At 72.0% G+C, this 56,088-nt stretch carries 52 protein-coding genes and 4 tRNA genes (1 of these 56 only partly in view); 28 read left to right on the top strand and 28 right to left on the bottom strand.

The genetic code is table 11. The features are described from left to right. Both crcB (ACIRBX_RS07475) and crcB (ACIRBX_RS07470) read right to left on the bottom strand, forming a co-directional pair. Window positions 1-23, bottom strand: the beginning of a protein-coding gene (gene crcB / locus ACIRBX_RS07475) for a fluoride efflux transporter CrcB (RefSeq protein WP_402294340.1). The gene continues 334 nt to the left of window position 1, outside the view; only the first 23 of its 357 coding nucleotides appear in the window; it begins with the start codon at window positions 21-23; its stop codon lies beyond the left edge, outside the window. Next, a complete protein-coding gene (gene crcB / locus ACIRBX_RS07470; protein ID WP_402294338.1) occupies window positions 20-454 on the bottom strand; it encodes a fluoride efflux transporter CrcB in 435 nt (144 codons plus the stop codon). Before crcB (ACIRBX_RS07470) ends, crcB (ACIRBX_RS07475) begins: the two co-directional genes overlap by 4 nt. Window positions 455-553: 99 nt before the next feature. Here crcB (ACIRBX_RS07470) and ACIRBX_RS07465 point away from each other — a divergent pair, with 99 nt between their 5' ends. The 4 genes from ACIRBX_RS07465 to ACIRBX_RS07450 all read left to right on the top strand — a co-directional run bounded on the left by ACIRBX_RS07465 (window position 554) and on the right by ACIRBX_RS07450 (window position 1,314). After that, window positions 554-895 (top strand): metallopeptidase family protein, encoded by a 342-nt coding sequence (locus ACIRBX_RS07465; protein WP_402295260.1) that lies wholly within the window; start codon window positions 554-556, stop codon window positions 893-895. Window positions 896-1,014: 119 nt separating this feature from the next. Continuing rightward, window positions 1,015-1,087, top strand: a tRNA-Glu gene (locus ACIRBX_RS07460). Window positions 1,088-1,139: 52 nt separating this feature from the next. After that, window positions 1,140-1,213, top strand: a tRNA-Asp gene (locus ACIRBX_RS07455). A 27-nt stretch (window positions 1,214-1,240) separates the two neighbouring features. Then, a tRNA-Phe gene (locus ACIRBX_RS07450) sits at window positions 1,241-1,314 on the top strand. 109 nt (window positions 1,315-1,423) lie between these two features. On the opposite strand, the gene ACIRBX_RS07445 is transcribed toward ACIRBX_RS07450, so the two are convergent. The 3 genes from ACIRBX_RS07445 to ACIRBX_RS07435 all read right to left on the bottom strand — a co-directional run bounded on the left by ACIRBX_RS07445 (window position 1,424) and on the right by ACIRBX_RS07435 (window position 3,874). Then, window positions 1,424-2,506, bottom strand: a complete 1,083-nt coding sequence (locus ACIRBX_RS07445; protein WP_402294336.1) for a hypothetical protein — start codon at window positions 2,504-2,506, stop codon at window positions 1,424-1,426. A gap of 77 nt (window positions 2,507-2,583) precedes the next feature. Further along, window positions 2,584-2,937: a WXG100 family type VII secretion target gene (locus tag ACIRBX_RS07440; RefSeq protein ID WP_402294334.1), complete on the bottom strand. Its 354-nt coding sequence runs from the start codon at window positions 2,935-2,937 to the stop codon at window positions 2,584-2,586. Between the two features lie 127 nt (window positions 2,938-3,064). After that, a complete protein-coding gene (locus ACIRBX_RS07435; protein ID WP_402294332.1) occupies window positions 3,065-3,874 on the bottom strand; it encodes a class I SAM-dependent methyltransferase in 810 nt (269 codons plus the stop codon). 201 nt (window positions 3,875-4,075) lie between these two features. Here ACIRBX_RS07435 and hrpA point away from each other — a divergent pair, with 201 nt between their 5' ends. Further along, on the top strand, window positions 4,076-8,050 hold the full coding sequence (hrpA, locus tag ACIRBX_RS07430; protein ID WP_402294331.1) for an ATP-dependent RNA helicase HrpA: 3,975 nt from the start codon (window positions 4,076-4,078) through the stop codon (window positions 8,048-8,050). A 106-nt stretch (window positions 8,051-8,156) separates the two neighbouring features. Further along, window positions 8,157-8,230 (top strand) — tRNA-Asp (locus ACIRBX_RS07425). A 343-nt stretch (window positions 8,231-8,573) separates the two neighbouring features. On the opposite strand, the gene bldC is transcribed toward ACIRBX_RS07425, so the two are convergent. Both bldC and ACIRBX_RS07415 read right to left on the bottom strand, forming a co-directional pair. After that, window positions 8,574-8,780: a developmental transcriptional regulator BldC gene (gene bldC, locus ACIRBX_RS07420; protein WP_014137253.1), complete on the bottom strand. Its 207-nt coding sequence runs from the start codon at window positions 8,778-8,780 to the stop codon at window positions 8,574-8,576. Window positions 8,781-9,295: 515 nt separating this feature from the next. Continuing rightward, on the bottom strand, window positions 9,296-10,180 hold the full coding sequence (locus tag ACIRBX_RS07415) for a hypothetical protein (RefSeq protein ID WP_402294329.1): 885 nt from the start codon (window positions 10,178-10,180) through the stop codon (window positions 9,296-9,298). 167 nt (window positions 10,181-10,347) lie between these two features. Here ACIRBX_RS07415 and ACIRBX_RS07410 point away from each other — a divergent pair, with 167 nt between their 5' ends. Then, on the top strand, window positions 10,348-11,523 hold the full coding sequence (locus ACIRBX_RS07410) for a Glu/Leu/Phe/Val dehydrogenase dimerization domain-containing protein (protein WP_402294328.1): 1,176 nt from the start codon (window positions 10,348-10,350) through the stop codon (window positions 11,521-11,523). Between the two features lie 347 nt (window positions 11,524-11,870). Then, window positions 11,871-12,110 (top strand): DUF3073 domain-containing protein, encoded by a 240-nt coding sequence (locus tag ACIRBX_RS07405; protein WP_402294326.1) that lies wholly within the window; start codon window positions 11,871-11,873, stop codon window positions 12,108-12,110. A 123-nt stretch (window positions 12,111-12,233) separates the two neighbouring features. Here the strand turns inward: ACIRBX_RS07405 and purM are convergent, their stop codons facing one another. The 3 genes from purM to ACIRBX_RS07390 all read right to left on the bottom strand — a co-directional run bounded on the left by purM (window position 12,234) and on the right by ACIRBX_RS07390 (window position 16,027). Then, window positions 12,234-13,319 (bottom strand): phosphoribosylformylglycinamidine cyclo-ligase, encoded by a 1,086-nt coding sequence (purM, locus tag ACIRBX_RS07400; RefSeq protein WP_402294324.1) that lies wholly within the window; start codon window positions 13,317-13,319, stop codon window positions 12,234-12,236. Between the two features lie 83 nt (window positions 13,320-13,402). Further along, complete coding sequence (gene purF, locus ACIRBX_RS07395) at window positions 13,403-14,983, bottom strand: amidophosphoribosyltransferase (protein WP_402294322.1); 1,581 nt, start codon at window positions 14,981-14,983, stop codon at window positions 13,403-13,405. Between the two features lie 219 nt (window positions 14,984-15,202). After that, on the bottom strand, window positions 15,203-16,027 hold the full coding sequence (locus ACIRBX_RS07390; protein ID WP_402294320.1) for a diacylglycerol kinase: 825 nt from the start codon (window positions 16,025-16,027) through the stop codon (window positions 15,203-15,205). Window positions 16,028-16,153: 126 nt separating this feature from the next. Between ACIRBX_RS07390 and ACIRBX_RS07385 the strand changes: the two genes are divergently transcribed. Continuing rightward, on the top strand, window positions 16,154-17,437 hold the full coding sequence (locus ACIRBX_RS07385; RefSeq protein ID WP_402294318.1) for an adenylosuccinate synthase: 1,284 nt from the start codon (window positions 16,154-16,156) through the stop codon (window positions 17,435-17,437). A 106-nt stretch (window positions 17,438-17,543) separates the two neighbouring features. Further along, window positions 17,544-18,137, top strand: coding sequence for a GNAT family N-acetyltransferase (locus ACIRBX_RS07380; protein ID WP_402294317.1), 594 nt, complete (start codon window positions 17,544-17,546; stop codon window positions 18,135-18,137). Window positions 18,138-18,162: 25 nt separating this feature from the next. On the opposite strand, the gene ACIRBX_RS07375 is transcribed toward ACIRBX_RS07380, so the two are convergent. The 7 genes from ACIRBX_RS07375 to ACIRBX_RS07345 form a co-directional block, all read right to left on the bottom strand. After that, on the bottom strand, window positions 18,163-19,977 hold the full coding sequence (locus tag ACIRBX_RS07375; protein WP_402294315.1) for an NHL domain-containing thioredoxin family protein: 1,815 nt from the start codon (window positions 19,975-19,977) through the stop codon (window positions 18,163-18,165). Between the two features lie 53 nt (window positions 19,978-20,030). After that, window positions 20,031-21,161, bottom strand: coding sequence for a transglycosylase family protein (locus tag ACIRBX_RS07370; protein ID WP_402294313.1), 1,131 nt, complete (start codon window positions 21,159-21,161; stop codon window positions 20,031-20,033). 158 nt (window positions 21,162-21,319) lie between these two features. Then, the gene (locus ACIRBX_RS07365) at window positions 21,320-22,855 is read right to left on the bottom strand and encodes an FG-GAP-like repeat-containing protein (protein ID WP_402294312.1); all 1,536 of its coding nucleotides are present in this window, start codon (window positions 22,853-22,855) and stop codon (window positions 21,320-21,322) included. Window positions 22,856-22,914: 59 nt separating this feature from the next. Then, a complete protein-coding gene (locus tag ACIRBX_RS07360) occupies window positions 22,915-24,291 on the bottom strand; it encodes an FG-GAP-like repeat-containing protein (protein ID WP_402294310.1) in 1,377 nt (458 codons plus the stop codon). Window positions 24,292-24,505: 214 nt separating this feature from the next. Then, entirely contained in the window at window positions 24,506-24,682 is a 177-nt protein-coding gene (locus ACIRBX_RS07355; RefSeq protein WP_402294309.1) for a hypothetical protein, read from the bottom strand. Window positions 24,683-24,854: 172 nt separating this feature from the next. Next, the gene (locus ACIRBX_RS07350; RefSeq protein WP_402294307.1) at window positions 24,855-26,075 is read right to left on the bottom strand and encodes a glutathionylspermidine synthase family protein; all 1,221 of its coding nucleotides are present in this window, start codon (window positions 26,073-26,075) and stop codon (window positions 24,855-24,857) included. 7 nt (window positions 26,076-26,082) lie between these two features. Continuing rightward, window positions 26,083-26,388: a hypothetical protein gene (locus ACIRBX_RS07345; protein WP_402294306.1), complete on the bottom strand. Its 306-nt coding sequence runs from the start codon at window positions 26,386-26,388 to the stop codon at window positions 26,083-26,085. A gap of 105 nt (window positions 26,389-26,493) precedes the next feature. Here ACIRBX_RS07345 and ACIRBX_RS07340 point away from each other — a divergent pair, with 105 nt between their 5' ends. Next, window positions 26,494-26,916 carry a DUF350 domain-containing protein gene (locus tag ACIRBX_RS07340; RefSeq protein WP_402294304.1) on the top strand — a complete coding sequence of 141 codons (423 nt, stop codon included), beginning with the start codon at window positions 26,494-26,496 and terminating at the stop codon, window positions 26,914-26,916. 95 nt (window positions 26,917-27,011) lie between these two features. On the opposite strand, the gene ACIRBX_RS07335 is transcribed toward ACIRBX_RS07340, so the two are convergent. Further along, the gene (locus tag ACIRBX_RS07335; protein ID WP_402294302.1) at window positions 27,012-28,313 is read right to left on the bottom strand and encodes a M18 family aminopeptidase; all 1,302 of its coding nucleotides are present in this window, start codon (window positions 28,311-28,313) and stop codon (window positions 27,012-27,014) included. A gap of 168 nt (window positions 28,314-28,481) precedes the next feature. Then, a complete protein-coding gene (locus tag ACIRBX_RS07330; RefSeq protein WP_402294301.1) occupies window positions 28,482-29,015 on the bottom strand; it encodes a helix-turn-helix domain-containing protein in 534 nt (177 codons plus the stop codon). A 343-nt stretch (window positions 29,016-29,358) separates the two neighbouring features. Between ACIRBX_RS07330 and ACIRBX_RS07325 the strand changes: the two genes are divergently transcribed. The 5 genes from ACIRBX_RS07325 (at window position 29,359) to ACIRBX_RS07305 (ending at window position 34,292) form a co-directional block, all read left to right on the top strand. Next, window positions 29,359-29,712, top strand: a complete 354-nt coding sequence (locus tag ACIRBX_RS07325) for a beta/gamma crystallin domain-containing protein (protein WP_402294299.1) — start codon at window positions 29,359-29,361, stop codon at window positions 29,710-29,712. 79 nt (window positions 29,713-29,791) lie between these two features. After that, window positions 29,792-30,718: a hypothetical protein gene (locus ACIRBX_RS07320; protein ID WP_402294298.1), complete on the top strand. Its 927-nt coding sequence runs from the start codon at window positions 29,792-29,794 to the stop codon at window positions 30,716-30,718. Between the two features lie 102 nt (window positions 30,719-30,820). Next, on the top strand, window positions 30,821-32,329 hold the full coding sequence (locus ACIRBX_RS07315) for a peptidoglycan-binding protein (RefSeq protein WP_402294296.1): 1,509 nt from the start codon (window positions 30,821-30,823) through the stop codon (window positions 32,327-32,329). Beyond that, window positions 32,326-33,042, top strand: a complete 717-nt coding sequence (locus tag ACIRBX_RS07310) for an ABC transporter ATP-binding protein (protein WP_402294294.1) — start codon at window positions 32,326-32,328, stop codon at window positions 33,040-33,042. Before ACIRBX_RS07315 ends, ACIRBX_RS07310 begins: the two co-directional genes overlap by 4 nt. Further along, complete coding sequence (locus ACIRBX_RS07305; RefSeq protein WP_402294292.1) at window positions 33,042-34,292, top strand: ABC transporter permease; 1,251 nt, start codon at window positions 33,042-33,044, stop codon at window positions 34,290-34,292. Before ACIRBX_RS07310 ends, ACIRBX_RS07305 begins: the two co-directional genes overlap by 1 nt. An 88-nt stretch (window positions 34,293-34,380) precedes the next feature. On the opposite strand, the gene ACIRBX_RS07300 is transcribed toward ACIRBX_RS07305, so the two are convergent. Next, the gene (locus ACIRBX_RS07300; RefSeq protein WP_402294290.1) at window positions 34,381-36,210 is read right to left on the bottom strand and encodes an acyl-CoA dehydrogenase; all 1,830 of its coding nucleotides are present in this window, start codon (window positions 36,208-36,210) and stop codon (window positions 34,381-34,383) included. Window positions 36,211-36,369: 159 nt separating this feature from the next. On the opposite strand from ACIRBX_RS07300, the gene ACIRBX_RS07295 reads away from it, so the two are divergent. Beyond that, entirely contained in the window at window positions 36,370-36,891 is a 522-nt protein-coding gene (locus tag ACIRBX_RS07295; protein WP_380149505.1) for an SseB family protein, read from the top strand. Window positions 36,892-37,015: 124 nt separating this feature from the next. Further along, window positions 37,016-37,966: a pirin family protein gene (locus ACIRBX_RS07290; protein ID WP_402294288.1), complete on the top strand. Its 951-nt coding sequence runs from the start codon at window positions 37,016-37,018 to the stop codon at window positions 37,964-37,966. A 58-nt stretch (window positions 37,967-38,024) separates the two neighbouring features. Here ACIRBX_RS07290 and ACIRBX_RS07285 read toward each other — a convergent pair whose 3' ends face one another. Then, complete coding sequence (locus ACIRBX_RS07285; RefSeq protein WP_402294286.1) at window positions 38,025-38,846, bottom strand: integrase; 822 nt, start codon at window positions 38,844-38,846, stop codon at window positions 38,025-38,027. Window positions 38,847-39,218: 372 nt separating this feature from the next. Between ACIRBX_RS07285 and ACIRBX_RS07280 the strand changes: the two genes are divergently transcribed. Further along, on the top strand, window positions 39,219-39,431 hold the full coding sequence (locus ACIRBX_RS07280; protein WP_402294284.1) for a DUF5302 domain-containing protein: 213 nt from the start codon (window positions 39,219-39,221) through the stop codon (window positions 39,429-39,431). A gap of 73 nt (window positions 39,432-39,504) precedes the next feature. On the opposite strand, the gene ACIRBX_RS07275 is transcribed toward ACIRBX_RS07280, so the two are convergent. From ACIRBX_RS07275 to ACIRBX_RS07260, 4 genes are all read right to left on the bottom strand, one after another. Next, complete coding sequence (locus ACIRBX_RS07275) at window positions 39,505-40,380, bottom strand: alpha/beta fold hydrolase (protein ID WP_402294282.1); 876 nt, start codon at window positions 40,378-40,380, stop codon at window positions 39,505-39,507. 151 nt (window positions 40,381-40,531) lie between these two features. Beyond that, complete coding sequence (locus tag ACIRBX_RS07270; protein WP_402294280.1) at window positions 40,532-41,146, bottom strand: TetR/AcrR family transcriptional regulator; 615 nt, start codon at window positions 41,144-41,146, stop codon at window positions 40,532-40,534. 333 nt (window positions 41,147-41,479) lie between these two features. Further along, on the bottom strand, window positions 41,480-42,766 hold the full coding sequence (locus ACIRBX_RS07265) for an amidase (protein ID WP_402294278.1): 1,287 nt from the start codon (window positions 42,764-42,766) through the stop codon (window positions 41,480-41,482). A 135-nt stretch (window positions 42,767-42,901) separates the two neighbouring features. Continuing rightward, a complete protein-coding gene (locus tag ACIRBX_RS07260) occupies window positions 42,902-43,147 on the bottom strand; it encodes a hypothetical protein (RefSeq protein WP_402294277.1) in 246 nt (81 codons plus the stop codon). Between the two features lie 244 nt (window positions 43,148-43,391). Between ACIRBX_RS07260 and ACIRBX_RS07255 the strand changes: the two genes are divergently transcribed. Further along, the gene (locus ACIRBX_RS07255; RefSeq protein WP_402294275.1) at window positions 43,392-44,174 is read left to right on the top strand and encodes a thioesterase II family protein; all 783 of its coding nucleotides are present in this window, start codon (window positions 43,392-43,394) and stop codon (window positions 44,172-44,174) included. Between the two features lie 79 nt (window positions 44,175-44,253). Here ACIRBX_RS07255 and ACIRBX_RS07250 read toward each other — a convergent pair whose 3' ends face one another. Beyond that, a complete protein-coding gene (locus tag ACIRBX_RS07250) occupies window positions 44,254-45,108 on the bottom strand; it encodes a nucleotidyltransferase domain-containing protein (protein WP_402294273.1) in 855 nt (284 codons plus the stop codon). 302 nt (window positions 45,109-45,410) lie between these two features. Next, on the bottom strand, window positions 45,411-46,100 hold the full coding sequence (locus tag ACIRBX_RS07245; RefSeq protein WP_402294271.1) for an Eco29kI family restriction endonuclease: 690 nt from the start codon (window positions 46,098-46,100) through the stop codon (window positions 45,411-45,413). Window positions 46,101-46,469: 369 nt separating this feature from the next. Between ACIRBX_RS07245 and ACIRBX_RS07240 the strand changes: the two genes are divergently transcribed. Then, window positions 46,470-47,834 carry a DNA cytosine methyltransferase gene (locus ACIRBX_RS07240; protein ID WP_402294270.1) on the top strand — a complete coding sequence of 455 codons (1,365 nt, stop codon included), beginning with the start codon at window positions 46,470-46,472 and terminating at the stop codon, window positions 47,832-47,834. 163 nt (window positions 47,835-47,997) lie between these two features. Then, a complete protein-coding gene (locus ACIRBX_RS07235) occupies window positions 47,998-48,597 on the top strand; it encodes a very short patch repair endonuclease (protein WP_402294269.1) in 600 nt (199 codons plus the stop codon). A gap of 220 nt (window positions 48,598-48,817) precedes the next feature. Here the strand turns inward: ACIRBX_RS07235 and ACIRBX_RS07230 are convergent, their stop codons facing one another. Then, complete coding sequence (locus ACIRBX_RS07230; protein WP_402294267.1) at window positions 48,818-49,456, bottom strand: ATP-binding protein; 639 nt, start codon at window positions 49,454-49,456, stop codon at window positions 48,818-48,820. Window positions 49,457-49,687: 231 nt separating this feature from the next. Between ACIRBX_RS07230 and ACIRBX_RS07225 the strand changes: the two genes are divergently transcribed. The 6 genes from ACIRBX_RS07225 to efeB all read left to right on the top strand — a co-directional run bounded on the left by ACIRBX_RS07225 (window position 49,688) and on the right by efeB (window position 56,006). Beyond that, window positions 49,688-50,524, top strand: coding sequence for a hypothetical protein (locus tag ACIRBX_RS07225; protein WP_402294266.1), 837 nt, complete (start codon window positions 49,688-49,690; stop codon window positions 50,522-50,524). Between the two features lie 141 nt (window positions 50,525-50,665). Further along, window positions 50,666-51,415, top strand: coding sequence for a YcnI family protein (locus ACIRBX_RS07220; RefSeq protein WP_402294264.1), 750 nt, complete (start codon window positions 50,666-50,668; stop codon window positions 51,413-51,415). 93 nt (window positions 51,416-51,508) lie between these two features. Beyond that, window positions 51,509-52,189, top strand: a complete 681-nt coding sequence (locus ACIRBX_RS07215; RefSeq protein ID WP_402294263.1) for an SCO family protein — start codon at window positions 51,509-51,511, stop codon at window positions 52,187-52,189. After that, the gene (locus ACIRBX_RS07210) at window positions 52,186-52,677 is read left to right on the top strand and encodes a copper chaperone PCu(A)C (protein WP_402294261.1); all 492 of its coding nucleotides are present in this window, start codon (window positions 52,186-52,188) and stop codon (window positions 52,675-52,677) included. The genes ACIRBX_RS07215 and ACIRBX_RS07210 overlap by 4 nt, the downstream gene beginning before the upstream one ends. 6 nt (window positions 52,678-52,683) lie before the next feature. Then, window positions 52,684-54,765 (top strand): copper resistance protein CopC, encoded by a 2,082-nt coding sequence (locus tag ACIRBX_RS07205; protein ID WP_402294260.1) that lies wholly within the window; start codon window positions 52,684-52,686, stop codon window positions 54,763-54,765. Window positions 54,766-54,770: 5 nt separating this feature from the next. Then, window positions 54,771-56,006 carry an iron uptake transporter deferrochelatase/peroxidase subunit gene (gene efeB / locus ACIRBX_RS07200; protein WP_402294258.1) on the top strand — a complete coding sequence of 412 codons (1,236 nt, stop codon included), beginning with the start codon at window positions 54,771-54,773 and terminating at the stop codon, window positions 56,004-56,006. Window positions 56,007-56,088: the final 82 nt, after the last annotated feature.

The raw sequence follows: 56,088 nt of genomic DNA, 5'->3' as shown, positions 1-56,088 counted from the left end.
GCCGCCACCAGCAGCCAGTTCACGAGGACCTCCTCCCGCCGGCCAGCCGCCGGGTCACCCCGGCCGCCGCCCACACCGCCCCCAACGCACCCAGCACGGTGGCGGCGGCGTACGCCGCCGCGAGCGGCAGCCGGCCGCCGTCGGCCAACCGGTGCACGTCCAGCGCGTAGGCCGAGAAGGTGGTGAAGCCGCCGAGCACCCCGGTGCCCAGGAACGGCCGGACCAGCCGGTGCCGCTGCCGCACCTCGGTGACCAGCACCATCAGCACGCCCATCGCCGCGCATCCGGTCACGTTGATCCCCAGCGTGCCCCAGGGGAAGGCCCCCGCCGCCACCGGCCGGCACAACCCGGCCCCGTACCGGGCCAGCGCCCCGAGCACCCCGCCGAGGGCGACCACCAGCACGACCGGGCCCTCGCCCCGCCGCCACTCCCGTCGCTCCACCCTCTCCCGCACCACCCCAGTCAAGCACCACCGTCCCCGGCCGCCGCCGGAACCACCGACGCGGATGATCTGGCACACCGTCACCCCACGCCCGACAATGGTCCGGTGGACATGACCCGGGACGAGTTCGAGACGCTGGTCGCCGACGCCCTCGACCAGATCCCGCCGCAGCTCGCGGCGATGATGGACAACGTCGCGGTGTTCGTCGAGGACGAGCCCGACCCCTCCGACCCCGACCTGCTCGGCCTCTACGAGGGCACCCCGCTGACCGAACGCGGCGAGTGGTACGCCGGAGTGCTGCCCGACCGGATCATCGTCTACATGGGGCCGACCCTCCGGATGTGCGGGACGCACGAGGAGATCGTGGCCGAGGTCCGCACCACCGTGATCCACGAGATCGCCCACCACTTCGGCTTCGACGACCACGAGCTGCACGAACTCGGCTGGTCCTGACCCTGCGACCGCCCCCGCGACCCGCCCACCCCCGCCCGAAACCGTTTTGGCGTTCCCGACCGGCATCCCATATGCTTCTCACGTCCCCGACCGGTGCGAGTCACCCGGGCGGGCCGCAAGCCCTCATCGTCTAGTGGCCCAGGACGTCGCCCTTTCAAGGCGGTAGCACGGGTTCGAATCCCGTTGGGGGCACGCAGTACCCGTAGTACAGTCAGTGCAGCAAGACCGGACATCAGTCCGACCAGGTCCTGTGGAGCAGTTGGTTAGCTCGCCACCCTGTCAAGGTGGAGGTCGCGGGTTCAAGTCCCGTCAGGATCGCTCGTCCCGTAAGGGACGGTGCAGTACGGCCAGGTAGCTCAGTTGGTACGAGCGTCCGCCTGAAAAGCGGAAGGTCGCCGGTTCGACCCCGGCCCTGGCCACAGTCGAGAGCCCCGCAGCGCGAGCTGCGGGGCTCTTCTGTTTCCCTCTGCGCGCCGGAGCGGCCCGGGGCCGCGAAGGGCCCCGGGCCGGGAAGGTGCTGAGGGTGGGTCAGAGGTCCTTGCGGCGGTAGAAGCCATACTCGGTCCCCATGGTGGCCACCCGCGAGACGGTGCCGGAGCGGCTGGCGTTCTCGATGGCTATGTACTTGGTGTGGGACTCGTCCACCCAGCCGCCGAAGAGGATGGTGTGGCCGTTGTTGATCAGGGCGTCGCCCGGCTTGAGGTCGTTCTTGGAGATCCGCTCCGAGACGCTCGGGTCCATCAGGGCGGTGGTGTTGAGCCCGCCGTAGCCGCCGGGGGGCAGGCCCCAGGCGGCGCTGACGAAGCCGGAGCAGTCGACCCGGTACTGGTCGGTGATGGCGCCCTGGCTGTAGCCGAGCTTCATGTCGACGCGCTTCATGGCCCGTTCGAGGATGTCGTGGCGCTCGTCGGAGAGGCCGTCCATCGGGGGGCGGACCAGGGCGCCCTTGCCCTCGCCGTTGCGCGGGTGCTGGCCGTAGGAGTCCTTGCCCCGGGCCCAGTCCTCCCAGCTGTTGCCGTTGATGTAGCGGACGTTCTTGTCGCCGGTGGTGTGGTCCTTGTACTTGCTGTGGTCACCGTTGCCGTCCGGGCGGGTGCTGCCGCCACCGCCTCCGCCGCCGGTGTCCCCGCCACTGCCGCCACCACTGCCACTGCCGCTGCCGTGGCCGCCGCTGCCACTACCGCTGCTGCCGCCACTGCCGCTGCCCTTGTCCCCGACGCCGTCGATCCCGGTGGAGGGGGGCTGCTTCTTCTCCTTGTCCTTCATCTCGTCGTGCACCTTCCGCTCCGCTTCGGTGTACTCCTTGATGACCGACTTGATCTTCTCGGCGTCCTGGGCGATGCCCTGGCTGAGCTTCTCCTTGGTCTCCATCAGGTGCCGCGCCCGCGTCTCCACCTCCTTCGCGTCGCTCAGCACGTCGTAGGCGATGGCGAAGCCGGCTATGCCCGCGAGCGGGCTGACCGACAGGTCGACGGCGACCGCCTTGGCCAGGGTGGACTGGATCTTCCCGAGCTTCGCCTGGAGCTCGGCCATCTTCCGACTGGCCTCCTGCCAGTCCTGCTGGATCCTGCCGAGCTCCTGCAACTGGACGCCGAACTGCTCACCGGCCATGGTCCCCGTACCCCTTGTCGTCCTGGTGAATGCGCTGTCGGAGCGTTCCGGGCCCTACGGGCACCGGCCGCACAGGCTCAGAAGCTGGCGAGCCGCTTGACCGACTGGCTCAGCCCGTCGAGTTCGTCGGCGACCCCGGAGATCTCCCGGACCCGGCCCTGGGCGTGGTTGACGAAGGCGTCGGCCGCCGGTCCGTGCCAGGTCAGCTGCCCGAGGGCGGAATTGATGTCCTGGCCGAGCTTGTCGAACTCCTTGCCCAGCTCGGCCAGTTCGGCGGCGATCTGGTTCAGCTCGTCCTCACCGCCGCCGAACATCTCGCCGAGCGCCCAGCGGGCGATCTCGGCCGGGGCCATGATGATGTCCTTGACCAGCTTGGCGCCCGAAGTCACCAGACCGACGGCGTCGTCCCATGCCGCGCTGAAGAAGTTCAAAGCTGCTCCCCCGGAACCTCGGATCGAAAAGAAAAGGATGACAATCCGTCAAAAGGCTATCGGACCACCCCGACGGGGCGGACCCCGCCAGGACGACCCACCGGGACCGCCCACCGGCCCGGCACAGCTACAACGAGCGGACCCCGCCGGCCAGCACGGCGACCGCCTCCAGCGCCAGCCGGCCGTCCGGGCCGGCCTGCTCGCCGGCCAGCCGGTCGTACTCCCGCTTGAGCCCGGCCACCCGCTGGGCCGGCAGTCCGGTCACCACCAGGCCGATGTTGGCCACCCCGCCGGCCGGACCGGCCCACCAGTCCTCCGGGTCCACCCGGTAGGTCCAGGACAGCTCCCGGCCGGCCGGCTCCGCCCAGCCCGCCTCGGCGAGCAGCCCGGCCAGCCCGTCCGGCGTGCGCTCGAAGGCCACCGGCACCGGCGGGAAGACGGGGCGCTCCACCTCTCCGGCGTCCAGCACCCGGCCGAAGAGGTCCATCGCCCGGTTCCCCTCCGCGTGCCAGAGCGTGACGGCCACCCGCCCGCCGGGGCGCACCACCCGGCGCAGCTCGGCCAGCGCAGCCACCGGGTCGGCCACGTGGTTGACCACGAAGTTGGCCACCACGGCATCGAACTCACCTTCACCGAAGGGGAGTTCCGGAAGCCTGGCGAGCGAGACGGGCACCCCGGGCAGTCGCTCGGCGGCGGTCTTCACCATCTGCGGTTCGGCGTCCACCGCCGTCACCCGGGCGCCCAGCGCCAGGGCGGCCGCCGCCACGTTGCCGGTGCCGGTGCCCACGTCCAGCAGCCGCACCCCGGGGCCGGCCCCGGCCGCCTCCAGCAGCGCGGGCACCGCCCCGGCGCAGAGCCCGGCAAAGCCCCGCGCGTACGCGTCGGCGACCCCGGCACCGCCCCACATCCGCCGCTCGTGCACGTCGAATTCCTGCACGTCATCCCCTCGTCCCGGTTCGCCACCGCTCGGTTCATCACCGCTCGGATCCTCACCGCTCAGGACGCCGCCCAGGCCCGTTCGGCTCCACCTGGACCGGCGGCACCACGGCGGACGGAGATCGCGCCGGGCGGTCTGTGACACTGGAGGGGCTCGAAAACCGAGGTGCGTCCGCCCGCTCCTCCTTGCGAACCTAGAGGGATGTCCGCAGTGAGTTCTCCCGTAGCCCAGCCCGCCGAAGCGCCGAAGGCACCCAGCATCGGGGAGCTGGCCGCCCGGCTGCCCGAGCTGACGCTGCGTGACCAGCAGCGGATCGGCCGCCGGCTGGACGGTGCCCGGCGGGTCCGCAAGGCCGAGGCCCGGGAGGCGATCGCGGCCGAGCTGGCCGTCGAGATCGACCGGGCCGAGCAGCGGATCGCCCAGCGCACCGCCTCGGTGCCGGTCATCCGCTACCCCGCCGAACTGCCGGTCAGCCAGAAGAAGGACGACATCCTGGCCGCCGTCCGGGACCACCAGGTGGTGATCGTCGCGGGCGAGACCGGCTCCGGCAAGACCACCCAGATCCCGAAGATCTGCCTGGAGCTGGGTCGCGGCGTCAAGGGCCTGATCGGCCACACCCAGCCGCGCCGGATCGCCGCCCGGACGGTGGCCGAGCGGGTGGCCGAGGAGCTGGACACCCCGCTCGGCGAGGCGGTCGGCTGGAAGGTCCGGTTCACCGACCAGGCCGGGCCGAACACCCTGGTGAAGCTGATGACGGACGGCATCCTGCTGGCCGAGATCCAGACCGACCGGGACCTGCGCCAGTACGACACCCTGATCATCGACGAGGCGCACGAGCGCAGCCTCAACATCGACTTCCTGCTCGGCTACCTCAAGCAGCTGCTCCCCCGCCGCCCCGACCTCAAGGTCGTGATCACCTCCGCGACCATCGACCCGGAGCGGTTCGCCGAGCACTTCGGCGACGCCCCGATCATCGAGGTCTCCGGCCGCACCTATCCGGTCGAGGTCCGCTACCGCCCGGTCATCGAGGAGGACGAGGACGGCGAGGAGATCGACCGGGACCGCGACCAGATCCAGGCGATCTGCGACGCGGCCCAGGAGCTCCAGGCCGAGGGCCCCGGCGACATCCTGGTCTTCCTCTCCGGCGAGCGCGAGATCCGGGACACCGCCGACGCGCTGGAGAAGCTGAAGCTCAGGTTCACCGAGGTGCTGCCGCTCTACGCCCGGCTGAGCTCGGCCGAGCAGCACCGGGTCTTCCAGCGCTCCACCTCCCGCCGGATCGTGCTGGCGACCAACGTCGCCGAGACCTCCCTCACCGTCCCGGGCATCAAGTACGTGATCGACCCGGGCACCGCCCGGATCTCCCGCTACAGCCACCGCACCAAGGTCCAGCGCCTGCCGATCGAGGCGATCAGCCAGGCCAGCGCGAACCAGCGCAAGGGCCGCTGCGGCCGTACCTCGGACGGCATCTGCATCCGGCTCTACTCGGAGGAGGACTTCCTCTCCCGCCCCGAGTTCACCGACGCCGAGATCCTGCGCACCAACCTCGCCTCGGTCATCCTGCAGATGACTGCGGCCGGCCTCGGCGACATCGCCGCCTTCCCGTTCCTCGACCCGCCGGACTCCCGGAACATCAAGGACGGCGTCAGCCTGCTGCACGAGCTGGGCGCCCTCGACCCGGACGAGAAGGACCACCGCAAGCGGCTCACCCCGCTCGGCCGCAAGCTGGCCCAGCTCCCGGTCGACCCGCGGATGGCCCGGATGGTGATCGAGGCCGACCGCCTGGGCGTGACCCGGGACGTGATGGTGATCGCCGCCGCGCTCTCCATCCAGGACCCGCGCGAGCGCCCGGCCGAGAAGCGCCAGGCGGCCGACGAGAAGCACCGCCGGTTCAACTCGGAGACCTCCGACTTCCTGGCCTTCCTGGCGATCTGGCGCTACGTCAGGGAGCAGCAGCGCGAGCTCTCCTCCTCCGCCTTCCGCCGGATGTGCAAGTCCGAGTTCCTCAACTACCTGCGGATACGGGAGTGGCAGGACCTCTACACCCAGCTGCGCACCGTCGCCAAGCAGCTCGGGGTCTCCTTCGACGAGCCGCACCCGGACGCCGAGCCGGACGGCGACCGGATTCACCAGGCACTGCTCACCGGCCTGCTCTCGCACCTCGGCCTGTACGACGTGGAGAAGCGCGAGTACGGCGGCGCCCGGGGCGCGCGCTTCGCGATCTTCCCGGGCTCCGGCCTGTTCAAGAAGCCCCCGCGCTGGGTGATGTCCGCCGAGCTGGTGGAGACCTCCCGGCTGTGGGCCCGGATGAACGCCAAGATCGAGCCGGAGTGGGTGGAGCCGCTGGCCGGCCACCTGATCAAGCGCAGCTACAGCGAGCCGCACTGGGAGAAGAAGGCCGGCGCGGTGATGGCCTTCGAGAAGGTCACCCTCTACGGCGTGCCGATCGTCGCCCAGCGCAAGATCAACTACGGCCGGATCGACCCGGAGCTCTGCCGCGAGCTGTTCATCCGCAACGCGCTGGTCGAGGGCGACTGGGAGACCCACCACCGGTTCTGGGGCGAGAACCGCAAGCTGCTCAGCGAGGTCGAGGAGCTGGAGGCCAGGGCCCGCCGCCGCGACATCATGGTGGACGACCAGACCCTGTTCGACTTCTACGACGCCCGGCTGCCGGAGGAGATCGTCTCCACCCGGCACTTCGACGCCTGGTGGAAGAAGGCCCGGCACGAGCAGCCGGACCTGCTCAACTTCGAGAAGTCGATGCTCATCAACGACGCGGCCGGCGGCGTCACCGAGGCCGACTACCCGGACTACTGGCAGCAGGGGAAGCTGAAGTTCAAGCTGACCTACCAGTTCGAGCCCGGCAGTGACGCCGACGGCGTCACCGTCCACATCCCGCTCCCGGTCCTCAACCAGGTGACCGCCGAGGGCTTCGACTGGCAGATCCCGGGCCTGCGGGCCGAGCTGGTCACCGCGTACATCCGGGCCCTGCCCAAGGCGATCCGGCGCAACTTCGTGCCCGCCCCGGACTTCGCCGCCGCCGCACTGCGGCAGGTGAGGGACCGTCAGGAGCCGCTGCTGCCCACCCTGGAGCGGATCCTCAAGCGGATGACCGCCATCACCATCCCGCCGGAGGCCTGGGACGACGAGCGCGTGCCGGACCACCTGCGGATCACCTTCCGGGTGGTGGACGGCAAGAAGAAGCTGGCCGAGTCCAAGGACCTGGAGGACCTCCGGCTCAAGCTCAAGCCCAAGCTCAAGGAGACGCTCTCCTCGGCCGCCTCCGGCCAGGGCATCGAGCGCACCGGCCTGACCTCCTGGCCGGCCGACCTGCCGGTGCTCCAGCGCACCTTCGAGCAGCGCTCCCGGGGCCACTCGCTGCGCGCCTACCCGGCGCTGGTGGACGAGGGGACCTCGGTGGCCATCCGGCTCTTCGACACCCCCGAGGCCCAGCAGCAGGCGATGTGGGCGGGCACCCGGCGGCTGCTGATGCTGACCGTCAACTCCCCCGCCAAGGCCATCCAGGGCCGGCTGGGGAACCAGGCCAAGCTGGCCCTGTCGCACAGCCCGCACGGCTCGATCGCGGCGCTGTTCGAGGACGTGGTCTCGGCTGCCACCGACCGTCTGATGACCCTGCACGGCGGCCCGGCCTGGGACGAGGCGGCCTTCACCAAGCTCTACGACAAGGTCCGCGCCGACCTGTACGAGTTGTCCGCCGACACCACCCTGAAGACCGCCACCGCCCTGATCGCCTTCCACAAGGCGTCCACCCGGCTCAAGTCGGTCTCCAGCCCGGTGCTGCTCTCCGCCGTCAACGACGTCCGGCTGCACCTGGCCTCCCTGGTGCACCCCGGCTTCGTGACCGCCACCGGCTGGCAGCGCCTGCCCGACCTCAAGCGCTACCTGCTCGCGGTGGACCGCCGGCTGGAGGCGCTGCCCAACCACCCGCAGCGCGACCTCCAGCACCTGGCCAAGGTCCAGCAGCTCCAGGACGCCTACGGCGAGCTGCTGGCCAAGGTCCCGGCCGGCCAGGAGCCCTCGCCCGAGCTGCGGGCGGTCCGCTGGATGATCGAGGAGCTCCGGGTGAGCTTCTTCGCCCAGGGTCTCGGCACCCCGACCCCGGTCTCGGAGAAGCGCGTCCTCAAGGCGATGGAGGCGGCCTCGACGACGCTCTAGGGGCCCGGGCGGAGCCGGTTTTACCTGGACCCCGCACATGCAGTACGATCTGTCTTGTTCGCAAGCGAGAGCAGGCGAACAAGACAGATCGACCAAGCAACATCCTGGTCCTGTGGAGCAGTTGGTTAGCTCGCCACCCTGTCAAGGTGGAGGTCGCGGGTTCAAGTCCCGTCAGGATCGCAGTCAGGGGAGACCCGGAACCGCAAGGTTCCGGGTCTCTTCGTTTTGCCCGGCTGACCGGGCGTCAGCGGTACGCCAAGCAGGTCTAGACCACAAGCCGACGCCCCTGTGAGCGTCGTCACTTATCTTTTCTTGAGACCGGACAGCCACACCCCCCTCCCTCCCCCGCCTAATTTAATATGTAAAATTGCACATGTAATTACCCCCAATTCCCCCACCTCACTCCAGCCCCAATGGGAACACTGCATTCCGGACATGCCGAAGGGGCCGCATCCCTGACCCGGCGGAGTCAGGGGCACGGCCCCTTGCGGTGAGCGTTCTACAGGGCCCCCAAGGGCCCCTGTCAGGCTTCGGTACGCTGCGCCGGAATACCGGCCAGCAGGGCACGCACCTCCGCCTCGCGGTACCGGCGGTGGCCGCCGAGGGTGCGGATGGACGTGAGCTTGCCGGCCTTGGCCCAGCGAGTGACCGTCTTCGGGTCCACGCGGAACATGGTGGCGACCTCTGCCGGCGTCAGCAGGGGCTCGGCGTCAGGGGTACGAGCGGTCATGAGCGGCCTCCTCGGGAGAACCGAACCAGGGCGGTTCTATCCTTCAAATTCTGCACCTTGACCCGCGATGCCCGAAATGGCATAGCCGGGCCGAGTCGGTAATAGGACGAACGGCTTGTCCTGGTGTCTACAACTACACCATTCGTCCAGTCCCATCGGCCAAACCGCCAAAATTGACCCCTCACGGGTTCAAGCACGACGGATGGCCATGGACTACCCCATAACGGACAGTCACCAATTGGTGACAAGCGGTTATGAGGGGACCAGTCCCACTGTTTCCCCACAAAGAGCGCACTGCCGTCAGATCCACTCAAAAGTGGACACACCAGAGTTAACTTGGGCTGGTTGTCCCATTTTTACACATAGGCGTAAGTAAGCGTCAACGGTGAGTAGTGTCACGTTCGAGGGGTATTGACCCGAACCGGGACCTAGGTCCCGATCATCGACACCAAAGGTCCCAACCATCATCACCCGCCCTGCTGACATCAGTGCCCGCTCCGGGGCCTGAACCACCGTCAGCTGGCGTACCGGAGCGCGTGGACCCGCCGCCACCGCTCGGTCACCGACTCGTACATCCGGGCCGCCTCCCGTCCGTCCCCCGCCCGCAGCGCGGCCACCCCGGCCTCGATCTCCCCCACCGAGTCCTCCTCCGCCAGGGCCGCCCCCAGCAGGTGCACCAAGCCCCCGTAGTCCAACTCCACCAGCGAGCGCGGGTGGAACTCCTCCAGCCAGCGCCCGAGCTCCTCCACCCCGCCCGCCAGCGCCGCGCTCGGCACCCGCTCGCGCAGGGCCCGGTACCCCCGGGCCACCCGGCGGCGGGCCTGGGCCATCGGGGTCAGGTAGAAGAGGGCGGCCGGTGCCCCGCCCGGCTCGGCAGGCAGGTGGCAGCGGTCCTCGGTGCCGAAGGGCAGGAACCAGCGGACCGGCACCTCCCAACGGTTCGTCAGGATCCACGGCCGGGCGTCCGGATGGGCCGCCCGCCAGCGCTCCCGGTCGGCCTGCGCGGCGGCCCGCACGGCCGGCGGCAGCACGGTGTCCAGCAGCGCCGCGGGCAGCTGCTCGGTCAGCTCCTCCAGCGCCTGCCAGCTGCGCAGCCGGGTGGCCCAGGGACAGACGTAGGTGACCCCGTCCACCACCCGCACGAAGGCCCGCTCGGTCTCCCGCTCGGGCAGCGGCCGGGGCGTCCGGGCCAGCAGCTCGGCCAGCGCCCCGCGCTGCTCGGCCAGCACCGCCGGGGCCACCGCCTGGCCGGGCTCCGCCGCGTCCGGGCCGTAGCGGGCCGCGTAGGACTGCCAGCGGGTCCGCTCCGGCCCCGCGTAGGCGGCCAGCGGCTCGTACACGCGCAGGTGCGCGGCGTAGGGCGGGAGCACTGATGTGCGCACGGCGGTCACGTCTCGCATCGTCGCACGGAGGCCCCCTCCGGGCCCGGGAACGCCGCTGATTCCCCGCGCCCCGTGACGGCCGGATTGCGCCCCTCCCGAAGGGCAGCCCGGCCCCCTCCGCCGCACTACGCTTTCGGCAGGCGCCCACACCACAGCAGTGGGCCACAGATACTGGAGTCACCACAGTGACCGACGTACAGACCGCGTCCGCCCCGCACCCCGCACCCGGCGTGCTGAGCAGGATCTTCCGCACCGAGCAGGACGGCGCCCCGGGCGACGGCCACGAGCAGGTCGTGCTCTGCCACGACCGCTCCTCCGGCCTCAAGGCCATCATCGCCATCCACTCCACCGCCCTGGGCCCGGCCCTCGGCGGCACCCGCTTCTACCCCTACGCCTCCGAGGAGGCGGCGCTCGAGGACGCGCTCAACCTCTCGCGCGGGATGAGCTACAAGAACGCGCTGGCCGGCCTCGACCTCGGCGGCGGCAAGGCCGTCATCATCGGCGACCCGAACACCGCCAAGAACGAGGCGCTGCTCCGCGCCTACGGCCGCTTCGTCGAGTCGCTGCGCGGCCGGTACGTCACCGCCTGCGACGTCGGCACCTACGTCCAGGACATGGACGTGATCGCCCGCGAGACCGAGTACGCCACCGGCCGCTCGCCCGAGCACGGCGGGGCCGGGGACTCCTCGGTCCTGACCGCCTACGGCGTCTTCCAGGGCATGCGCGCCTCCGCACAGGCCCGCTGGGGCCAGCCCACCCTGCGCGGCAGGCGGGTCGGCGTCTCCGGCGTCGGCAAGGTCGGCCACTACCTGGTCGGCCACCTGGTCGCGGACGGCGCCACCGTGGTCGTCACGGACGTCTCCGAGGCCGCCGTGAACCGGGTCCGGGCCGCCCACCCCGACGTCGAGGTGGTGGCCGACACCGCCGCCCTGCTCGGCTCGGCCCTGGACGTCTACGCCCCCTGCGCGCTCGGCGGCGCGCTGGACGACCACACGGTGGCCGCGCTCGGCGCGGCCGGCACCTCGCTGGTCTGCGGCGCGGCCAACAACCAGCTGGCGCACCCCGGCGTGGAGAAGGACCTGGCCGGCCGCGGCATCCTCTACGCGCCCGACTACCTGGTGAACTCCGGCGGCGTGATCCAGGTGGCCGACGAGTTCGAGTCCATGCACAAGGGCGGCTACGACTTCGAGCGGGCCAAGAACAAGGCCACCAGGATCTTCGACACCACCCTGGAGATCTTCACCCGGGCCGCCGCCGACGGCGTCCCGCCGGCCGTCGCGGCCGACCGCCTGGCCGAGAAGCGGATGCGCGAGATCAGCGCGCTCCGCTCGGTGCTGCTGCCCGGCGCCCGCCGGGGCTGAGCCCCGCCCGGGGCTCAGGGTCACGATGTGGAACCGGATTCTCGTTCGGTAGCCCGATCGGGCGATCCTGAGCCCCCCGCAGGGGGATAATCGGTGCTGGAACAACGGACCTGGGCAGGCTCTGAACGGCCTGCGAAAGCCCGAAATCCCCCTCGTGACCTGGAACGACCTCGTTTCGAGGGGTGGAGCTGCGCGCCACGTCACACGGGTGACGTACCGTTCGGCGACGGAAACAGGTACCGTTAATGCTCCAAGGGACGGTTCTCCCACTTCGGGCAGGACCGCACCTGATCATGGATACGTGTCAGACTCGGGGCCGTGAGCCCCATCGTTGAGGGGGTCGACCCATGGGGCGCGGCCGGGCCAAGGCCAAGCAGACGAAGGTCGCCCGCGAGCTGAAGTACAACAGCGGCGGGTTCGACGCCAACCGTCTGTCCAGCGAGTTGGGCGTATCGACACCTCCACCGCCTGCTCCGGTCAAGCCGGAGCCGGTCGAGGATGACGACCCGTACGCGGCGTACGCGGATCGCTACAACGACTACGACGACGAGGAAGCCGACTCGGGCACGCAGCCCGGTCGTCGCTGACCACGTCCTCGGAAGACCGGCTCGGCCACCCGCCAGGGTGCCGAGCCGGTCTTCGGCGTTCCCGGCGGCGGGCCGGCCCCCGACATGCCGAAGGGCCCCCGGAGGGGCCCTTCGGACGGACGGTCAGAGCAGCTCGAAGCCGTCGTAGGCGTTGTACAGCGCCGCGCCGTCCGCGTGCTCGTCGGTGCGCTCCACCACGTCGCCCAGCAGCCAGGCCTCGACGTCCCGGTCCGCCAGGATCGAGAGCACCACGTCGACCGACTCCGGCGGCACCACGGCCACCATGCCGACGCCCATGTTCAGGGTCTTCTCGATCTCCAGGGCGGCCATGTTGCCGACCTTGGCCACGGTCTGGAAGACCGGCAGCGGGGACCAGGTGCCGCGGTCCAGGCGGGCGTGCAGGCCGGCCGGCATGACCCGGGCCAGGTTGGCCGCCAGGCCGCCGCCGGTGACGTGCGAGAAGGCGTGGACCTCGGTCGCCCGGGTGAGCGCCAGGCAGTCCAGCGAGTAGATCCGGGTGGGCTCCAGCAGCTCCTCGCCGAGGGTGCGGCCGAACTCCTCGACCCGGCGGTCCAGCGACCACTTGGCCTGGTTCAGCAGCACGTGGCGGACCAGCGAGTAGCCGTTGGAGTGCAGGCCCGAGGCGGCCATCGCGATCACCACGTCGCCGGCCCGGACGCGCTCGGCCCCGAGCAGCTTGTCGGCCTCCACCACACCGGTGCCGGCGCCCGCGACGTCGTAGTCGTCGGGGCCGAGCAGGCCCGGGTGCTCGGCGGTCTCGCCGCCGACCAGCGCGCAGCCGGCCAGCGTGCAGCCCTCCGCGATGCCCTTGACGATGGCCGCGACGCGCTCCGGGACGACCTTGCCCACGCAGATGTAGTCGGTCATGAAGAGCGGCTCGGCGCCGCAGACCACCAGGTCGTCGACGACCATGCCGACCAGGTCGTGGCCGATCGTGTCGTGCTTGTCCATCGCCTGCGCGATGGCCACCTTGGTCCCGACCCCGTCGGTCGCCGAGGCCAGCAGCGGGCGCTCGTAGCGCTTGAAGGCGGAGGCGTCGAAGAGCCCGGCGAAGCCGCCGAGGCCGCCGACCACCTCGGGGCGGTCGGCCTTCTTCACCCACTGCTTCATCAGCTCGACCGCACGGTCGCCGGCCTCGATGTCGACACCTGCGGCGGCGTAGGTGGCACCGCTCTGGTTGCTGGTCACGTGCTGTGGCCCTTTCGGGTCAGGGGTGGGGGTGTACGAGAACTGCGCCGCCCCGGCCTGGGAGGGCCGGGGCGGCGGGTGGATCAGGGCCTGCGGAGCGCGTCCGCCGCGCCGTGGCCGCCGAGCAGCGACTGGACACCGTCCAGGTCGGAGCCGGTGGCCTTGCCCCGGACGGCCGGCTGCTGCTTGCCGCCGGCGATCTCCGCCTCCAGCAGGAGCTTGCCGAGCAGCGCCGGGTCCGGCAGCTCCATCGGGTACTCGCCGTCGAAGCAGGCCCGGCAGAGCCGGTCCTTGGGGATCGTGGTGGCCTCGATCATGCCGTCGATCGAGATGTAGGCGAGCGAGTCCGCACCGAGGGTGCGGCCGATCTCCTCCACCGTCATGCCGTTGGCGATCAGCTCCGCGCGGGTGGCGAAGTCGATGCCGAAGAAGCAGGGCCACTTGACCGGCGGCGAGGAGATCCGGATGTGGACCTCGGCCGCGCCGGCCTCGCGGAGCATCCGGACCAGGGCGCGCTGGGTGTTGCCGCGGACGATGGAGTCGTCCACCACCACCAGGCGCTTGCCCTGGATGACCTCGCGCAGCGGGTTGAGCTTGAGGCGGATGCCGAGCTGGCGGATGGTCTGGCTGGGCTGGATGAAGGTGCGGCCCACGTAGGCGTTCTTCACCAGGCCGGAGCCGTACGGGATGCCGCTGGCCTCCGCGTACCCGATCGCGGCGGGGGTGCCGGACTCGGGGGTGGCTATCACCAGGTCGGCCTCGACGGGCGCCTCCTTGGCGAGCCGGCGGCCCATCTCCACCCGGGAGAGGTGCACGTTCCGGCCGGCGATGGTGGTGTCCGGGCGGGCCAGGTAGACGTACTCGAAGACGCAGCCCTTGGGCTTGGCCTCGGCGAAGCGGGAGGTCCGCATGCCGTTCTCGTCGATGGCGATCAGCTCGCCGGGCTCCACCTCGCGGATGAAGGAGGCGCCGCAGATGTCGAGCGCCGCCGTCTCCGAGGCGACCACCCAGCCGCGCTCCAGGCGGCCGAGCACCAGCGGGCGGATGCCCTGCGGGTCACGGGCCGCGTAGAGGGTGTGCTCGTCCATGAAGACCAGCGAGAAGGCGCCCTTGACCTTGGGCAGCACCTGCTTCGCGGTCTCCTCGATGGAGAGCTCCGGGTAGCCCGCGAGCAGCGCCGTCACCAGGTCGGTGTCGTTGGTCGCGGCGGACCGGCCGGAGCGCGAGACGTGCTCCTCACCGGGCAGCTCGGCGACCATCGCGGCGAGCTCCGCGGTGTTGACCAGGTTCCCGTTGTGACCGAGCGCGAGCGAGCCGTGCACGGTCGCCCGGAAGGTCGGCTGGGCGTTCTCCCAGACCGAGGACCCGGTGGTCGAGTAGCGGGCATGTCCGACGGCGATATGCCCGTGCAACGACCCCAGGGAGGTCTCGTCGAAGACCTGGGAGACGAGCCCCATGTCCTTGAAGACGAGAATCTGGGAGCCGTTGCTCACTGCGATGCCCGCGGATTCCTGACCGCGGTGCTGCAGGGCATAGAGGCCGAAGTACGTGAGCTTGGCGACCTCCTCGCCGGGAGCCCAGACCCCGAAGACGCCGCAAGCGTCCTGAGGGCCTTTCTCGCCGGGAAGAAGATCGTGGTTGAGTCTTCCGTCACCACGTGGCACGTCAACGAGTCTAGGGCAGTTCCGTACGCCTTCCCGAACGGAGGACCGGGTGGATATTGGGCGATCGGATAGCAACGCGCGTAGACGAAACCCCTTACCGGGTGGGGCCTTTCCCGGACACAATTCGTTGAATGCACGGCCCGCCTAGGCGTACGCGGACGGCGGCCAATTCCGGTCACCGACGGTGACGGCCGGACGGGCCCTCCGACGTGACGCTGCTCACGCGGCCGGGACGAGCAGCTGCCACGCGCCCGGATGGACGGTCCAGACCCGGCTGCGGACCGGGCCGACCCGGCAGCCGTCGGCCTCGTACCCGAAGCCCCGGCCGGCCACCGTGAGGCGGGCGGCGCGCAGGGTGCACGGGCCCTCGGAGGTGCGCAGCCGGAGCTCCATCTCCCCCGCGCCGGCCGGGAGGCTGACCAGCAGGCGGTGCACGGCGTGCGGGAGGTCGGCCAGCAGGCGGCCGTCCGCCTCGATCCGCAGGCGGTGACCGTCCGGGACCGGTGGGGTCCCCTGCTCGGCCGCAGCCAATTTCGCCCATAGCGAACGCAGTGCCCCCGGGCGTTCGAGCAGGCCGCCCTGCACCCGGACCTCGCCGAGCACCACCCCGCCGCCGTCGTCCACCAGCAGGTCGAGCTTGCGGGCCGCACCGCAGAGCACCGCCCGGGCCGCCGCCACCGGCTGCACCGGGACGCCGAGCGCACGGGACGCGGCCACCGCCTCCGGGCGGCCGACCGGGACCACGCCGAGCGGGTCGGCACCGAGGTCGCGCTGACGGTGCAGGGCCTGCAACACCCGCTGCAGGGCCAGGTCGGAACCGATCACCACCGGTCGGCGGCGGCCCCGGTGCGCCAGCACCCGGTCGAGTTCGGACGGACTCTCGGGCAGCGCGAGCTTCACGTCGGCCCCGCCGGCCAGCACGTCCCGGGCGATCCGGACGGACTCGCCGTCGGCCCGCCGGGCGGCCGGGTCGAGGAGGAGGAGCAACTGACCGGGCCCGCCCGGGTCGGCGGCACGGCCCTCGGGCGTGGACAACGACGACACGACCCGTCCTTCCTCAGGTAATCTCTCGGTGCAAGAGCCCCTTGCGCTATTGCGCCAGGGGCTTCGTCTATCTCGGGGCAGACTGCGGCCTACGCAGGATGCCCCAACCCGAAGGGGTGTACGCCTGTGCCGGCACTCGTGATCGTTGGTGCCCAGTGGGGAGACGAGGGCAAGGGGAAGGCGACGGACCTCCTCGGCGGCTCCGTCGACTACGTCGTCCGCTACCAGGGCGGCAACAACGCCGGTCACACGGTGATCATCGGCGATCAGAAGTACGCCCTGCACCTGCTGCCTTCCGGCATCCTCAGCCCGAACGTGGTGCCGGTGATCGGCAACGGCGTGGTGATCGACCCGGGCGTGCTGCTCTCCGAGCTGAACGGTCTGAACGAGCGCGGCATCGACACCTCGAAGCTGCTGATCTCGGGCAACGCCCACCTGATCACGCCGTACCACCGGACCCTGGACAAGGTCACCGAGCGCTTCCTCGGCAAGCGCCGGATCGGCACCACCGGCCGCGGCATCGGCCCGACCTACGCGGACAAGATCAACCGCGTCGGCATCCGGGTCCAGGACCTCTTCGACGAGTCGATCCTGATCCAGAAGGTCGAAGCGGCGCTGCACGACAAGAACCAGCTGCTGGTCAAGCTCTACAACCGCCGCGCCATCCCGGCCGACCTGGTGGTGCAGGAGTACCTGGGCTACGCCGAGAAGATCAAGCCCTTCCTGGCCGACACCACCCTGGTGCTGGACGAGGCGCTGAAGGCGAACAAGGTGGTCCTGCTGGAAGGCGGCCAGGGCACCCTGCTCGACGTCGACCACGGCACGTACCCCTTCGTCACCTCGTCGAACCCGACCGCCGGCGGTGCCTGCACCGGGTCCGGCATCGGCCCCACCAAGATCGACCGGGTCATCGGCATCCTGAAGGCGTACACCACCCGGGTCGGCTCCGGCCCGTTCCCGACCGAGCTGCTGGACGCGGACGGCGAGGCGCTGCGCCGGATCGGTGGCGAGCGCGGTGTCACCACCGGCCGTGACCGCCGCTGCGGCTGGTTCGACGCGGTGATCGCGCGCTACGCGACCCGGGTGAACGGCATGACCGACTTCTTCCTCACCAAGCTGGACGTGCTGACCGGCTGGGAGCAGATCCCGGTCTGCGTGGCGTACGAGATCGACGGCAAGCGCGTCGAGGAACTCCCGTACAACCAGAGCGACTTCCACCACGCGAAGCCGATCTACGAGAACTTCCCCGGCTGGACCGAGGACATCTCGAAGGCCAAGACCTTCGCCGATCTGCCGAAGAACGCGCAGGCGTACGTGAAGGCGCTGGAGGAGATGTCGGGCGCGCCGATCTCCGCGATCGGCGTCGGCCCCGGCCGGACCGAGACGATCCAGATCAACTCCTTCGTCTGACCGCACGGTCGAGCGCAGGGCCCCACCTCCGGGTGGGGCCCTCTGCTTTTGCACTAGTGCAGAGAGTGCTTGCTGCTAGTGCAAAGCAGGGCTAACGTACGGGGGCATGACGACGAAGCTGCCCTCCCCCACCGTCCTGACCGGCCGGCACGTCCGGCTGGAGCCGCTCACCACCGCGCACGCGGCCGACCTGTTCGAGGCGGCCGGGGGCGACGAGGAGGTGTTCCGCTGGATCATCGGGCCGGTGCCGTCGACGCCGGACGAGATGCTGGCCGAGGTCGGCAGCCTGCTCGGGCGGGAGGACATCGTGCCGTTCGCGGTGGTGCTGCCGGAGACCGGGAAGGCGGTCGGGGTGACCTGCTACCTGGCGGTGGCGGCCCGGGAGGAGACCGTGGAGATCGGCGCCACCTGGTACGGGCGGCCGGTGTGGCGGACGGCGGTGAACACCGAGTCGAAGCTGCTGCTGCTGACCAGGGCCTTCGAGGAGTTCGGCGCGGGCACGGTCTGCTGGAAGACCGACCACCTCAACGAGCGCTCGCAGAACGCCATCCGGCGCCTGGGCGCGCAGTACGAGGGCACCTTCCGGCGGGCCCGGCAGCGCCGGGACGGCAGCTGGCGGGACAGCGTCTGGTACTCGATGCTCGCGGACGAGTGGCCGGCCGCGAAGACCCGGCTGACGGACCGTCTGCTGGCGGGCTGACGGTCCGTCGGGCCGGGCGGCGGGGCTACTCCATCCCGGCCAGCACCAGCGGCAGCCGGGTGGCGCCGCCGGCCACCAGCTTCACCGGGACGCCCCAGTCCTGCTGGTGCACGTGGCAGGCCGGGTACTCGATCTCCGGATCGTCGTCGCAGGAGGCGGCCATCGCCGAGACGTGCAGCACGCCCTCGGTGAGCTCGCCGTTCAGCACCAGCTCGCGGGAGAGGTCGCTCTCCGCACCGGCCCCGGAGAGCAGCAGCTCGGGCGGGGTCGAGGAGACCAGCAGCCGGGTGGACGGGCCGTAGCGCTCATCCAGCTTCTGCCCGGCCGGGGCCTGGAAGACCACGTCCAGGCGGAGCGCGCCCGGCGCCACCTCGGTGGCGGCCCGCTGCGTGCGGTGGGCCACCGCCTCCACCCGGACGGCCTCCTCGGGCAGCCGGAGCCGGGTGAGCCGGTGCCGGGCCGACTCGACCACCACGATGTCCTCGCCGACCAGCACCGCGCCCGAGGGCTCGCGCAGGTCGGTGGCCAGGGTGGAGACCTCACCGGTGGCCGGGTCGAAGCGGCGCAGCGCGTGGTTGTAGGTGTCGGCGATCGCGACCGAGCCGTCGGGCAGCACCGTCACCCCGAGCGGGTGCTGGAGCAGCGCCTGACCGGCCTCGCCGTCCCGGTGTCCGAAGTCGAACAGGCCGGTGCCGACGGCGGTGTGCACCGTCCCGGTGGCGCGGTCGACCCAGCGCACGGCCGAGGTCTCCGAGTCGGCGACCCAGAGCTTCTCGCCGTCGGCCGAGACCGCCAGGCCGGACGGCTGGGCGAACCACGCCTCGGCCACCGGGCCGTCGACCAGGCCCTCGTTGGTGGTGCCGGCCGCCACCGCGACCTCGCCGGACACCGGGTCGTAGGCCCAGAGCTGGTGCACCCCGGCCATCGCGATCCACACTCGGCCGTCGAAGAAGGCCACGTCCCAGGGCGAGGAGAGGTCCACCTCCCGGCCCGGGCCGGAGGTCGGCGAGCCCTGCCACCACTGCCTGCCGGTGCCGGCCAGCGTCGTCACCGAGCCGTCCGCCAGCTTCACCCCGCGCAGCGCGTGGTTAACCGTGTCGGCCACCACCACGTCGTAGCCGAGCCCCTCGGGGGCCAGCGCCAGACCGGACGGCTCGCTGAACCGGGGGGCGGTGCCGTCGACGAAGCCGCGCTCGCCGTCGCCGATCCGGCGCACCACGGTCTCGCCGTCCTCGGCCAGCTCGACCAGCGAGTGGTGGCCCGCGTCGGCGACCAGGTAGTGCCCGTCCGGCAGCAGCACCGCCTTGCCGGGGAACTTCAGGTCCCCGGCCACCGGCTCCGGCGCCACGTACGGGCCGTCGCCCCGGCGCAGGGTGCCCTTGGCCGCGTGCTCCCGCTCCAGCTCCTCGACCAGCCGGGCGATCGCGTGTGCGTGCCCCTCACCGGCGTGCTGGGCGACCACGTACCCCTCCGGGTCGATCACCACCAGGGTCGGCCAGGCCCGCACCGCGTACTGCTTCCAGGTGGTCAGCTCCGGGTCGTCCAGCACCGGGTGGTGCACCTCGTAGCGGGCCACCGCGTCCACCACGGCCTGGTGGTCGGCCTCGTGGACGAACTTGGGCGAATGCACGCCGACGATCACCAGGGTGTCCCGGTGCTTCTCCTCCAGCTCCCGGAGTTCGTCCAGGACGTGGAGGCAGTTGATGCAGCAGAAGGTCCAGAAGTCGAGGACCAGGATCTTGCCGCGGAAGTCTGCCAGCGACAGGTCCTTGCCGCCGGTGTTCAGCCAGCCGCCCTTCCCCACAAGTTCGGGGGCGCGGACACGAGCACGAGTAGCCATGCCCCCATCCAACCGCATGGGGGCATGGCTGCATTCCGTCGGACGGGTGTGGGTCAGGCGCCGGCGGCGATGGTGCCCCACGGCGTCCAGCCACCATTGCCGTCACCACCCGCCCACAAGTACGCAGTCGTCGAACCGTCGTTGTTCGACACCAGGTAGTCCGCACTCGCGTCCTGGTTCACCTGCGCGAAGTTCACCCGCCACGCCTCCGCCGTCAGACCCGACGCGACCTGACCCGAACGACCCCAACCCCCATGACCATCACCACCGTTGTTCACATACGCCTGCACCGAACCATCACCATTGATCACCACGTAGTCCGCCTTCGCGTCCCCGTTGAGATCCGCCAACCGCACCCGCGAACGATCCGCCGTCAACCCCGACGCCACCTGATACGACTCACCCCACCCACCATGACCATCCCCACCGTTGTTGATGAACACCTGAAGCGCACCACTGTCCGAGAACACCATGTAGTCAGCCCTGCCGTCCCCGTTCCAGTCCGCGAACCGCACCTTCGACTGATCCACCGTCATCCCCGACGCCGCCTTGAACGACGCACCCCAACCCCCATGACCATCCCCACCCCGGTTCGGGAACACCGTCACCGAACCATCCCCGTTGACCAACAGGTAATCCGCCCTGCCGTCCCCGTCCCAGTCCGCGAACCGCACCCGCGAACGATCCGCCGTCATCCCCGACGCCACCTGATACGACTCACCCCACCCACCATGACCATCCCCACCCCGGTTCAGGTACACCTGCACCGCACCACCGTCCTGCACCACCAGATAGTCCGACACCCCGTCACCATCCCAGTCCGCCCACCGCGCACGACCCGCCTCACCCGACTCCGTCCCGGCACGCCGGACCGTGCCGCCCCCCGGGTAGGGGTCGACGCCGTCGCGGGTCAGGCCGGCCTTGACCGAGCAGACCGGCCAGGCGCCGGGGCCCTGGGCCGCCAGGACCTTCTCGGCTATCAGGATCTGCTGCTGCTTGGTGGCCAGGTGGGCCTGCGGGGCGTAGGCGATGCCGCCGTACCCGACCCAGGTGGAGCTGCTGAACTGCAGGCCGCCGTAGTAGCCGTTCCCCGTGTTGATCGACCAGTTGCCGCCGCTCTCGCAGTCGGCGACCTTGTCCCAGGTGGCCACCGAGGCGGCGGAGGCCTGGCCGGTGGCGAGCACCGGGGCGATCAGGGCCGGGAGGACCGCGCCGAGCAGGGCGGTGCGGAGGGTACGACGGCGGGAGGACAGGATGGAGCGCATGGCGGAGGACCTCATGTCTGGGTGAAGTGAAGTGAAGGGGGGCAGGAAAGCCCGGGGACGTACGGGCCGGGCGGGCGTCAGCTGCCGGAGGTGATCCGGCCGTACGGGTTCCATCCGCCCTGGCCGTCGCCGCCGTTCCAGGTGTAGGCGGTGGTCGAGCCGTCGGGGTCGGTCGTCAGGTAGTCGGCGTGGACGTCCGCGTTGACGTCGGCGAAGTGCACCTTCGTCTGATCGGTGGTCAGACCGCTGGCGATCTGGCCGAGGCCCTCCCACCCACCGTGACCGTCGCCGCCCCGGTTGAGGAACGCCTGCACGGAGCCGTTCCCGTTGATCACCGCGTAGTCGGCCCGGCCGTCACCGTCGAGGTCGGCCAGCCGCACCCGGGAGCGGTCCGGGGTCATCCCCGTGGCCACCTGGCCCTGCGGCCCCCAGCCGCCCCGGCCGTCGCCACCCCGGTTCAGGTAGACCTGGAACGCGCCGCTGTCCTCGAAGGCCAGGTAGTCGGCCCTGCCGTCCCCGTCCCAGTCCGCGAACCGCACCTTGGTCGGGTCGTTGGTGACACCACTCGCGACCTGGTAGGAGTCCTTCCAACCACCGTGGCCGTCACCGCCGTTGCTGACGTAGACCTGGACCGATCCGTTGCCGTTGATCACCAGGTAGTCGGCCCTGCCGTCTCCGTCCCAGTCCGCCAGCCGCACCCGGGAGCGGTCCGAGGTCAACCCCGAGGCCACCTGGTACGACGGCTTCCAACCACCGTGACCGTCACCGCCGTTGCTCGGGGTCACCACCACCGAGCCGTTGTCGTTGATCACCACCCGGTCGGTCTTCCCGTCCCCGTCCCAGTCCGCCCAGCGCACCCGGTCGGCCTCACCGGATTCGGTGCCGGCCCGCCGGGCGTCCGGCCTGGTCGCCCAGCCGTCGCGGACGGCCTGCTGCAGACCGCCGAAGTACGCGTCGGCCATCCGGCGGAAGCCGGCGTCGTTCGGGTGCAGCCCGTCGGGGAGTTCGCCCGAGGTGAGTGCCGGCGGCTCGGCGTAGCGCACCTTCTTGCCCCCGGCCTGCCGGTCGGCCACCGCCTGCCGGACCGCCGAGTTGTACGGGCCGGTCAGGCTCGCCACCCTGGGCGTGGTGGGGATGACGCCCTGCACGACGACGGTGACGCCGGGCCGGTCCGCCAGGATGCGGTCCACCAGGGCGGCCAGCCGGGCCGGGGCCCCGGCCTTGTCGGTGCCCCGGTCCAGGTCGTTCACTCCGATGTGCAGCAGCACCACGTCCGGCTGGGCGGCGGTCAGCCAGCCGTCGACGCCGTTCCGGATGTCGTCGATCATGAAGCCGCTGTGGCCCTCGTGGTCCCGGTCGGCCAGCCCGCCACCCTGCTGGGAGCCGACGTAGTCGACCCGGTAGCCGTTCTGACCGGCGATCAGTTCGGCGAGCGGCTTGCGGTAGCCGTCACCGGTGGAACTGCTGTAGCCGTTGGTGATGGAGTCACCCAGCGGCATGACCCGCAGGGTGGGCGGCGGGGTGACCACTGCGGCCGAGGCGGTGGGGGCGGTGGCGGCCAACGCGGCCGTGCCGAGGAGGACGGCCAGCGAGGCCGTCAGGATGCGTCGCACTGTGGGGCTCCTGAGAGGGGTGAGTGGCTTGCTTCGGGTGTGCGCCGGACGGGTGTGGGTCAGGCGCCGGCGGCGATGGTGCCCCACGGCGTCCAGCCACCATTGCCGTCACCACCCGCCCACAAGTACGCAGTCGTCGAACCGTCGTTGTTCGACACCAGGTAGTCCGCACTCGCGTCCTGGTTCACCTGCGCGAAGTTCACCCGCCACGCCTCCGCCGTCAGACCCGACGCGACCTGACCCGAACGACCCCAACCCCCATGACCATCACCACCGTTGTTCACATACGCCTGCACCGAACCATCACCATTGATCACCACGTAGTCCGCCTTCGCGTCCCCGTTGAGATCCGCCAACCGCACCCGCGAACGATCCGCCGTCAACCCCGACGCCACCTGATACGACTCACCCCACCCACCATGACCATCCCCACCGTTGTTGATGAACACCTGAAGCGCACCACTGTCCGAGAACACCATGTAGTCAGCCCTGCCGTCCCCGTTCCAGTCCGCGAACCGCACCTTCGACTGATCCACCGTCATCCCCGACGCCGCCTTGAACGACGCACCCCAACCCCCATGACCATCCCCACCCCGGTTCGGGAACACCGTCACCGAACCATCCCCGTTGACCAACAGGTAATCCGCCCTGCCGTCCCCGTCCCAGTCCGCGAACCGCACCCGCGAACGATCCGCCGTCATCCCCGACGCCACCTGATACGACTCACCCCACCCACCATGACCATCCCCACCCCGGTTCAGGTACACCTGCACCGCACCACCGTCCTGCACCACCAGATAGTCCGACACCCCGTCACCATCCCAGTCCGCCCACCGCGCACGACCCGCCTCACCCGACTCCGTCCCGGCGTTCTTGCCACCGTCGACGATCTTGTTGTAGCGGTAGGCCGTGTAGAGACCGTTGGCGTGGCCGTCGAAGGTGGCGGCGTTGATCGAGACGCCGGTGTAGTGCTTCACCGGGGTGGAGCCGAAGGAGTAGTAGGAGAAGGTGGTCTTCGCCGCGTCGTCCCACTTCTCGAACAGGATCACGTGCTTGGCCTCGTAGTCGAGGATGTCGCCGGGCTTGAGCTCGCTGCGAGGGATCTCGGTGGCGATCTCCGGCAGCGTCTGGGTGGTCCGGCTGTAGCCGAGGTGCCAGGCCATCGAGACGTAGCCGGAGCAGTCCTTCCGGTAGTTGCGGCCCGAGGAGTCCGGGTACGTCTCACCACTCGTGGTGTAGGGGATGCCGGCCCGGTTCTGGTACCAGTAGTCGGCGCGGGCTATCACCTCGGAGCGGGTGATCGAGCCGTCCACCGCCGAGGCGGCCTGGGCGACCGTGGCGGTGGCCGTGGTGAGCGCGGTGCCGGCGACCGCGCCGGTGAGGCCGATGGCGGCGGCGAGCGCGATGCGGGTGAGCTTCGAGGCGTGCGAGGACATGACGGTGCTCCTGAGGAGGTGTGCGCTTGACCCCGGGGGCGTTCCCCGCTCGCGTTCTCCGCGGCGTCCCGGGCTGACGCACTCATCCTGGCGGCCGTCCAGTCGGCTTTGAAGGCCTGGCCCGTGGACCCATGCGTCCATGGCCGCAAGCGTCCTTCGTGTCCGACCCCTTCGACCGGACCGGGCCGAACCGGCCCGGAGGTCTGACACCGGGTCAGCGCAGGGGGACGGCGTCCGGGCAGACCGCCGACCGGCCCGTGGCAGCCGGGGCGTGGACGTCCTGGACGCCGGCCTCGCCGACCCGGTCGAGGTCCGGCACGCGGGCCAGGTCGTGGTGGAGCTCCGTGGCGGCGGGGCCGGGCCCGCCGCCGTGCTCCGGGCGGGCCGGCACGGTCTCGCCCCGGTCGGCCGTCCAACGGTCGTTCGGCAGCCCGTCCGCGCCCTGGTGTTCGGTGGGCCGCCGGTTCTCGTTCCGGGCCGCGAAGTATCCGGTGGCCGGGTACCGGGCCCGGATCGCCGTCAGGTCCGGCGCCGCCCCGTCCGGCGCCCTGCCTGGCGGACCGTCAGCGGATCAGGTGGGGCAGGAAGCGCGCGCCCTGGTGGGTGATCGGGGAGTCGTCGGTCTCCCGGATGCCGAGGCCGGCCGACTCGCCGTCGACCACCCAGGCGCCGAGCACCGGCCGGTTCCCGTCGAAGTCGGGGAGGTGGCAGAGCTGCTGGTAGCAGAAGCCCTCCTTGCCGTACCGGTCCGGGTCCCCGGCCCACTCGGCCAGCCGGGTCTCCTGGCCGTCCGGCTCGACGATCCGCACGCCCGCGCCCTCGCGGCCGAGCAGCGGCTTCATCGCGTAGCCGGTGGCGGCGAGTTCGCGCGGGCCGTCGAGGTAGGCCGGGAGCAGGTTGGGGTGGCCGGGGTTGAGCTCCCAGAGGACGGCGAGCAGGGCCTTGTTGGAGAGCAGCATCTTCCACGGCGGCTCGATCCACAGGGTGCTGCCGGTGGAGCCGCCCAGGTCGATGCCGGAGAGCATGGCCGGGGTGAACTCCTCCTCGGTGAGCCACTCCCAGGGGTAGAGCTTGAAGAGCGAGCGGATGTAGCGCTGCTCCAGGTCGACGAACCGGCCGCTCAGCCCGTCCAGGCCGATGTCCTCCACGGCGATGCCGACGGTCTCCAACCCGGCCTGCTCGGCGGTCTCCTGGAGGTAGAGGGTGGTCATCCAGTCCTCGCCCTCGGTGTCGCCCCGGGAGTGGGCGAAGTGCACCGGGCCGGGCGGCAGCAGGTGCTTCTGCCGCTGCCAGGAGGCGACCAGGCGCTCGTGCAGCGAGTTCCACTGGTCGGCGCCGGGGAAGAGCTGCTCCATCCAGAACCACTGCGGGCCGGCCGCCTCGATCAGCGAGGTGGGGGTGTCCGCGTTGTACTCGAACAGCTTGGCCGGGCCGGTGCCGTCGTACGCCAGGTCGAACCGCCCGTAGACGGAGGGCTGTTCGTCCCGGCGGCGCCAGGACTCGGCGATCACCGCGTTCACCCGGGGGTCGGTCAGCCCGTAGTCGGCGTACCGCTCCGTCCGCACCACGTGGTCGGCGGCCTCCAGACAGAGCTCGTGCAGCTCCTCGACCACCTCCTCCAGGGCCTCCACCTCGGGCAGCGAGAACTCGTAGTAGGCGCTCTCGTCCCAGTAGGCGTGCGGGCCGCCCTGGTTGCACGGGTCCTGGCAGACCGCGTAGATCAGGCCCTGGGACTCCACGACGGGCTGCCAGTCCGGGCGCGGGGTGATGGTGTGACGGCGCATCAGGAGCTCACCCGCCGCCGGAGCCGGAGGAGCCGGACGGGCAGCCGAAGCCGCCGCGCTTGGTGTCGGCCTGGACGAAGGTGCCGCCGTTGGCGGTGAGCGAGCCGGAGCCGCAGTAGTACCAGCGGCCGGCCGTGGTCTTGCTGTCGGTGCAGGAGTGGTTGTCCAGCACCTTCAGGCTGCCCGGGTCGACGCAGCGCCGGGGGGCACTGCTGTTCGACGAGCAGCCGCTCAGTGCGAGGGCCAGCGTGCCGACCATGCCCAGCGCGACGAAGCCCGATCTGCGGCGGTCGGGAACCGGAGTGGAGGTCATGGCGGGAGATGCTACTGGGCAGGGCCCGGAAAGGAACTCGATGGGATATCTTTTGCCGATCCTTGAGCCAGGGATTCCGCCTCTTCCACCCCGGGGGACCACCCAATGAACGACATCGTCAACGGTCTCGGCGCGGCCGCCGTCTTCGGCGCGGTCGGCGTCGTCCTGCTGCTGCTCGGCGTCGGCCTGGTCGACCTGCTGACCCCCGGCAAGCTGAGCCGGCAGATCTGGGTGGACCGCAACCGCAACGCCGCCGTGGTGCTCAGCTCCGCGCTGCTCGGGATCGGCGGGATCGTCTTCACCGCGATCATGTTCACCTACGACGACTTCGGCAAGGGCCTGGCCACCACCGCCCTGTTCGGCCTGCTCGGCCTGGTGCTGATGGCGGTGGCGTTCTGGCTGCTGGACGTGCTGACGCCGGGCAAGCTGGGCGCCATCCTGGTCGACCCGGAGCCGCACCCGGCGGTCTGGGTGACGGCCAGCATGAACCTCTCGGTGGCCGCGATCATCGCCGCCTCGATCGCCTGAGGTCGCCCGCGATCACCCGAGGTCACCCGAGGTCGCCCGCCCCGTCTCGGCCCCCGAACCCCCTGGAGCCCGCTCCAGGGGGTTCTGTCGTCCCGTCAGCCCTCCAGGAACGCCTTCAGCGCGGCGGCCAGCAGGTACGGGTCCTCGGCTCCGCAGAGCTCGCGGGCGGAGTGCATGGAGAGCGCGGCGATGCCGCAGTCCACCGTGGTGATGCCGAGCCGGGCCGCCGTGATCGGGCCGATCGTGGTGCCGCAGGGCATCGAGTTGTTGGAGACGAAGGTCTGCCACGGCACGCCGGCCTTCTCGCAGGCGGCGGTGAAGACGGCCCGGCCGAGCGCGTCGGTGGCGTAGCGGTTGTTGACGTTGACCTTGAGGATCGGCCCGCCGTTGGGCACCGGGTGGTGGCCGGGCTCGTGCCGCTCGGTGTAGTTCGGGTGGACGGCGTGGCCCATGTCGGAGGAGAGGCAGACGGTGCCGGCCAGCGCCCGGGCCCGGTCCTCCGGGGTCCCTCCCCGCGCGTAGACACTGCGCTCCAGCACGTTCCCCAGCAGCGGACCCTGGGCGCCGGTGTCGGACTCGCTGCCGGTCTCCTCGTGGTCGAAGGCGGCCAGCACCGGGATGCAGCCGAGCTCGCCGCCGGCCGCGGCCACGGCGGCCAGCGCGGCCGTCCCGGCGTGCACCGAGAGCAGGTTGTCCAGCCGGGGCGCGGCCAGCAGCTCGCGGTCCTTGCCCAGGTAGGCGGGCGGCTGGACGTCGTGGGTCATCAGGTCCCAGCCGATCACGTCGGCGGCGGCCAGCCCGGCCCGCTCGGCGACGTACTCGATCAGCGAGCCCTCGGTCACCTTGCCGAGCCCCCAGATCGGCGTGAGGTGGCGCTGCTTGTCGAGCTTCATCCCGTCGTTGACCTGGCGGTCCAGGTGGATGGCCAGCTGCGGCACCCGCAGCAGCGGCTCGTCCAGCTGAACCAGCGTCACACTGCCGTCCCGCAGGGCGAGTCGGCCGGACAGGCCGAGGTCGCGGTCCAGCCAGGTGTTCAGCGGGACGCCGCCGTAGATCTCCACCGCCACCTGCCGCCAGCCGGCCGCGCCGGTGTCCGGGGCGGGCTTGACCCGTAGGTTCGGCGAGTCGGTGTGCGTGCCGACCACCCGGAACGGCGTCTCCGGGCCCGCGCCCTCCGGCACGTACCAGGCGATCAGCGCGCCGCCCCGGATCACGTACCGGCCACCGGTCGAGGAGTCCCAGGCGTCGGTCTCGGCCACCCGGCGGAAGCCCGCCTTCTCCAGCCGCTCGGCCGCGCTGGCCACCGCGTGGAACGGCGACGGCGATGCGCTGAGGAAGGCGATCAGGTCGTCGGTGTGCGTTCGGTCGAAGGAGGCCGGGCGGACGGCGGTCGACATGCTGCTCCTGGGTCGAGGGAGGGCCGAAGCCGGATGGGGGACCGGTCTTCGCACCCGAGCATATGCCCGTACACGGACATGACGCTGTGAACTCAACAACGGTGACACAACGGTGAAGCGCTCGTTGCGTTTCCCTCAGTCCGCTCCCCGGAATCCGTCGCTCCCGCCTCAGGAGAGCACGCAGCGGCCGTCCAGCCGCCGGGCCAGTTCACGCAGCGGCAGGTCCGGTTCGACGGCCAGCACGGCGCCGGCCACCCGCACCGCCGCCGCGGAGCCCGCGCAGGCCCTCAGCAGCGCGTTCCGCACCTCCGGGTCCCAGCCGCCCGGGTCCACCCCGCCGAGCACCTCCAGCAGCAGCAGGGCCTCGGTGTCGGACAACCGCCCCTCCCTGCCGTCCCGTTGGACCGGCACCCGACCGCCCACCGAGCCCGCCGAGCCCGCCGAGTCCGCCAACGGCCCCGCCCACGGCCAGTCCGCCGACCCGGCCGCCACGGTCATCGCCACCGCAGCCGTCCCGTCCAGGCCGAGCGCCACCACGATCTGCCGCACCGAACCCGCCCGAGGCCGGCTCCGCCCGCGCTCCAGGTTCCCGATCGCCCGGGCGCTGAGCCCCGAACGGTCGGCGAGCTCCTCCTGGCTCAGCGCGGCGGCCTCCCTCAGCCTGCGCAGTAGTCGGCCGAACCGCTCCTCCGACTCGTGCATCAATCCGTTCCCCCCCGGGCGCAGATGAATCCGCTTCTCCCTCACCATAGGTAACCCGCCCACCACACAAGGGCATTGTGATGCACGTCACCACGCCATACGGGGGCCAATGGGACAGACCGCCGCGGGGTGGGCTCCGGGTCGCACGGCCCGGAGAACTTCCGGTCGAAGTTCCTGTCCGCACGGCCCCGACCTGACAGAGGATCAACTCCGGCGCGGCCCGCTCAGGGCCTACGCAACGGCGGCCCCGTCGTCCAGGACGGGACCGCCGCGCATGACTCCGTCGCACCACAGCACGGTCATCAGCCACACCAGTGGAACGAACCAAGGAGCTGTCCCCATCATGGCACTTCGCAAGCGCATCGCCGGGCTGGCCCTGGCCGGCACCGCCACTCTGGCCCTCACCCTGGCCACCGCGGGCCCGGCGGCAGCGATCTACCGGGTCGACACCAACACCTGCAACGCCCGCTCGGACTTCTTCACCCTGTGGAACTACCCGCCGAAGGTCTGCTTCGCCGACAACGGCTCGACCAGCGTGGCGATCTACGACGTCTACCAAATCAACTCCGGCAACAACAGCGGGTACTTCAACTTCACCCAGAACGGCTACGGCTACCAGGCCTACCAGGCAAGCTGGGTGCAGTCGAACTACAACCCGAAGATCAAGGTGACCTGGATCAACATCACCGGTCGCTGATCCGACGGGGCCGGCGGGCGCCACCGCGCCCGCCGGTTCCGGCAGCACCCGTCGAACAGCGAGACGAGAGGACACAGTTGTGGCGACCCGAGTCCGAGTGATCACCGCGGCCCTGGCCGTCCTGACCGCAGCCGGCTGCAGCAGCTCCGGAGCGGACCGGCCCGCCGAGCCGCCGCCGGCCCTCGGGACGGTCGCGACCATCACGGAGCCCGGCCAGATCGCGCTGCCGATCGACGACTACCTGGTCACCACGGCCCAGGTCCGGCAGATCGTCAAGGCCCAGGACCTGCTCGCCGCGGAGTGCCTGCGCGGGTACGGACTCACCGGCCGGCCGACCGTGCTGGTCGGCCTGGAGGACATGGTGGCCGGACGCCTGACGCGCAGTCTGGTCTACGGCTACTTCGACGTGGCGAACGCCGGGTCCAAGGGGTACGCGGCGGTACGGAACGCGACCCCTCCCCCGCCCGGCGCCCCCTTGGACGAGGCCACGGCCGATCGGAACCACATCGCGCTCACCGGGGCCGACCCCAGAACCGGCCAGCCGGTGACCACCCTGGACGGCAAGCCCGTCCCGGCGGGCGGGTGCCAGCAGAAGAGCCGCGAGGCGCTCGGCGGGGCCACTCCCAACCCCGACACCGGCGACCTGCCCGAAGGCGGCCCGAAGGTCCCCGCCGGTGACCCCCGGCTGGTGGACGCCTTCGCCAAGTGGTCCGCCTGCATGAAGGAGAAGGGGTTCGAGTACAAGGACCCCGGCGCGGCGATCGGCGACCCCGCCTGGCAGCAGCAGACCGCCCAGCCGAGCCCGCAGGAGATCGCGACCGCCTCCGCGGACATCGCCTGCAAGCTCGCCCACAACACGGTGGGCATCGCGGTGGCCGTCCAGACCGCCTACGCGAAGCGGTACGTCGAGGCCAACGCGGCCAAGCTCACGGCCTACAAGCAGCGCACCGACGACATGCTCCGCAAGGCCGCCGAGCTCACCGCCGCGGCACCTGCAGTCGGCTGAGTCCGCGAATTCCCACCCCAACTGACCGGCCATCAACAACAATTCACCCGGGACGGCGCGCGCACTCGACCGCGGCCGCACGGGGGGACGACGGTGCTCGTGATGCGTAGGAAGAACCTCCGGAACGTCGCCGAGGACGGCGAGCAGCCGCAGGCTCCGGCCCCGGGGCGGTCGCGGTCGGCCCGGCGGCAGCGGGTGGTGCTGGTGGTCGCGGTGGTCTCCGCCGTGCTGTCGACCGGAGGGCTGGCGGCCACCACCCTGGTCAAGTCCCCGGCGGAGCGCGCCGCCCGGACGGCCCCGCCGCCCAGGACCCTGCTCACCGCCTCGGTGGTCAGCCGGGCACTGAACCCCTCGGTGACCGCCCGGGCCTCGGTGTACCCGCCGACCAGGTACGACGTGGTGCCCACCGCCGCCTCCACCGAGGTGACCCAGCTGTTCCTGTCGAAGCTGAACGGCAAGGCCGGTGACGGGGTCTCCAGCGGCCGGCTGCTCGCCGAGGTCTCCGGGCAGCCGCTGTACGTGTTGAAGGGCGCGGTGCCCGCCTACCGCGACCTGAAGCCGGGCGCCAGCGGCCCGGACGTCATCGAACTCCAGGATGCCCTGAAGGAGTTGGGGTACCCGAGCGGCTCCGACGAGAGGGGCGTCTTCGGCCCCGGGACCAAGCAGGCGGTGACCGGCTTCTACCGCGCGCTCGGCTACCCGGTGCCGGTCACCGGAGCCGCCACCCAGCAGGCGGTGGACGCCGCCCAGAAGACGGTGGACACCGACCGGCAGACCCTGGAGGGCCTCCAGGCCCAGAAGAACGCCGGTCAGCCCCCAGCCACGCCGCCCGACCAGCCGGCCGGGAGCACGGCCGTCCGGCCGGCCACCGGAGCCGGCCTCGACCAGCAGATCACCGCCGCCAAGCGGCAGTTGACGGCCGACCAGGCGGCACTGGCCCGGGCCGTGGCGGTGAACGGCCCGATGGTGCCGGCCGCCCACGTGGTCTTCCTGCCCGCCCTGCCGGCCACCGTCACGGCTGTGAACGGCTCGGTCGGGGCCCCGGTGTCGGGCACCCTGCTCTCGCTCACCAGCGGCGGACTGACCGTCACGGGCCAGCTGACCCCCGCCCAGGCGGCTGCGGTCAAGGCCGGCATGGCGGTCGAGGTCCTGGACGAGGAGACCGGCACCAAGCTCACCGGCAAGGTCGCCGAGCTGGGTGCGCCGACCACCACCCCGCCGGCCGGCAAGGTGATCCCGCTCGGCGGGGCCGCCGCCGGTCAGAACGCCGGCGCCGCCCCGGCACCGGCCCAGGGCGGCGGGGCCCCGGCCGGGCCCTCGTACATCCCGGTCACCGTGACCCCCGACACCCCGCTGCCGCCCGCGCTGAGCGGCCGGAACGTCCGGCTCACCATCCTCAAGGACACCACCGTCCAGCCGGTCACCGCCGTCCCGGTGGCGGCGGTCTTCACCGACGCGGCCGGACGGACCGCCGTCACCACCGTGGGGGCCGGCGGTCTGCGGACCGACGTGTCGGTCACCACCGGTGTCACCGCCGACGGCCTGGTCGGCGTCGTCCCGAACATCGAGGGTGCCCTGAAGCCCGGCGACCAGGTGGTGGTCGGCTCGTGAGCCCGGGCACCGGGACGGCCGAGGCCGGACCCCCCGTCATCCGGCTGGCCGGTGTCGGCCGCAGCTTCGCCGGGCAGCCGCCCGTGGTCGCGCTCCGACCCGCCGACCTGACGGTCCGCCAGGGCGAGTACGTCTCCGTCACCGGCCCCTCGGGCTCGGGGAAGTCCACCCTGCTGCACCTGCTCGGCCTGCTCGACACCCCCACCGAGGGGCGGTACGAGCTCGACGGCATCGACACCGGGGCGCTGCGCGACCGCGACCGGTCCACGCTGCGCGGGCGCCGGATCGGCTTCGTCTTCCAGTCCTTCCACCTGCTGCCGCACCGCACCGCCGAGGAGAACGTGGTGCTGGCCCAGGTCTACAACCGGGTGCCCCGTGCCGCGCGGGCCGCGGCGGCCCGGGAGGCACTGCGGCTGGTCGGGCTCGGCCACCGGCTGGACGCGCTGCCGACCACCATGTCCGGCGGCGAGCGCCAGCGGGTCGCCGTCGCCCGGGCCCTGGTGAACCGGCCCAGTCTGCTGCTCTGCGACGAACCGACCGGGAACCTGGACTCCGCCAACGCCGAGGCGGTGCTCGCGCAGTTCGACGAGCTGCACGGCCAGGGCTACACGTTGGTGGTCATCACCCACGACCCGGCGGTGGCGGCCCGGGCCGGCCGGCAGGTGGCGATCCGGGACGGCGTGCTGTCCGAGACCTCGGAGGTGGCGCGCTGATGGCCCGTCACGTGCTGCCGGAGCCGGGCTCCCGGCTCGGCCTGCGGGACCTGTGCGCCGAGGCCCTGGCCGGCATCCTCCAGCGCCCCGGCCGGTCCGTCCTCACCATGCTGGGGACGGTGCTCGGCATCGGCGCCTTCGTGGCGGTGCTGGGCCTGACCGCGACCGCCTCCGGCCAGATCGGCGAGCAGTTCGACCTCACCAGGGCCACCACCGTGAACATCGCCGACCGCCCCCGGACGGACGGCGTCCGCCCGGGGTCCAACCCGCCACCGAGCTTCCCCGAGGACGCGGACGCCAGGCTCTCCCGGATCGACGGCGTCACCGCGGGCGGCGTCTGGTGGCCGCTCCCCGTCAACCCGGTGCTCTCGGCCCGTCCCACCGAGGCGCAGGGCGCCGGCACCGGTCTCACCGTCTTCGCCGCCACCCCCGGCGCGGTCGCCGCGATGGCGCCCACCCTGGTGGGCGGCGTGACCCTGGACGCCTTCGCCCACCGGACCGCGCAGCCGGTGGTGCTGCTCAGCCAGGCCGCCGCCAAGCGGCTCGGGGTGAGCCGACTGGACGTGCAGCCGTCCGTCTTCCTGGACGGGCTGCCGTACACGGTGATCGGGATCTACTCGGACGTCCAGCGGCTGCCCGCCACCCTGCTCGGGGTGATCGTCCCGGCCGGCACGGCGCTGGAGCGGTACGGCAACCCCGGCACCGAGCCCGACCGCAGTGCCCAGGGCCTGGTGGCCACCCGCACCGGCGCCGCCACGGTGGTGGCCGCGCAGGTCGCGACCGCCCTGCGCCCGGACTCCCCCGCCTCCTTCACCGTCACCCCGCCGCCCGACCCGCACGGCCTGCGCGACCGGGTGACCTCCGACCTGACCGGGCTGTTCCTCGCGCTGGCCGGGATCTGCCTGCTGGTGGGCGCGGTGGGCATCGCCAACACCACCCTGGTGGCGGTGCTGGAGCGCACCGAGGAGATCGGCCTGCGCCGCGCGCTCGGGGCCAGGACCCGGCACATCGCGGCCCAGTTCCTCACCGAGTCGACCGTGCTCGGCACCCTCGGCGGCCTGGTCGGCACCAGCATCGGCGTGCTGACCGTGCTGGCGGTGGCGGCCGCCCGGGACTGGACGGCCGTGATGCACCCGGCCGCCACCCTGCCCGCCCCGCTGATCGGCAGCGTGACCGGCATCCTCGCCGGGCTGTACCCGTCCGTCCGGGCGGCCCGCACCGACCCGCTCAAGGCGCTGCGCAGCGGCTGACGGAGCGTCCGGACGCACTGCGGGGCCCGGTCCGATCGGACCGGGCCCCGCAGTGTGAGGGTGTGTCAGGCAGTCATCGGGGCGGAGGCTAGAACGCCTCCTCCGCCAGCTCCATGAGCTCGTTGTCGATGCCCTCGGCGATCAGGCGCTGCGGGGTGACGGTCGGCAGCACGTTGCGGGCGAAGAACTTCGCGGCCGCGACCTTGCCCTGGTAGAACGCCACGTCCTTCTCCGAGGCGCCGGCCTCCAGCTTGGCCAGCGCGACGGCGCCCTGACGGAGCAGCAGCCAGCCGACCACCACGTCGCCCGAGGCCATCAGCAGGCGCGTGGTGTTCTGGCCCACCTTGTACATGTTCTTGACGTCCTGCTCGACCGAGGAGAGGTCGGCCAGCAGCTTGCCGACGATCGCCTCCAGGTCACCGGCCGCCTTGCCGAGCAGCTCGCGCTCGGCCGCCAGGGCCTCGCCGCCCTCGCCGCTGGCCAGGAACTTCTTGATCTGCTCGGAGACCACGGTGAGCGCCTGGCCGCCGTCCTTGACGATCTTCCGGAAGAAGAAGTCCAGGCCCTGGATGGCGGTGGTGCCCTCGTACAGGGTGTCGATCTTGGCGTCGCGGATGTACTGCTCGATCGGGTACTCCTGCAGGAAGCCGGAGCCGCCGAAGGTCTGCAGGGACTGGGCGAGCTGCTCGTAGGACTTCTCCGAGCCGTAGCCCTTGACGATCGGGAGCAGCAGGTCGTTCAGCCGCTCGGCGGCGTCGTCGTGCTCACCGCGCAGGCGGGCGGCGACCACGTCGTCCTGGACCGAGGCGGTGTAGAGCACCAGGGCGCGCATGCCCTCGGCGTACGCCTTCTGGGTCAGCAGCGAGCGGCGCACGTCCGGGTGGTGGGTGATGGTGACGCGCGGCGCGGTCTTGTCCAGGAACTGCGAGATGTCGGCGCCCTGCACGCGCTCCTTGGCGTACTCCAGCGCGTTCAGGTAGCCGGTGGAGAGGGTGGCGATGGCCTTCGTGCCGACCATCATCCGGGCGAACTCGATGATCTTGAACATCTGGCGGATGCCGTCGACGGTCTCGCCGACCAGCCAGCCCTTGGCGGGGTGCTTGGCGCCGAAGGTCATCTCGCAGGTGTTGGACGCCTTGAGGCCCATCTTGTGCTCGACGTTGGTCGCGTAGGCGCCGTTGCGCTCGCCGAGCTCGCCGGTCTCCCAGTCGAAGTCGAACTTCGGCACGATGTACAGGCCCAGGCCCTTGGTGCCCGGCTTGCCGCCCTCGGGGCGGGCCAGCACCAGGTGGATGATGTTCTCGGACATGTCGTGCTCGCCCGAGGTGATGAAGCGCTTGACGCCCTCGATGTGCCAGGAGCCGTCCTCCTGCTTGATCGCCTTGGTGCGGCCGGCGCCGACGTCCGAACCGGCGTCCGGCTCGGTCAGCACCATGGTGGCGCCCCACTGGCGCTCGACCATGTGCTTGGCGACCTTCTGCTGCTCCTCGGTGCCCTCGTCGTAGACGACGCCGGCGAAGGCCGGGCCGGAGGAGTACATCCAGATGGCGGGGTTGGAGCCGAGGATCTGCTCCGCGTAGGCCCAGATCAGCGAGGACGGGGTGACCTGGCCCCCGATGCCCTCCGGGATGCCCAGGCGCCACCACTCGGCGTCCATGTACGCCTGGTAGCTCTTCTTGAAGGTGGCCGGGACCGGCGCGGTGTTGGTCTCCGGGTCGAAGACCGGCGGGTTGCGGTCGGCGTCGGCGAAGGAGGCGGCCAGGTCGTTCTCGGCCAGCCGGGAGATCTCGCTGAGGATGTTCTTCGCGGTCTCGACGTCCATGTCGGCGAACGGACCGGTGCCGTACACCTGGTCGCGGCCGAACACCTCGAAGAGGTTGAACTCCACGTCGCGCAGGTTGGACTTGTAGTGACCCATGACCGTTTCTCCGGTTCGTCGCTTCCGGGGGTCCGCCGCGTTCGAGCGCCCCACTTACCCACCAGTAGGCACCATGATGCTACTCATAAGTAACATGTTCAAGCCCCCGGAGCCGAAAGGGCTATGAACAGGGTCACGTCCGCCGATAACCTTGACCCCGTGTACGGCTACGAGCAGACCGGGTACCAGGGCGATCCCTACCAGCAGCAGGCGCAGCAGCAGCACGCCCAGCAGCAGGGGATGAACGGCATGCCGGGCCCAGGCCAGTACGGCGAACAGCCGCCGCAGGCCGCCCCCCAGCAGTCTCTCTACCCGGAACCCTCCCCGCCATCCCTCGCGGACGCGGTGCGGGCCTTCACCACCGGCGCGATGCCGGTGGAGGACTTCCAGGCCATCTTCATCACCTCGAAGGTGCACTGCCCGCGCGGCGACCGTCCGGGCTTCCTGGCACTGCACAACACGCCGACCCCGGTGATCCCGATGTTCAGCTCGCTCAAGGAGCTGCGCCGGTACGCCGGCAAGGACTCCAAGCACTTCAGCGTGACCGGCGCCGAGGTGCTCGACCTGCTGCCCACCGGGTACGGCTTCGCACTGGACATGGAGGGCGAGCACCGGATGGTGTTCGACGCCAAGGCGGTGGAGCAGATGGTCGACTTCACCATGCGCCGGATGTACGGCTGAGCTCCGCCCCCGCCCGTCGCGGGGCACCCATGACCCAATGGTTCAACTTTCAACTTGCTTGTTGTTGAGGATTGAACTACATTGGTCCGCGTAGGCCGGAGAACCCCCGAAGAAGGAGGCCGACATGCCCGCCGTGACCGTCGAGAACCCGCTGACCCTCCCCCGCGTCGCCACCCCCGACGCCGCGACCCACACCCCCCGCCAGGTGCTCACGGTGGTCACCGCCCCCGAGGGCTACGAGGGCGAGGGCTTCCCGGTCCGCCGGGCCTTCGCGAAGATCAACCAGAAGTACCTCGACCCGTTCATCATGATGGACCAGATGGGCGAGGTGGAGTACGCCGCCGGGGAGCCCAAGGGCACCCCCTGGCACCCGCACCGCGGCTTCGAGACGGTCACCTACCTGATCGACGGCGAGTTCATCCACAAGGACTCGCACGGCGGCGGCGGACACCTCGGCGGCGGTGACACCCAGTGGATGACGGCCGGCTCGGGCATCCTGCACATCGAGACCCCGCCGGAGTCGCTGGTGCTCACCGGCGGCCTGTTCCACGGCATCCAGCTCTGGGTGAACCTGCCGGCCGCCGACAAGATGACCCAGCCCCGCTACCAGGACATCCACGGCGGCCACGTCAAGCTGCTCACCACCCCGGACGGCGGCACCGTGCTCCGCCTGATCGCCGGTCAGCTCGACGGCCACGAGGGCCCCGGCATCACCCACACCCCGATCACCCTGCTGCACGCCACCGTGACCCCCGGCGCCGAGCTCACCATCCCCTGGCGCAAGGACTACAACGCGCTGGCCTACGTGCTCAACGGCGACGGCACCGTCGGCGCCGAGCGCCGCCCGATCCGCACCGGCCAGGCCGCCGTCTTCGGCGAGGGCGACACCCTGACCATCGCGGCCGACCCCAAGCAGGACTCCCGGCACCCCAACCTGGACGTCATCATCCTGGGCGGGCAGCCGATCCGGGAGCCCGTCGCCCACTACGGCCCGTTCGTGATGAACAGCCACCGCGAGCTGGAGCAGGCCATGCGGGACTTCCAGTCCGGCGCCTTCGGGCAGCCGACCGACTGACCCGCCGTCACGCCGGAGGCCGGCCCCCTGCCACAGGGGGCCGGCCTCCGGCGTTCCGTCAGATCCGGGCGTAGAGGGCCGAGGCGTCGTCGTGGGCCTTGCCCCGGGGCCAGCGGCGACAGTGGGCGTCGGAGTGCTCGGTGGCGCGGACCTGGGCGATGAGCTCGGCCGGGCCCTGCTCGGCCAGCAGGTGGACGGCGTCGGACCAGCTGCCCAGGCCGAAGCGCTCGGTCCAGCGGGAGGCGCCGTCGCTGAGGGCGGCGACCGCGCGCAGGGCGGTGAGGCGGACGAAGCCGGTCTCCGCATGGCCGGCCGCGCGCGGGGAGGCGGCGGCGATCCAGGGGCCGTGGCCAGTGTTCCGGGCGGCCCGGACGGCCTGGGCGTAGCGAAGGTGGAGCTCGGCGCGTTCGGCCGAGCCCGGGACGGTGGACCAGATCTGACGGCGCAGCAGCTCCCCGCCGGGGAAGCGCTGGTTGTCGCCGATCACCCGGGGCGGCGCGTCCTTGAGGTCGAGCACCAGCAGCGAGTCGCCGAGCACCAGGTACTCCAGCGAGCTGCCGTGCAGCCGGGCGGCCACCACCATGGCGGCCGGGGTGTTGGGGTGGGCCAGGTCGCACCGGCCGCCGTGCAGCGCGGCCGTCTCGACGATGGCGTCGGCCAGGCACTCGGCGATCGAGCGGTCCGCCCGGTCGGTGAGTCTGGCCAGGAGGTGGACGCCCAGGCGCCGGACGTACCAGGGGGTGCCGTGCCGACAGCCGGAGGCAAAGTCCTCCGGGCTGCTCGACCCGTCCAGCAGTACCAGTGCCTCCGGACTGGCGGCGGCGAAGTCCTCGCTCTCCCGGCCCGGCTTCTGCGGTTCGCCCGCGAGCTCTACCTGCATCCCGCCAGTGTGGCGGCGGAGCGGGCGAGCGGACAGGGTGCCGACGGGATAGCGTCGGGAATGTCCTGGTCCGTCCGCTTTCCTGGGAGCCCGACGTGATGGTGCTGGAGTTCTTCGTCCTGCTGGTGGCCGCGATCGGCTTCCCGACCCTCGCCCTCTTCTACCTGATCGGCGGGCCGCACTACCGCGACCGGCAGGACTGAGCGGGCGGGACGGGTGCCAGGCGGGCGGGGCGGGTGCGGGGCGGGCTGCGCCACCACGACCGGTACGCGCCCGGCGGCGCGGGTGGCCGCGGTGGAAATGGTCGGACGGCGGGGCCGGGGCGTGACATGGTGAGCCGGTAACACCGGTACCGGTTCCTGGAGGTCACACATGAGCGCCACACCCGAACCCGTCGAGCCGACGGCGGGCGAGGAGCCCGTCGCCGAGCCCGACGACCAGAAGGCGAAGTTCCTCGCCGCGCTCGCCCGCAAGCAGGGCGCCAAGGGCGGTGCCGGTGGCGGTCAGGCCGGGGAGTCGAAGATCCACGGCACCCACGCGGCGGCCGGCGGCAAGCGGAACTTCCGTCGCAAGAGCGGCGGCTGACGGCGCGTCGCGGTAGCGACGGCCGACCTGCGAACGGCGGCCCTCCCCCCGTGGGAGGGCCGCCGTTCGCGCGTCAGCGGGCCGGGACGGGGGCCGGGGCCGGGATGGGCTCGGCGAGGAAGCCGAGGACGTTATCCAGGACGGCCGGCTCGGAGAGCACCCGGCTGTGGCCGAGCCCACGGGTGGTCAGCAGCCGGGCGCCGTAGGGCTGGTGGGCCGCACGGAGCGGCTCGGCCTGGGCGTAGGGGATGACCCGGTCGTCCTGATCGTGCACCAGGAGCACCGGAAGGGCGAGCTCCTCCGCGCGGTGGGCCGGGCTGAGGCCCTGGTAGTCGAGGCCGGGCGGGAGCATGGCGGTGATCCGGCGGCGCAGCTCCGGCAGGGCCCAGCCGCCCAGGCCCAGCCCGGCGGTGAACGCCCTGGGCAGGAGGTCGAATTCGGCCGGACCGGCGAGGGCGACCAGCCGGCCCGCCTTGGCGGTGTCGCGCAGCGCGAGCACGGCCGCCGCCACCGAGAGCGAGTGGGCCACCACGGCCTCGAACGGGCCGTAGCGGTCGTGCAGCTGACGGATCGCCTCGCGGTAGTCGAGGATCGTGGTGGTCCGGCCCGCCGACTCGCCGTGGCCGGGGGCGTCGAAGGAGATCACGGTGAAGCCGAGCGCCCGCAGGCCCGGTATCAGGGCGGCGTAGCGGGAGGCGCGGGACCGCCAGCCGTGCAGCAGCAGCACGGGGCGCTCGCCGTCGCCCCAGCGGTAGGCGGTGACGGCGGCGCCGTGCACGTCGAGCCGCTCGGTGACGGCGGCGGCGTGCGTCTCGCGCTCCTCGGGGCGCAGGCGGCTGCGGCGGAGCGGGCGGAGGAAGAGGGCGAAGGCGGCGCGGCCGGCCAGCCGGGGCGACAGGGCCGCCGTGGCGTCGAGGGTGGTGCGGATCAGGACGGTGGACAGGCCCATGGTCACTCCCCGGTCGGTCGGGCCGCGACATGGGTGTGCGGCCGTTCTCTGGGGAAATATTAGCACGACCGTTCGTGCAGTTTTTGGGATCGGGCAGGGCGGGGTGGCAGCGATGCTGATGCCTGTGGGGGTGGCGGTGGCGGTGCGCGGCTCAGGTGGTGAAGGCGTCCAGGGTCTGGCCGATCGCGGCGGCGGCCCGGTCGAAGCGGGTCGGGTCGTCGAGCAGGAGGCTCTGGGCGTTCGCGGTCTCCATCGCGGCGACCAGCAGGAAGGAGAGCTGCTCCGGCTCGGCGGCGGGGGTCAGCTCACCGGCCGCGCGGGCAGCCCGGACCAGCTCGATCAGCAGCCCCTCCCAGTCACGGGCCGCCTCGGCGAGGGCGTCCCGGATCGGGCCGGGCTGGGTGTTGAACTCGGCCGAGACCGACTGGAAGAAGCAGCCGCCCGGGAAGACCCGGTCGCGGGCGTAGCCGACCCAGCTCGCGCAGAGGGCACGCAGCTTCGGCAGGCCGGGCGGAGCGGATTCGTTCGGGGCGATCACGGCGTCGTAGAAGATCCGCCGGGCGGCCCGGACGGTGGAGAGCTGGAGCTCCTCCTTCGACCCGAAGGCGGCGAACACCCCGCTCTTGCTCAGCCCGAGGTCGGTGGCGAGCCGGCCGATCGACAGTGCCCCCAGCCCCTCGACCGAGGCCACCTCCACGGCCCGGCCGAGCACCGCCCGACGGGTCTCGTTCCCCCGCTGCACCCGGCCGTCGGCCACTGCTCCCACCTCGTTCCCGCCTCACTGCGCGTCAGGCCCCAGGGTAGAGGGCAGGCCGGGGGTGCTGTCGATCGACGGCCTTTCTCACCGGGCCTCGGGCTGACGGCTCCTCAGCGGCCAGCGGTCGGAGCGGACGTGGCCGGGAGCGCACGCGACGGGCCTTGGACGGGCCCGGGGCGGGGCTTCGCCACGAGCGGTAGGCGCGGGCCGCCGGGCCGCCCCACACTCGCCGGACGGCTGGAGGCGTACACCCGCCGCGTGCCGCGCGCGTGATCGGCCACCGGCCGGCGAGGTGGCACCCCGCACCCACCCCCGACGGGCCCGGCCGCCGGACGCCCGGTGTCAGCCGGCCCCCGCGCGCCCCGGGGCCGCCCGCCCGCCCGTGCCGGGCGCGATCGCCGCCGCCCAGGCCAGGAGGTGCTCGTCCCGGAGGGTCGGGGCGATGAGTTGGAGGCCGAGGGGGAGGTCGCCGAGGGGAGCGGTGGGCAGGGTGACGGCGGGCCAGCCCGCAGCACTCCAGGGGGTGGACATGACGGGGTCACCGGTGGATTCCAGGCCGGGTGGGGGCGGGCCGGTGGCCGCGGGGGTGGCCCAGAGGTCGATGCCCTCGGCAGTGGTCAGCTCGGCGAGACGCCGGCGGTGACGGGCCAGGTCGCGGAGGGCGGCGGCGTACTCGGGGGTGGTGATCTCCTGGCCGTACCGGATGGCCGCCGCCGTCGCGGGACGGAGCAAGCGGCCGAAGCGCTGGAACAACTCGCGGTGCTCCCGGGCGAGTTCGTACCGGGTGACCACCTCGACCGCCTCGACGACCGACTCCAGGCCACCGGGCGGGTCCAGCCGGCGGACCGTCAGACCGAGCCCGCCGAGGACGGCTTCGAAGACCGCCAGGGCAGCCGGCTCCACCGGAGCCAGGTACGACTGCGGGACACCCAGCACCGGGGCGGGCAATCCGCCCGGCCCGGGCAGCGGCTGCCAGCCGTCGCAGAGCAGGGCCGCCGCCCGGGCCGCCTCGGCCGGGTCGCGGGCCAGCACGCCGACGGTGTCCAGGCTGGGGGCGCAGGCGACCAGACCGTCCGGAGGGATCCGGCCGTAGCTGGGGCGGAAGCCGACCACCCCGCAGTAGGCGGCCGGGCGGATCACCGAACCGAGCGTCTGGGTGCCGAGGGCCAGCGGCACCAGCCCGGCCGCCACGGCTGCCGCCGAACCGCTGCTGGATCCGCCGGGCGTACGGCCCGGGTCGTGCGGGTTCCTGGTCGGTCCGGGAGCGCCGAGGGCGAACTCGGAGGTGACGGTCTTCCCCGCGATCAGCGCACCCGCCCGGCGCAGCCGCCGCACCGCCGTCGCCTCCGGCCCGGCCAGCACGCCGGGGGGCAGCGCTGAGCCGGCGTGCGTCGGGAGTCCGTCCACGTGCAGGACGTCCTTCACGCCGACCGGGACGCCGTACAGGGGACGGTCCCGGCCGCCGGAATGCGGGGCCGGAGCCGGGGTCAGGGCCGAGGTCGAGGCCAGGGCGCGGGCCTCGGCGACCAGGCGGGCGTAGCGGCCGGGCTCCGGCGTGAAGGTCCGCAGCATCGGGTCGAGGCGGTCGATCCGGGCGCACAACTCCTCCACCACGACCGCCGGGTCCACCGGATGCCGGGGTGGCGCTGCGGCCGGACCGACCGCCACCGGACCGGCCGCCCCCGGGTCGGGCGGAGCCGGGTCACGCGGGGCCGAGCCGGTCGGAGGCGGGTCGGTCGGGGCCGGGTCCACGGGCGCGGCGGGCTACGGCTGCTCGGTGTAGGTGTGTTCGCCGGGCAGGTACGGCGCCTCGCGGAGGAACAGCGCCCCGCAGGTGTGGCAGTTCAGGTCGGGCTGCTCCGTCCACCTGGTCGGCTCGCGGCGCTCCGCACCGTCCTCCAGTTCGTGGCCGCACATCGCGGTGGTGGCGGACCCCGTGGTGATGTGCCAGCTCTTCACGCCGCCGGACTGACCGTCAGGGCCGTACTCGGCCCGCATCTGGTGCTCCATGCCCCAAGGCTGCGCCGACCGGCCCGGCCCGGCAATTCCTGAGCGCCCGTCAGGACTCCGGGCCCGCCCTCACGGGGGCGGCCCGGGGAGCCGCCCCCGAGGCGGCTCCCGGCACAATGGACAGGCCCTTGACCGTGAAGCGGTCCGACGCCCGGGCCGGGCGCGGACCGCCGATGCCGGGGGTGCCGATCACCGGTCACGGCCGCCGCCCGGTGACCACCGCCCCGACCACGGAGGAATCCGCATGACCGCCGCTCTCCGCCCCGCCCCCACCGTGCACCGGCCCCGGCCGGTGGCCGCGCCCGTCCTGCGGCTCTTCCTCTTCCACCACGCCGGTGGCTCGCACCTCTTCTTCCGGGAGTGGTGCGACCTCTTCCCGGTCGACTGGGAGGTGGTGCTGGTGGAGGCGCCCGGGCGCGGCTTCGGCGGCACCGAGCCGGCGTACACCGAGCTGGCCCCGCTGGTCGAACGCTTCCGGACCGACCTGAGCAGTCGGCTGGACGTGCCGTACGCCTTCTTCGGGCACAGCATGGGCAGCCTGGTGGCCACCGAGCTCGCCCGGCGGATACGGGCGGCCGGGGAGCCCGGCCCGCGCTGGCTCGGCCTCTCCGCCTGGGCGGCCGACCAGGAGCGGCCCGGGGACGGGCGGCCGCCCCGGCACCTGCACTCCGACGAGGAGCTGCGGGAGGTGCTGGTCCGGATGGGTGGCACCCCGGCGGAGGTGCTGGACGTACCGGAGCTGTGGCAGCTGTTCGCCCCCGCGATCCGGAGCGACTTCCAGCTGGTGGACACCGCCCCGGCGGAGCTGCGGGCCCCGCTGCCCGAGCTGCCGCAGTCGCTGTTCGCCGGTCTGGACGACGCGGTGACGCCGGCCGCGGCAGTGGCCGCGCTGGCCGAGCGGCTGCCGCACCTCACCGGGCTGCACGTTCACCCCGGTGACCACTTCTACCTGCGCGAGCACCGCAAGGTGATCGCCCGTCAGATCGTGGAGGACCTCGGCGGCGTGCTCCGGGGGTCCGCCGCCTGACGCCCCGGGCCGGAGCGGCCGACGGGGGAGCTCCCTCGCCGGCCGCTCACCCTGACGCCTGACCCGCTCACTGCACCCCTCACTGCACCCCGGACCCGATCAGCTCCCGCTCGACCGTGCGCAGGGCCGCCACCGCCGCCAGCAGCACCTCCGGCTCGGCCGACAGCCCGCCGAGGGCCGCCTCCACCCGGGGCCGGTAGCCGGCCGGGGTACGGGGCATCGCGGCGGCCTCCGCGAGGGCGCCCTTCTCGTTCAGCAGGAAGCGGCCGTTGCGGGCGAAGACCACCTGGTTGAGGCAGGCCACCGCGCGGTGCAGCAGACCGGTGACCTGGTGCAGATCGCCCCGGCGGGCCGGTGAGAGGGCCCCGTCCAGCGAGAAGCCGGCCTCCCAGCCGAACCGGCCGGTCACCGCCTCCGCCAGCGCCGCCGGGTACGGGTCGACCAGGGCGCGCAGCCCGGCGAGCCGGCCCTCGGGGTCGTGCAGCGGCAGGTTGTGCCGCACCTCGCCCGCGTAGACCGTGGAGACGAAGCCGTGCGGGTGCCCCGGCTGGTAGTCGACGGTGAAGCTCCCGGCCGCCGCCTCCCGGACCACCCGCTCCACCCGGCCGTGGTCGCGCAGCAGGATGTCGGTCTTCAGACCGTCGACCCGGAGCCAGACCCCGCCGTTGATCCACGGCCCCCACTCGCCGTATCCGCCGTACCCGGCCGGCTCCCCCCGGTCGTCCAGCTCGGCGGCTGCGGCCAGCACCTGCTCGAACTCCGGTGCGGCGGCGGGGTCGTAGTACAGCCCGATGTCCAGGTCCGAATCCGGCCGGGCCGCGCCCCGGGCCCGGGAGCCCCCGAGCACCACCCCGGTCACCCCGGGCAGCCGGGCCAGCCGCTCCCCGATCCGCTCGATGGTCCGGACGGGCTCGGGCACCTGTGCGTTCGTCATCCGGTCAGCCTAGGACCGGCGCTGACGGGTGGTCGGAGGGCGGTGGGCTCAGGAGGCGGCCCGGAGGAGGGCGTCGTCCTGCCACTTGAGGACCGATTGGCCGACAAGGTCCGGTGACCTGCGGGTTTGTCGCGAAAACGCCGCTGACCAGGGAAAACTGCCTTCGGCAGTTGGCACTGGTCAGCGGCGTTTTTGGTCCCCATGTGACCCAGATGTGCCCTTACATGCGCGGCTCCTGCGGGCCGAAGAGGGCGTTCGGAACTGGCACCCACTACCTGACCCACCAAGGCTCTGCTCGCGGATCAGATCACTCCGGGCGGCCGACCGGCAGCGCCAGGGTGGGGCTGCCCATAGAGTTCGAGGTGAGCACGCACCTGCTGCCGAAGCGGCTCTGGTCCGCCAGGCTGGGCCGTCATGCCATCGGCCCAGTCGACTCCGGTATGCACCTCATGCCACTTGGGACGAAGTTGCTTGCCTTCTCGCCCCGAGCCTTGACGGTTGACACCAAAGCCTTCGAGTACGACGTTCCAGACCGGCCGCAAGTCTCTGATCATCAGGCGCTCGGCCATCGGGGTGAAGAGGTCATCAGCGGGGAGGTACCTCGCGAAGAAGTCCTGCACGTTGAGGTCGGACGCCTTATCGATCTTCCGCGAGTGGTTCCCGAGCCTGCTCCAGAGCGGGTTGCCCTCCCATGCCTCCCCCACCGTCACGCCCTTACGACCGCCGCTTGGATCGGCCTTGCCAACGTAGATAGGGACTTCGAACTGGTCGGATGAGATCGGGCCGTAGAGCTCGTGATCCCCGGCATAGTAGAGCGCGTAGATCCCACACCCGTTGAAGCGGGGAACTCGGTCCAGCTGGACGGCGTCACGCGAGGTCAACGCCCACAACACGCTGCGTCCGATGTTCTCACGGCGCAACGGGTCATAGATGATCTCAGGGCCGGCTACTGACCCTTCGGCGAAGCCGTCAAAGGCGGGCTGCGTGGTCACTCAGGCTGCTCCACTCTGTTCGAAGGACGACTGACTGGTCGGGTGTGGGCGCGAGCGTGCGCGCTGTCGCGACGGCGATTCCCAGCCTCGGGCCGTCGGCAACTCAAGAGGGACTCCGGCACCACTTGACCTTCCACTCTCGGCCAGTCGATGGGATGGGTGCCGGCGCGGCGGCACTCCTGCCGACTTTCGGGCTACACCTCACGCGACACCCCCGGGAAGACCCACAGCGGCCCCTCAGATCGCATCGCCGTGCTGCATCTCTCTTGATCGGCGTGATCACCAAAACCCTATCGGCGGCGTACACGCGAGGACGAACTTTCTTGGCAAGTAGCTTGAAGATCGACAGCTCCGCGGTATGCTTTCACCATGGCTGAGCTGTATGAAGAGTCGAAGAAAGACCGCACCAGCGTCGAATTGTTCGCCGGTGCTGGCGGCTTGGCCATGGCCGTACATGGCGCGGACTTCCGGCCACTGCTCTTCAACGAGTTCGCCAAGCGGGCCTGTGAAACCCTGGCGGCCAACGGAGCCAAGCCGCTGCCTGACGGACAGGCACCAGTACGGGCTCCCAAGCCGGGCGAGCAGGTGCCCTTGTTTGCTGGTGACGTCCAGGACCTGGAGATGGACTACCTGAAGGGCCAGGTCGACATCCTGGCCGGAGGACCGCCCTGCCAGCCCTTCAGCCTCGGAGGCGTCGCCAAGGGCGACGAGGACAAGCGGAACATGTTCCCGCAGATGTTCAAGGCCGTCCGCCAGATCCAGCCGAAGGCCGTGATCTGCGAGAACGTCCGCGGTCTGCTCAGGCCGTCGTTCAAGTCCTACTTCGATTACATCCTGCGCGAGTTGGCGCTGCCCTTCGAGGAGCGTGCCGAGGGCGCGGACTGGACGCAGCACGACCAGTACCTGCAGACGCGACTACAGCAGGGTGACGAGCACCTGCAGACGCGACTGCAGCAGGACCCGGAGTACCTCAAGAAGCGGTATCGGGTCGTCATGACGCCTGTGAACGCGGCGGACTACGGCGTGCCTCAGATCCGCAACCGCGTGATCATCGTGGCCTTCCGCCGCGACCTTGATGTCGACATTGAGCTGTTCAAGTCGCTCGTGAAGCCGACGCACTCCGAGGCTGCACTCATCCGATCCATGATGGACGGGGGAAGTTACTGGGAACGTCACCCGGAAGTCCCCACGCACGTGCGCGAGTGGGTCCAGGCACGTCTCCCGAAGGTCGCGCCGAAGGACGACGGCCTTCTGCCCTGGTACACCCTGCGAGACGCGATCGCGGGTATCGGCGACAACAAGCCCTTGCCGGAGGTCCCGGACGAGTGGCTGGATCGCACCGAGCACTTGCTCGGCGGCTTCACCGAGCACATCGGTTGGCCCGGAGCCCGCATCTATGACGGTCACACTCCGAACGAGCTCGACCGGCCGGCCAAGACCGTCAAGGCTGGCGTGCACGGAGTACCTGGAGGTGAGTCGGTCATGTTGCTCGACGAGCTGGTCGCCGACAAGGCCGCACAGGGCGGTCGCAGGTATAAGCACCGCTACATGACGGTACGAGAGACAGCTCGTGTCATGACCTTTCCGGACACCTGGGAGCTCAAGGGCCCGCGTGGCGAGAAGATGCGTCAACTCGGGAACGCCGTACCGGTCGTTCTCGGAGAGGTCTTCGCCAAGGCCGTCGCCACCGTCTTGGACGAGGCGGAGAAGCGCCAGCGTGCCAAGGACAGCTAGCGTCGCGCAGGGCCGCTGGAAACACGACCCGCCGCCCAACCGCGCGTGGAAGGGACGTCCGGGCCGGAGTCGCGAGACTCTGGCAGCCGAGCAGGACCGGGCCGCCGGCGGCCGCCATCGGCGCTCCGTAGACCTCGGTGACGGCCGATTCGCCCGCGCCTCCGTGGAGTTGAAGGTACTGCCGGACACACGCCGCATTCGCGCCTATTTGCGCTGGTCCGATGCCGGCAAGTCTCCTGCCCGCTACCTCGGAGAAGTCGAGCAGGGCACCCGTGCGGCGAACCTCGCCGAGGGCTGGAGCCTCGCCCGGCAGAAAGGGCTCCTGACCGAGGAACCTCCGGCGGAGGGGTCCTGGGCCTCCTCAGCGGCGGTCCGGGCCTCGATGCAAGGCAACCGGAACAAAGATACGAAACCAGAGCTGCGACTGCGTTCACTGTTGCACAAGCAGGGGCTCCGGTACCGCGTCGCGGCTAGACCGCTCCCCGAACTGCGGCGCACCGCCGACGTGCTCTTCCCACGGGCCAGAGTGGCAGTCTTCGTCGACGGCTGCTACTGGCACGGCTGCCCCGAGCACCTTCGGCCCCCTTCCAAGAACGTCGAGTTCTGGCAGGCGAAGATCGACGGCAACCGGACCAGGGATGCGGAGACCGACCACCGTCTCCGGGAAGCTGGATGGACCGTCATCCGGGTCTGGGAGCACGAGGATCCGGTCGAGGCCGCCGCGCGGATCGCGGACATTGTTCGAGCCGCAGCGTCGGTCTGAATCGGAGGTCGCGACCTACTGACCTGACCGCCATCGCAACCGATCGCGTGTCCGCCAACCGCAGTACGGCGATCGGTACCATCCGCGCCGGGTACTGCCCGGCGCCCCGCCAGAGCAGAAGTCCGCGCCCGCGTGCCCCAGCTGCGCCGTGGCGGCCTTACACCTCGTCATGGACGATCAACCCCGATATTTAACTCTCCGCACTGAAAGGCGAGTTACCTCAGGAGGCGGCCCGGAGGAGGGCGTCGTCCTGCCACTTGAGGACCTTGTCGAAGCTGACGATGGCGCCGCGGAGGGGGTGGTTGCGGAGCTGGACGTGGTCGGTGAGGGCGTGGATCAGGAAGAGGCCGCGACCGCTCTCGGCGGTGAGGTCGGGGAGGGCTTCGAGGTCGACCGGGCGGGCGGAGGTGGGGCGGCCGGCCGGGAGGACGTGGGTGTCGTAGGGAGCGGGGCGGCCCTCGGGGCGGGAGTGCTGGGGGGTGAGGGCCGGGAGGGTGGCCCGGCCCCGGCGGGTGCGGCAGCGGGTGCGCGGGCGGACGGGGGCGGCGGGCCGGCGGACGGTGGGGAGGGGAGGGGTGCGGGTGGGTGCGGTGGCCGGGGGGAGGCCGGGGCCGGAGTCGGTGACCTCGATCCGCAGGGTGTCGCCGGAGATGGAGGCGGTCACCTGGAAGCCCTCGTCGGGGCGGGAGCAGGTGGCGTGCTCGACGGCGTTGGCACAGGCCTCGGTGAGGGCGATGCCCAGGTCGAAGGCGATCTGCGGGTCGACCCCGGCGGAGTCCATCGCGCCCAGCAGGATGCGCCGGGCGAGCGGCACACTGGCCGGGTCGCGCTTGAGGTGCAGAGTCCACCAGATGTCCACGGGAGGTCCCTCCTGGCTGCGGCTCCACATACAACTAGGTATCTCCGACGCATTCGCGGGTGAACCGTGCCCGAGCCCCGGGACCGCCCGTTCGGCGGATGGACTGGTGCAGCGGGGTGTGCCGGGCAGCGCACTGCACGGCGCGCACGCCGGGGCCGAACGGGGCATTGTGATGTATTTTCCGCCCCTCCCCGGGGCCCGCCCGTAGGCGGTGAGAGGATGGCTCCCGCCATGACCAGCCATCAGCCCGCCCCGCCGCCGGGAGCCGCCACCGAGGGCCGCCGCGCCCCGGCCGCCGCTGCCGTGGCCGCGTGGGACCTGCGGCTGGCCAGGGCGGTGCCGTTCGCGCTGGTCTGCACGCTGATCGCGGCGGCCGGTCACACCGTGATCGGCAGCGGGGACGTGCCGCTGCCCGCGCTGGTGCTCGGCTTCGCGCTGGTGTGCGCGGCCGGCGTCGCGCTCGGTGGCCGGGAGCGTTCGCTCGGCTCGATCGCCGGGGCGCTCGGGGCCGGGCAGTTGGCGCTGCACCTGCTCTTCCACTCCGCCTGCGGAGGGTTCGCCGGAACGGCGATGGCCGGGATGGCCGGGATGGGCGGGACGGCCGGGACGCACCACGGCGGGCTGACGCTGCCTCAGGTGGCCGGCCGGCTGGTCTGCAACGAGACCGGGCTCCCGCTGGCCGGGGACCCGGCGCAGCTGGTCCGGGCCGCCGGGCTGGACCCGTTGGCCTATCCGGTGTCCACCGCCGCTCCGGGCGGGGGCTTCCTCGGGATGACCGTCCCGATGCTGCTCGGCCACCTTGCCGCCGCCGTGCTGGCCGGCTGGTGGTTGCGCCGGGGCGAGGCCGCGCTCTGGCGGCTGCTGCGGCTGACCGCCCGGGCGGCCCAGGAGTGCGCGGCCCCGCTGCGCACGGCGCTCGCCCTGGTGCTGGCGCTGCTGCTGGGCCCGGCCGCGGAGCCGTGCGCGCGGCGCGCGCCCCGCGCGGGCGACTGGCGGCTGCCCGCCGCCGTCTCGCTGCGGCACAGCCTGCTCCGGCGCGGCCCTCCCGGGTACGGGTTCGCGCGCTGACCGACGGCCCGTCCGGGCCGGTGCGGCGTGCGCAGAGTGCTGACCGTCCGTCAGCTTCCGACCTCCCGTACCCCCGGGTCCGCCCGCCGTCCGAGGACGGCCGAGCGCGGCACCCGCCGTCTCCGTCTGGAGCCCACACCCATGCGCATCTCCCCTGCCCGTCGTCTCGTCGGTGCCACCTCCGTCGCCGCCGTCGCCGTGCTGGCACTGGCCGCCCCCGCCTCCGCGCACGTCACCGTGCAGCCGGGCTCGGCCCAGCAGGGCGGCTACACCGCCGTCGACTTCCGGGTGCCGAACGAGAGCGACACCGCCTCCACCGTGAAGCTGGAGGTCAACCTGCCGCTGGACCACCCGATGGCCTCCGTCCGGGTGCTGCCGGTGCCGGGCTGGACCGCCGTGCTGGAGAAGTCCAAGCTCGACAAGCCGCTGAACTCGCACGGCAAGGACATCACCGAGGCGGTCTCCAAGATCACCTGGACCGCCGAGGGCGGCGCCAAGATCGCGCCCGGCCAGTTCCAGGAGTTCAAGGTCTCGCTCGGCGCGCTGCCGACGGACACCGAGAAGGTCACCTTCAAGGCGCTCCAGACCTACGACAACGGTGACGTGGTGCGCTGGATCGACGAGGCCAAGGAGGGCCAGCCCGAGCCCGCCAAGCCCGCCCCGGTGCTGACCCTGACCAAGGCACCGGCCGCCGCCGGCGCGGACCACCACGCGGCCGGCTCGGCCGACACCGCGAAGGACGCCGCGAAGGACGGGGAGAAGACCGGGCACGCCGTGGCGAAGGGCGACGACTCCACCGCCCGCACGCTCGGCGTGGTCGGCATCGTGGTCGGCGTGATCGGCGCCGCCCTCGGCGTCCTCGGCCTGCGCCGCAAGAGCAGCGCCTCCTGAGCCCGGGCCCGGCCGGGCCGCCACCGCGCATCCGCCGGTGACGGCGGCCCGGCCGGGCCGCAGTACGCCCCCGCCCCACGAACGGATCACCCCATGGCCACCCGCACCCCCCGACGGACCACCCCCCGGCTGATCGGCGCCGCCGCCCTCGCGCTGACCGCCGCCCTCTCCCTGACCGCCTGCGGCTCCTCCGGCAGCAGCTCCGAAGGCCCGGCCAAGGTGTCGAAGGAGAAGAGCACCTCGCCGTACCAGGCGACCGTGCTGACCAAGCAGTTCGAGAAGCCCGAGCTGGTGCTGAACGACACCTCGGGCCGGCCGTACGACCTGCGGGCCAAGACCGCCGGCCGGGCCACCCTGCTGTTCTTCGGCTACACCAGCTGCCCGGACGTCTGCCCGACCACCATGGGCGACATCGGCGTGGCGATGTCCAAGCTGCCGGTCGAGGAGCAGCAGAAGATCGACGTGGTCTTCGTCTCCACCGACCCCGAGCGGGACACCCCGCAGGTGCTGCGCACCTGGCTGGACTCGATGGGCAAGAGCTTCACCGGCCTGACCGGTGACCTGGAGAAGGTCAAGGCCGCCGCCAAGACGCTGGGCGTGCTGGTCGAGGACCCGATCGTGAACAAGGACGGCACCGTCACCTCCTCGCACGGCGCCCAGGTGCTGGGCTTCCTGCCCTCCGACGACAAGGCCCACCTGCTCTACCTGAGCAGCACCTCGACCCAGACCTTCGAGCACGACCTCCCGCTGCTGGCCAAGGGGGTGGCCGCGTGACCGGCTTCGGCCGCACCGCCCTGATCGGCGCGGGCGTGGCCGCCGCGCTGACCGCCGGCACGATACTCGTCGGCTGCGGGTCCGACGACCCGTCAGCCGGCTCCCCGTCGGCCGACGCCGCGCCCCGGCTCAGCGTGGTCGACTCCTACATCCCGCTGCCGGCCAGCCCGAACGGGATGGGCGCCGGCTACCTGACGGTGCGCAACGAGGGCGGCGCCGACGAGTTGGTGAAGGTCTCCAGCCCGTCGGCCAAGTCGGTCACCATGCACCGCTCGACCGAGCGGACCATGGAGGAGGTGGAGTCCTTCACGGTGCCGTCCGGCGGCGAGCTGCAGCTGGCCCGGGGCGGCAACCACCTGATGATCATGGGCTGGGAGAAGGCGCCCGCCGTCGGCGACCAGCTCGAACTGGACCTGACCTTCAAGAAGGGCGGGACGGTGGCCGTGAAGGTGCCCGTCCAGCCGCTCACCTACCGACCGGGAAGCTGACGGACCATGAAGAGGCTCGGTGCTCTGCTGGCGGTGGCCGGCGCGGTCCTGGTGCTGCTGCTCGGCGGGGCCGGGACGGCCTCCGCCCACGCCGCGCTGGTCTCCACCGACCCGGCGGCCAACACGGTGCTGCCCACCGCCCCCGGGACGGTGACCCTGACCTTCAGCGAGGGCGTCTCGCTCTCCCCCGACTCGGTGCGGGTGCTCGGACCCGACGGCGCGTCGGTGGACTCCGGCTCGCCCGGCCACGTGGACGGCAAGGCCGCCACCGCCCGGGTCGGCCTCAAGTCCGGCCTGCCGAACGGCACCTACACGGTGGCCTGGCGGGCGGTCTCCGAGGACTCGCACCCGATCGGCGGCGCCTTCGTCTTCTCGATCGGCGCCCCGTCCGCCACCAGCGTCTCGGCCACCGCCCTCCAGGACGTCAAGGCCGACTCCACGGTCGCGTTCCTCTACGGCACCGGCCGGGCGGTCGCGTACGGCGCCTTCGCCCTGCTGGCCGGAGCAGCCGCCTTCGTGCTGCTCTGCTGGCCGGCCGGGGTCGCCGTCCGGGCGGTGCAGCGGCTGCTGATGACCGGCTGGGTCGCGCTGCTGGTGGCCACCGTCGGGGTGCTGCTGCTGCGCGGCCCGTACGAGCGGGGCACCGGGGTCGGGCAGGCGCTGGACCTCTCGCTGGTGCGGGCCACCCTGGACGAGCGGATCGGCACCGCGCTCTCGGTCCGGCTGCTGCTGCTGGCCGCCGCCGGGGTCTTCCTCTCACTGCTGGTCGGGCAGTTGGGGCAGCAGCGGCCGGTGGCGGCGGTCCCCGAGACGGGTGACCCGGAGGAGGACGAGCTGCGGCGGCTGGAGCGGAAGGCCGCCGAACGTCCGCTCCGGGACGCCCGCCTGGGCCTCGGGGTGGCCGGGCTGGTGCTCGCGGTGGCGCTCTCCGCCACCTGGGCCGGGGCGGATCACGCCTCGGTCGGCGAGCAGGTCTGGCTGGCGCTGCCCACCGCGATGGTGCACCTGCTGGCGATGGCGCTCTGGCTGGGCGGGCTCGTCACGCTGCTGATCGGCCTGCGGTCCGGGATCGGGCTGCGGGCGGTCGAGGTCTTCTCCCGGCTGGCCTTCTGGTCGGTCGCGGTGCTGGTGGCCACCGGGCTCTACCAGTCCTGGCGCGGGCTGGGCGGCTGGGCGCCGCTGCTCGACACCGAGTACGGGCGGCTGCTGCTGGTGAAGACCGGTGTGGTGCTCGCGATGGTCGGGGTGGCCTGGTTCTCCCGGGGCTGGGTGGCGCGGCTGCGGACCGAGCCGGACACGGCCGCGGTGGCGGCGAGCGGGGAGGCGGCGGAGGTCGGGGCCGGGGTCGAGGCCGGGGCCGAGCTGCGGGAGGCGGCGGTGTCCGCGCCGGGCGCGGCGTCGGGCGGTGCGGGTGCCGCAGCTGATGTCGGTGCGGGTACGGGTGCGGGTGCGGGCGGGACGGAGGACGAGGACCCGGTGCGGGCTGCGCAGTTGGCGTTGCAGCAGGCCGCGCGGGCGAAGGCGACGGAGCGTCAGGAACGGGACGGCACCCCCGCCCGGGCCGGGCTGCGCCGCTCGGTCCTGGTGGAGGCCGCCGTGGCCGTGGCCGTGCTGGTGGTCACCACCATGCTGACCAACACCCCGCCCGGCAAGGTCGCCGAGGCGGTGGCCGCCTCCCCAGGCGGCGCGGCCGTCCAGAACCCGAACGACCGGAACCCGGTGCGGGACGGCGCGGTGCCCGGCCGGACGGTGGAGCTCAAGCTCCCCTACGACACCGGTGGCCGCACGCCCAACGCCAAGGGCACCGCCACGGTGGTGCTCAGCCCCGCCGGGATCGGCCTCAACTCGGCCAAGCTCACCCTGACCGACCAGGCCGGACAGCCGGTCGAGGTCCCCGAGGTGCAGCTCGCCGTCACGTTGCCGGACCGCGACCTGGGCCCGCTCCCGGTCACCACGCAGTCGGTCGGCCCCGGCAGCTGGACCGGTGACGTCCAACTCCCGCTCGCGGGCAACTGGGTGGTGTCGGTGACCGTGCGGTCCTCCGACATCGACCAGGCGACCGTGGTGAAGTCCCTGAAGATCGGCTGAGCACGATGACCGCCACTCCCCTCTCCCGCCGTGCCCTGCTGGGTGGCGTCGGCGCGGCCGGACTGACCGTCGGGGTGGCCGGCGGCGCGCTCGGGCGGGAGGCCCTGGCCGCCGATCCGACCGCCGACCGGGCCGGCGCTGACGAGCGGGCTGCCGGTGCACTGGGGCGGGCGGCCGTGCCGTTCTTCGGCCCCCGGCAGGCCGGGATCACCGAGGCGGCCCAGGCCCGGGTGCAGTGGGCCGCCTTCGACCTGGCCCCCGGGGTCGGCCGGGACGGGCTGCGGCAGCTGTTGCGGCAGTGGTCGGCGACCGCCGCCCGGCTGGCCCGGGGGGAGACGGCCGAGGCGGCGGAGAACCAGATCGCGCTGGACGCCGGGCCGTGCGGGCTGACCTTCACCTTCGGGTTCGGCGCGGCGGTCTTCGAGAAGGCCGGCCTGACGGACCGTCGGCCGGCCGCGCTGGCGCCGCTGCCCGCGTTCCCCGAGGACGCGATCGATCCGGCGCGGAGCGAGGGCGACCTCTGGGTGCAGATCGGCGCGGACGACGCGCTGGTGGTGTTCCACGCGTTCCGGGTGCTCCAGCGGCAGGCCGCCGGGCTGGCCGGCCTGCGCTGGCAGATGGCGGGCTTCAGCCGCACCCCCGGAGCCACCGAGCGACCGATGACACCGCGCAACCTGATGGGCCAGATCGACGGCACCGGGAACCCGAAGCCGGCCGACGCCGGATTCGAGGAGAAGGTCTTCGCGGGCGGGTCCGACTGGATGCGGGGCGGGACGTACGCGGTGGTGCGGCGGATCAGGATGCTGCTGGACAACTGGGAGGCACTGCCGACGGACCGTCAGGAGCGGGTGATCGGGCGGCGGAAGTCGGACGGCGGCCCGCTCTCGGGCGGCTCCGAGCACACTCCCGTGGACCTCACCGCGACCGGGGCGGACGGCGGGCTGCTGATCCCGGCGGACGCACACGTGCGGGTGGCGGCGCCCGCCGCGAACGGTGGTGCCACCATGCTGCGGCGCGGGTTCTCGTACGCGGACGGGATGGCGGCGGACGGGGCGCCGGACGCGGGGCTGCTGTTCGTGGCGTACCAGGCGGACCCGGGGAAGGGATTCGTGCCGGTACAGCGGAAGTTGGCCCGGGGGGACGGGCTCTCGCGGTTCCTCCGGCACGAGAGCTCGGGGCTGTACGCGGTGCCGCCCGGGGCGCCCGAGGGCGGGTACGTCGGGCAGCAACTGCTGGACTGAGCCTGCGGCCCGGCCGAGGATGCCTTTGGGCGAGCGGGCCACCAGGCAGCCGCCCAGGGGCGCGAGGAACTGCGCGCAGCGG

This window comes from Kitasatospora sp. NPDC096147, assembly GCF_044763225.1.
GTDB lineage: Bacteria > Actinomycetota > Actinomycetes > Streptomycetales > Streptomycetaceae > Kitasatospora.
The sequence above is the reverse complement of the archived record's forward strand: the minus strand, read 5'-3'. Positions and strand labels throughout refer to the sequence as shown.

Coding starts and splice junctions, on each gene's coding strand:
- ACIRBX_RS07415 (WP_402294329.1), bottom strand. CDS start 10,180: ATGCGAGACGTGACCGCCGTGCGCACATCAGTGCTCCCGCCCTACGCC.
- ACIRBX_RS07325 (WP_402294299.1), top strand. CDS start 29,359: ATGGCACTTCGCAAGCGCATCGCCGGGCTGGCCCTGGCCGGCACCGCC.
- ACIRBX_RS07275 (WP_402294282.1), bottom strand. CDS start 40,380: ATGGGCCTGTCCACCGTCCTGATCCGCACCACCCTCGACGCCACGGCG.
- ACIRBX_RS07225 (WP_402294266.1), top strand. CDS start 49,688: ATGACCAGCCATCAGCCCGCCCCGCCGCCGGGAGCCGCCACCGAGGGC.
- ACIRBX_RS07315 (WP_402294296.1), top strand. CDS start 30,821: ATGCGTAGGAAGAACCTCCGGAACGTCGCCGAGGACGGCGAGCAGCCG.
- ACIRBX_RS07305 (WP_402294292.1), top strand. CDS start 33,042: ATGGCCCGTCACGTGCTGCCGGAGCCGGGCTCCCGGCTCGGCCTGCGG.
- ACIRBX_RS07340 (WP_402294304.1), top strand. CDS start 26,494: ATGAACGACATCGTCAACGGTCTCGGCGCGGCCGCCGTCTTCGGCGCG.
- ACIRBX_RS07255 (WP_402294275.1), top strand. CDS start 43,392: ATGACCGCCGCTCTCCGCCCCGCCCCCACCGTGCACCGGCCCCGGCCG.
- ACIRBX_RS07330 (WP_402294301.1), bottom strand. CDS start 29,015: ATGCACGAGTCGGAGGAGCGGTTCGGCCGACTACTGCGCAGGCTGAGG.
- ACIRBX_RS07280 (WP_402294284.1), top strand. CDS start 39,219: ATGAGCGCCACACCCGAACCCGTCGAGCCGACGGCGGGCGAGGAGCCC.
- ACIRBX_RS07205 (WP_402294260.1), top strand. CDS start 52,684: ATGAAGAGGCTCGGTGCTCTGCTGGCGGTGGCCGGCGCGGTCCTGGTG.
- ACIRBX_RS07215 (WP_402294263.1), top strand. CDS start 51,509: ATGGCCACCCGCACCCCCCGACGGACCACCCCCCGGCTGATCGGCGCC.
- ACIRBX_RS07250 (WP_402294273.1), bottom strand. CDS start 45,108: ATGACGAACGCACAGGTGCCCGAGCCCGTCCGGACCATCGAGCGGATC.
- ACIRBX_RS07220 (WP_402294264.1), top strand. CDS start 50,666: ATGCGCATCTCCCCTGCCCGTCGTCTCGTCGGTGCCACCTCCGTCGCC.
- ACIRBX_RS07335 (WP_402294302.1), bottom strand. CDS start 28,313: ATGTCGACCGCCGTCCGCCCGGCCTCCTTCGACCGAACGCACACCGAC.
- ACIRBX_RS07380 (WP_402294317.1), top strand. CDS start 17,544: ATGACGACGAAGCTGCCCTCCCCCACCGTCCTGACCGGCCGGCACGTC.
- ACIRBX_RS07360 (WP_402294310.1), bottom strand. CDS start 24,291: ATGTCCTCGCACGCCTCGAAGCTCACCCGCATCGCGCTCGCCGCCGCC.
- ACIRBX_RS07405 (WP_402294326.1), top strand. CDS start 11,871: ATGGGGCGCGGCCGGGCCAAGGCCAAGCAGACGAAGGTCGCCCGCGAG.
- ACIRBX_RS07350 (WP_402294307.1), bottom strand. CDS start 26,075: ATGCGCCGTCACACCATCACCCCGCGCCCGGACTGGCAGCCCGTCGTG.
- ACIRBX_RS07300 (WP_402294290.1), bottom strand. CDS start 36,210: ATGGGTCACTACAAGTCCAACCTGCGCGACGTGGAGTTCAACCTCTTC.
- efeB (WP_402294258.1), top strand. CDS start 54,771: ATGACCGCCACTCCCCTCTCCCGCCGTGCCCTGCTGGGTGGCGTCGGC.
- bldC (WP_014137253.1), bottom strand. CDS start 8,780: ATGACCGCTCGTACCCCTGACGCCGAGCCCCTGCTGACGCCGGCAGAG.
- hrpA (WP_402294331.1), top strand. CDS start 4,076: ATGTCCGCAGTGAGTTCTCCCGTAGCCCAGCCCGCCGAAGCGCCGAAG.
- ACIRBX_RS07240 (WP_402294270.1), top strand. CDS start 46,470: ATGGCTGAGCTGTATGAAGAGTCGAAGAAAGACCGCACCAGCGTCGAA.
- ACIRBX_RS07260 (WP_402294277.1), bottom strand. CDS start 43,147: ATGGAGCACCAGATGCGGGCCGAGTACGGCCCTGACGGTCAGTCCGGC.
- ACIRBX_RS07290 (WP_402294288.1), top strand. CDS start 37,016: ATGCCCGCCGTGACCGTCGAGAACCCGCTGACCCTCCCCCGCGTCGCC.
- ACIRBX_RS07345 (WP_402294306.1), bottom strand. CDS start 26,388: ATGACCTCCACTCCGGTTCCCGACCGCCGCAGATCGGGCTTCGTCGCG.
- ACIRBX_RS07465 (WP_402295260.1), top strand. CDS start 554: ATGACCCGGGACGAGTTCGAGACGCTGGTCGCCGACGCCCTCGACCAG.
- ACIRBX_RS07445 (WP_402294336.1), bottom strand. CDS start 2,506: ATGGCCGGTGAGCAGTTCGGCGTCCAGTTGCAGGAGCTCGGCAGGATC.
- ACIRBX_RS07375 (WP_402294315.1), bottom strand. CDS start 19,977: ATGGCTACTCGTGCTCGTGTCCGCGCCCCCGAACTTGTGGGGAAGGGC.
- ACIRBX_RS07285 (WP_402294286.1), bottom strand. CDS start 38,846: ATGCAGGTAGAGCTCGCGGGCGAACCGCAGAAGCCGGGCCGGGAGAGC.